Origin of the sequence: Mucilaginibacter sp. OK098 (assembly GCF_900142915.1) — a bacterium.
In the GTDB taxonomy this organism is placed as follows: domain Bacteria; phylum Bacteroidota; class Bacteroidia; order Sphingobacteriales; family Sphingobacteriaceae; genus Mucilaginibacter.
Genome location: NZ_FRCM01000001.1, coordinates 865,074 through 922,744 on the forward strand (window position 1 = coordinate 865,074; position 57,671 = coordinate 922,744).

The 57,671-nt window shown below is 40.1% G+C and carries 24 protein-coding genes (2 of these 24 cut by a window edge); all 24 read right to left on the reverse strand.

What is annotated here, in order from left to right; translation table 11 throughout:
* Nucleotides 1-1,590 carry the 5' portion of an ABC transporter permease gene (locus BUE31_RS03570; RefSeq protein WP_073400318.1) on the reverse strand. Its footprint begins 774 nt before the window's first position, so 1,590 of the gene's 2,364 nt are visible here — the first part of the coding sequence; the start codon lies at nucleotides 1,588-1,590; its stop codon lies beyond the left edge, outside the window.
* A gap of 107 nt (nucleotides 1,591-1,697) precedes the next feature.
* Nucleotides 1,698-4,127, reverse strand: a complete 2,430-nt coding sequence (locus tag BUE31_RS03575; protein ID WP_073400320.1) for an ABC transporter permease — start codon at nucleotides 4,125-4,127, stop codon at nucleotides 1,698-1,700.
* A 226-nt stretch (nucleotides 4,128-4,353) separates the two neighbouring features.
* Nucleotides 4,354-6,864, reverse strand: a complete 2,511-nt coding sequence (locus BUE31_RS03580; RefSeq protein ID WP_073400321.1) for an ABC transporter permease — start codon at nucleotides 6,862-6,864, stop codon at nucleotides 4,354-4,356.
* An 81-nt stretch (nucleotides 6,865-6,945) separates the two neighbouring features.
* Nucleotides 6,946-9,417, reverse strand: coding sequence for an ABC transporter permease (locus BUE31_RS03585; protein WP_073400323.1), 2,472 nt, complete (start codon nucleotides 9,415-9,417; stop codon nucleotides 6,946-6,948).
* A gap of 102 nt (nucleotides 9,418-9,519) precedes the next feature.
* A complete protein-coding gene (locus BUE31_RS03590) occupies nucleotides 9,520-11,973 on the reverse strand; it encodes an ABC transporter permease (RefSeq protein ID WP_073400325.1) in 2,454 nt (817 codons plus the stop codon).
* Nucleotides 11,974-12,082: 109 nt separating this feature from the next.
* A complete protein-coding gene (locus BUE31_RS03595; RefSeq protein ID WP_073400327.1) occupies nucleotides 12,083-14,548 on the reverse strand; it encodes an ABC transporter permease in 2,466 nt (821 codons plus the stop codon).
* Between the two features lie 133 nt (nucleotides 14,549-14,681).
* Nucleotides 14,682-17,111 (reverse strand): ABC transporter permease, encoded by a 2,430-nt coding sequence (locus BUE31_RS03600; RefSeq protein ID WP_073400329.1) that lies wholly within the window; start codon nucleotides 17,109-17,111, stop codon nucleotides 14,682-14,684.
* A gap of 102 nt (nucleotides 17,112-17,213) precedes the next feature.
* Nucleotides 17,214-19,661: an ABC transporter permease gene (locus BUE31_RS03605; protein ID WP_073400331.1), complete on the reverse strand. Its 2,448-nt coding sequence runs from the start codon at nucleotides 19,659-19,661 to the stop codon at nucleotides 17,214-17,216.
* A gap of 134 nt (nucleotides 19,662-19,795) precedes the next feature.
* On the reverse strand, nucleotides 19,796-22,165 hold the full coding sequence (locus BUE31_RS03610) for an ABC transporter permease (protein WP_073400333.1): 2,370 nt from the start codon (nucleotides 22,163-22,165) through the stop codon (nucleotides 19,796-19,798).
* Nucleotides 22,166-22,249: 84 nt separating this feature from the next.
* Nucleotides 22,250-24,619: an ABC transporter permease gene (locus BUE31_RS03615; protein WP_073400335.1), complete on the reverse strand. Its 2,370-nt coding sequence runs from the start codon at nucleotides 24,617-24,619 to the stop codon at nucleotides 22,250-22,252.
* Nucleotides 24,620-24,735: 116 nt separating this feature from the next.
* Nucleotides 24,736-27,159: an ABC transporter permease gene (locus tag BUE31_RS03620; protein WP_073400337.1), complete on the reverse strand. Its 2,424-nt coding sequence runs from the start codon at nucleotides 27,157-27,159 to the stop codon at nucleotides 24,736-24,738.
* Nucleotides 27,160-27,602: 443 nt separating this feature from the next.
* On the reverse strand, nucleotides 27,603-28,637 hold the full coding sequence (locus BUE31_RS03625) for a DUF4097 family beta strand repeat-containing protein (protein ID WP_073400339.1): 1,035 nt from the start codon (nucleotides 28,635-28,637) through the stop codon (nucleotides 27,603-27,605).
* Nucleotides 28,638-28,825: 188 nt separating this feature from the next.
* Nucleotides 28,826-31,207 (reverse strand): ABC transporter permease, encoded by a 2,382-nt coding sequence (locus BUE31_RS03630; RefSeq protein WP_073400341.1) that lies wholly within the window; start codon nucleotides 31,205-31,207, stop codon nucleotides 28,826-28,828.
* Between the two features lie 116 nt (nucleotides 31,208-31,323).
* Nucleotides 31,324-33,693: an ABC transporter permease gene (locus BUE31_RS03635; RefSeq protein ID WP_073400343.1), complete on the reverse strand. Its 2,370-nt coding sequence runs from the start codon at nucleotides 33,691-33,693 to the stop codon at nucleotides 31,324-31,326.
* Between the two features lie 122 nt (nucleotides 33,694-33,815).
* Nucleotides 33,816-36,188 carry an ABC transporter permease gene (locus tag BUE31_RS03640; RefSeq protein WP_073400345.1) on the reverse strand — a complete coding sequence of 791 codons (2,373 nt, stop codon included), beginning with the start codon at nucleotides 36,186-36,188 and terminating at the stop codon, nucleotides 33,816-33,818.
* 137 nt (nucleotides 36,189-36,325) lie between these two features.
* Nucleotides 36,326-38,698 (reverse strand): ABC transporter permease, encoded by a 2,373-nt coding sequence (locus BUE31_RS03645; protein WP_073400347.1) that lies wholly within the window; start codon nucleotides 38,696-38,698, stop codon nucleotides 36,326-36,328.
* A gap of 126 nt (nucleotides 38,699-38,824) precedes the next feature.
* A complete protein-coding gene (locus BUE31_RS03650; RefSeq protein WP_073400349.1) occupies nucleotides 38,825-41,302 on the reverse strand; it encodes an ABC transporter permease in 2,478 nt (825 codons plus the stop codon).
* Nucleotides 41,303-41,428: 126 nt separating this feature from the next.
* Nucleotides 41,429-43,852 carry an ABC transporter permease gene (locus tag BUE31_RS03655; RefSeq protein ID WP_073400351.1) on the reverse strand — a complete coding sequence of 808 codons (2,424 nt, stop codon included), beginning with the start codon at nucleotides 43,850-43,852 and terminating at the stop codon, nucleotides 41,429-41,431.
* 125 nt (nucleotides 43,853-43,977) lie between these two features.
* Complete coding sequence (locus tag BUE31_RS03660) at nucleotides 43,978-46,362, reverse strand: ABC transporter permease (RefSeq protein ID WP_073400353.1); 2,385 nt, start codon at nucleotides 46,360-46,362, stop codon at nucleotides 43,978-43,980.
* A gap of 113 nt (nucleotides 46,363-46,475) precedes the next feature.
* Nucleotides 46,476-48,848 (reverse strand): ABC transporter permease, encoded by a 2,373-nt coding sequence (locus BUE31_RS03665; RefSeq protein WP_073400355.1) that lies wholly within the window; start codon nucleotides 48,846-48,848, stop codon nucleotides 46,476-46,478.
* Between the two features lie 98 nt (nucleotides 48,849-48,946).
* On the reverse strand, nucleotides 48,947-51,298 hold the full coding sequence (locus tag BUE31_RS03670; RefSeq protein ID WP_073400356.1) for an ABC transporter permease: 2,352 nt from the start codon (nucleotides 51,296-51,298) through the stop codon (nucleotides 48,947-48,949).
* A 99-nt stretch (nucleotides 51,299-51,397) separates the two neighbouring features.
* Nucleotides 51,398-53,791 (reverse strand): ABC transporter permease, encoded by a 2,394-nt coding sequence (locus tag BUE31_RS03675; RefSeq protein WP_073400358.1) that lies wholly within the window; start codon nucleotides 53,789-53,791, stop codon nucleotides 51,398-51,400.
* A gap of 120 nt (nucleotides 53,792-53,911) precedes the next feature.
* Complete coding sequence (locus BUE31_RS03680; protein ID WP_073400360.1) at nucleotides 53,912-56,290, reverse strand: ABC transporter permease; 2,379 nt, start codon at nucleotides 56,288-56,290, stop codon at nucleotides 53,912-53,914.
* 126 nt (nucleotides 56,291-56,416) lie between these two features.
* Nucleotides 56,417-57,671: the 3' portion of an ABC transporter permease gene (locus tag BUE31_RS03685; RefSeq protein ID WP_073400362.1), read on the reverse strand. The gene runs 1,103 nt beyond the window's last position; 1,255 of the gene's 2,358 nt are visible here — the last part of the coding sequence; its start codon lies beyond the right edge, outside the window; its stop codon occupies nucleotides 56,417-56,419.

Below are 57,671 nucleotides of genomic sequence, written 5' to 3' on the forward strand. Positions count from 1 at the left end.
CATAGTTGGGATAAACTGTGAACTCACATTTTCCCAGCTGATCAACGGATTTTTTGACGGATCTTTTCCATCCCACTTATAATTGTCACTATTGCTCCCAACCTGTAATACAAGGTCATTGCTTAAAGCGGCATCTTCCACCACGCCGGATTTTTTAAGATCGTTGTAGACGCCGGCAAACTTATCGGCCATTTTGCCCTGCGTATTGATATAGATCAAATTGTTTTTATTGTATCCAAGCTGCCTGTTTTTAACATGCTGAATTTGCTGGTAAATAATAACAGTGCCGATAATAAGTATAATAGACGCAGAAAACTGTATAACTACAAGCCCCTGCCTGATAAGGCCCGAGCTGGCGCTTGATTTTATTTTTATATTTTTTAAAACAGCTATCGGGTTAAATGATGATAGATAGAATGCAGGATAACTTCCTGCCAATAAACCTGTTATAAGACTTATTGTAACTAAATATATAATATGGCCAGGCTCAAAAATATTAACAACCAGTTCCTTCTGTACCAGGTTATTGAATGATGGCAAGGCCAAATAGATAAAAACAACAGCTACCAGTACAGCAATAAACGACATGATAACAGCTTCGCCAATAAACTGGCCTATCAGCTTGCCCTTACCGGCGCCCATTACCTTACGCACGCCAACTTCTTTAGCCCGTTGCTCGGACCTTGCTGTAGAAAGGTTCATGAAGTTAATGCAAGCAATAATTAAAATAATAAAAGCTATAATGGCAAATAAGCGTATATAGGTTATCCTGCCGCCGCCATCCGCCTTACCGTCCGTAAAGCTGTCATGCAGGTTCCAATTATTCATAGCAAACAGGAAGCATTCATTAGTATTTCGCGGGGCTTTGGTAGTTATGTAGTGGAGTAATTTTTTATTTATGGCATTGATATTGGCAGCTGGATCCAGCTCAACATAAGTGCGTGCCCAGTTAGCACCCCAAATTTGCATCCATGGCTGTTTGTGATCAATATTCTTTAGCGGCGCAAGCCAATGAAATTGAAAGGTTGAGTTTTTAGGGAGATCTTTAAAAACGCCGGCTACTGTAAAATCCTGTTCATTATTCATTTTCAAGGATTTTCCTATAGGATTAGCATCGCCAAAAAACTTTTTAGACATAGTTTCATTAATCACAACTGCGTGCAATTCGTGAAAAGCATTGGATGCATTGCCATAAATAAACGGCAGATCCAGCATTGGGAATATTCCGGGATCAGCATAGGCACCTTTCTCATTTATCGTTTTATCACCAAGTGCAAAAACCATTTGATCATAATTTGACAATATTGCAGCATTTTTAATTCCCGGGATCTCTGATCTGATGGCTTGCGCCATCGGCCCGGGGGTAGCATGAAAAGTGCTGACCTTACCACTATAGGTTTGGTTCTCATAAATGGTATACAGGTTATCCTTCTTTTTGAAATTGCTATTATAGGTAAGCTCATCCTGCACCCATAAAAATATCAGCGAAGCACAGGCTATCCCGATAGCCAGCCCGGTGATGTTTAAAAAGCTGTACCCCCTGTTTTTTAACAGGCTGCGCATGGTGGTTTTGAAATAGTTCTTTATCATTTTATTTGGTCATTAGGTCATTCGCTACGCTGTCATTAGTCATTGTGTCATTGTACTTAGTCAGGCGATTTTCCCACTAATGACTAATGACACAATGACCAATGACTTTATTCACTCCTCATGCTTCTCACCGGGTTAGCCAGGGCTGCTTTTACCGCTTTATAGCCCACCGTTATCCATGCCAGTATTATGGATGATACAAGTGCGAGTAAAAACACATCAACACTTATTGAAATCCGGTACACAAAAGTTTGCAGATATCCTGACATCATATACCATGATACAGGCACCGCTATCAGGAAAGAGATCCCTATAAGCACTATAAACTCTTTTGAAAACAGGAATACAATGCTTTTTACCGAAGCGCCAAGCACCTTGCGTACGCCTACTTCTTTGGTTCGTTGTACCACCATAAATGATACAAGGCCATATAAGCCGAGGCATGAAATAAAGATGGCGATGCCTGCAAAAATCTTATACACTAATGCCAGCTGATTTTCCTGCTTATAAAACTGGGCTATATTATCATCAAGAAAATAGCCGTTGTAAGCATATTCCGGGTACATGTTTTCCCATTGCTTTTGCAGCTTTGCTACTGTTCTGCTTAAATTTTTAGTTTCGATTTTAAGAGCGATCTGTGATTCGAATTTCTTTGCAGGTGAAATAACAATTGGTTTAACAACATCGCGTAATGAGTTGGTTTTAAAGTCTTTAACCACGCCGGTTATAGGAGCCCATGTAGCTTTATTACCCCCCAGCCTAACAGTTTTACCTATTGCGTCTTCTGGTTTTTTGATACCTAATTTTGCCAGAAAGGTTTCATTAACAACAACCTGTTTTATAGTGTCGCTCGGGTCATAGCCTTTACCTGCAACAAAATGCATCCCAAAGGTTTTAAAATAATCTGCATCGCCATATTTCAAAAAGGTGGTTATCCCATTCTCTTTTCCGTTATGATCAAAGTAAAAGTTTGTACCCCAGTTATTTTCTGACGATGGCGCATCTGATGAAAAGCTTACTGATTTTACTTCTGCATTTTGTAAAAGCTGCTGTTTAAATGCGTCTATTTTACGCAAGCTGATGCTATCGGTATATCCCGGAATTATCAGTACTGCACTTTTGTTAAAGCCAAGATCGGCTTCATTAACAAAATTCATTTGTTTTATGGCGATAATGGTGCCGATGATCAGTAATTGCGAGATGCCAAACTGTAATACCACTAATCCTCTGCGTAATGGAATACCCCCTATTGATGCCGCGGTAATCTTGTTTTTTAAGGCTAAAACCGGCTTAAACCCTGATACAACCAATGCCGGATAAATACCTGACAGTGTGATAACTACAATGGTTACCAAAACTAAAAATAACAAGCTTCCCACATTAAGCAGGCTGATGCTATCCGGCACACTGGCGATATTTTTAAGATAAGGCAGCGCAATTTTTGCAGCCACTATTGCCAATAGTACTGAGCTTACCACTATTATAGTTGTTTCGCCCATTACCTGGCCAATGAGCTGGCCCCGGCTACTGCCAAGTACTTTGCGGATCCCAACTTCTTTTGAGCGGCCTACAGATTGCGCGGTAGACAGGTTAATGAAATTGATGGATGCCATTACAATCATCAGGATGGCGATAAATGATAGTATGCGTAAGGTTGACTTTGTGGTCATGTGGTCGCCAAGGGTGTTGCCAAAGCGGGTATCAAAATGCATTTCGTTTAATGGTTGTAGAAAATTTACCTGCCCCACTTTACCCTTATCACCAGAATGCCTGTGATTAAACATTTTTAGCTGTCCGTTAATTCTATCTACAGACTCATTTTCAGGTAATTTCATAAATACCTGGTGATTGCTGCTTATTGCATGCCAGTTTGAAAAATAGTTGTAATCATTAGGGTGCTGTTTCCATGTGATGAATGATACCAGAATTTTTAAAGGCAGATCGCTGTTGGGCCTAGCGTCTTCAATTACACCCGCTACTTTTAAAGTCAGTACATTATCCATCCGTAATGTTTTGCCCATGGCATTTTTCCAATCGCCAAAATATTTAGTGGCGCTGCTTTTATCGATAATAACCATGTTAGGTTCTGCCAATGCATTTTTATCACCGGCCAGCCAGGTTGCGCTGAAAATATCAAAGAACTGCGGCTCCATAAACATTACACCTATGTTTTCGGTGAACTTCTTATCGCCGGCGCCCTTTAAAGAGCCATTATCAGGCACCGTCACCTGGCTCCCGTAGTTTGAATTTATAGCAGCTACCTTTGCCTGTGGAAAATCGAGCCTTAACGCTTCAGTAGCGGGAACTGGTACCCCGGGATTATAAGAAAACCCTTCTTCCCGTGTCTGCTGGGTAACAACGTGATAAATATTTTTAAAATTAGGCCTGAAGGTCTCAAAGCTAAGCTCGTATTGAATAACAACAAATATGAGCAGGCATGCAGCAATGCCAACGGTTAAACCAGAAATGTTAATAGCGGTATATCCTTTATGGTGGACAATATTACGCCAGGCTATTTTGAAGTAATTTTTAAGCATGATAAAATTCTTAGTTACAGTATATTAAATAAAATATGTACCAAACACATAAATAATTAATAATCAGATATTTGAATAAGTTGTTTGTGTACGAATATGTTCGTAAGTGAAACAACGGGTGTTCGGTAATGATACAGTTGTGGTTGGTTGATTAGAGACTAGTTAATTGGAGACTAGGAAAAAAGCAAAGCAAATTTGCTAACTTTCTAACCTCCAATCTCTAACTTTATTCTGAACGAAGGCTATTCACGGGATTACCCATTGCTGCTTTTATAGTGTGATAGCTCACTGCTATTACAGCAGTAAGCATGGCAATAATGCCCGCTGTGGTGAATAAGATCCAATCGGGGTTTATGCGGTAGGCAAAATTATCAAGCCATTGGTGCACCAGGTAAAAGGCCACAGGGGCCGCAATAATAAATGAAGCAGCGGCCAATACTATAGTCCCCCGGTTAAGCAACAGGAACAAGTTGGATACAGACGCCCCCAAAACTTTGCGGATGCCGATCTCTTTTGTTCGGTTAATGGTTGTAAGTCCTGACAAGCCGAATAAGCCTAAACAGGCAATAATAATAGCCAATATGCATGAAGTTGTAATAGTGGTCATCCAACGCAAATAAGCATCGTAGCCTTTGGCAACATCTTCATCCATAAATGTATAGCTGAACGGCAAGTTGCCGGTGAGTTGGTTCCAGTTAGCTTTGATCCGGTTTATTGTATTAGGGATGCTTTGCCCGGCTTTTATTTTAATCCAAAAATTTCCAGTACTGTTTACGTTAATGGTATGATAGGCAGGTACAATTTCTTGGGTAAGATCGTTAGTATGATAATCTTTGCAAACGCCAATTATATGGCTGCCCAGTGTTTCATTGATCACATCGAGCTTAGGCTTGCCTAATAAATTGTATAACGATTCGTTTACAACAACCGCGTGTTCAATTAACATCCCGTTATGCGATTTTTTAAGATCGCCCAATGCTAATTTGGCACTATCAGTGGCTACATTCCGAGAAAAGCTTCTACCTTCAACAATCGGAATCTTGAGGAATGAAAAATAGTTGTAGTCCACATTCAAATCCTGGATCACTACTTTTTCACCATTTATTGTTACCCCGTTACTACTATATACTCCAAAACTGAAAGATGTGCTCGTAATATCCTGGATAGCAGGCTCGGTAACTGCATAATTATAGAGCCTTTGTTTTAACACTTCTGTTTTAGGTTTATCAAACCAGCTATAAGGCGATTGCAGCACCAAAACCTGGTCTTTATCAAACCCCATATTGCTTGCGTTTATATAATGCATTTGCTTATTAATAGCCAATGTTGATATAACCAGCACCATACAAATAGCAAATTGAATAACCACGAGGCTTTTTGATAAAAATGGACTGATACGATACGCAGAAAAGCCTCGCATAATATTTAATGGCTTTAAGCCCGACATGGCTATCGCAGGGTAAACACCTGACATTAAACCCAATACGATAGCTAATACAAATAGGAACAAGCCAATTGTACTTAATGAAAAGTTAGACAGCACAATATTTGTTCCGGTTAAGGTTCCGAAAAGCGGCAGACAAATTACTGAAAGCAGGAAACCCGCTATTACGGCAATAAAAGCCAGCAGTTGGGTCTCGGTATAATATTGCAGTACAATTTGTTTACGGCCTGCCCCTATGGTTTTACGCACACCAACATCCTGCGAACGTGAGATAGCGTTTGTGAGCGTAAGTAAAATATAATTTAAACAGGCAATTAATAAAATGATAACTGCAAGGCAAACCAACTGGTAAATATTCTTCAAATTGGTGTAGTGATACCATCCTTCGGCCTGGTTGTAGTGGGCATCGGCAAATAGTCTTAAAAAGATGTGCATATCGCCCGGCTTCTTTTTCGGATCATATTTTTTCATCGACTCCACAAGTGGTTTAAAATATTGTTTGGCAAATACATCCAGCTTGTTTTTTAATTTAACAAGATCGGTTCCTTTTTTTAGCTTCAAAACAAGGCGATCGCTCAGTGAGTTAACACCCCTATTAATTTTGTCCTTATAGCTGGTGTTTGTTTCCATCGGGATGATCATATCAAACTGGAAGCTGGAATTTGCCGGGAAGTTTTTAAACACTCCGCTTACCGTTAACGGCGGCTGACCGGTTTCATTTGGCAGAGATATAATTTTGCCCACTGCATTATCACGGCCAAAATATTTCTCGGCTAATCTTTCGCTAATAACAACCTGGTTGCGCCCGGTTAGCACAGTTTTTGAATTCCCAGAGATGAGCGGATAGTTAAATACCTGGAAAAAGTCAGCATCGGCAAAGGTTAAATTATCTCCCTGCTCTTTAAAGTTGTTATTGCCCACCTTAATTGTTTCCTCGCCAATACCGCTAAGCCTTATTGCGTTTTCAATCTCCGGGAAATTGCTTTTCAGATCTGGCGCTAATACCGTTGGCGTTTGGATACTATTCTTTTGCTCTGCATCTTTCATTAAAAAAGAGAAGAAATTTGTCGCTGACTTTTTTTGATCAAATGACCCAAACAGGTTGGTTTCTTCTAAACGGTATAATTGATCCCGATCATGATGAAAGCTATCAAACGATTGCTCATTTTTTACATACAAATAAACAAGAATGCAAAATGCACTTGCTACACTTAAGCCAATTATGTTTATGGTAGTGTACAATTTGTTCCTAAAAATATTCCGGAACGCCAGTTTTAGGTTGATCTTTAACATATATGTTAGTTCATTGTTAATAGTTCATGGTTCATAGCAGGAAGCCCTTTTTTTTACTAATCTTCAATCTCTAGTCTCTAATCACTCAGAACGCAGGCTCTTCACCGGATTTGCAATTGCCGCCTTAACAGTTTGAAAACTTGATGTAAATACAGCAGCCAGCAGCATCCCAGCTCCGCTGATTGCAAAGATCCACCAGCTTATGACCGTGCGATCGGCAAAACCCTGCATCCATTGGTTTAAAGCATACCATGCAATGGGGGTTACAATAACAAATGCAAGCAAGATGAGCATAATCAGTTCTGACGATAGCAGCGTTACTACCTGTGCCACTGTGGCACCGAGTACTTTTCGCACGCCAATTTCTTTTGTGCGCTGGTTGGTTGTGTAAATTGCAAGGCCCAATAGACCGAGGCAGCTTATAAATATCGACAGTGCAGTTGCCCAGGTAAGTAATGTTGACGTATGCTGCTCGGTTTCGTAAAACTTAGCAATTGTCTCATCAAAAAAATTATAACCGAAATCATCATCCGGATAAATCTCTTTCCATGTTTTTTGGATGCCCGCAATTGCTGTTTTCCATTCGCCGCCTCCGGCAGTTTCAGGCTTTAAGGCAATATGGAATGTGCCCTTCATAAAACTATTGGTGCCGGTATATATGGCCAGCGGTTTAATAGGTTCGTGGAGTGAACGTTGATGAAAATCAGACACCACACCTACAACCTGCAACGTTTTAGGGCCATTAAAATGGTTTAGCACAGTACCAAGTGCGGCGTTTGGCGTTTTAAAACCAAGTACTTTTGAATACTTTTCATTTATCACCACGCTTTTTGATGTATCGCCTATGCGCAAAGCCCTGCCTGCAAGCAATTTAAGCTTGTATAGCTTCATATAATTTTCATCCCCGAATTTTAACTGAACATCGGTTTTTACTTCTTTTTTCCCATCCTGGTAACTCACATTTGTTGAGTTAGTATTGCCTGACGATGGCGGAGCGCCGCCAACACTAACCAGCTCAACCTGTGGCATAGCCTTGAGTTTATTAAAAAAAACTTGATTACGTGCCTCAGTGCGGTTTTTCCATGGGGAGTTTATTACAATTATGGCATCCTTTTTAAAGCCCAGGTCTTTATGAAGGGCATAGTGGATTTGTTTGCTTACCAATACGGTCGCCATTATAAAAAACTGTGCGATTACAAACTGCGCCACCGATAACGATTTACGCAGCAATGCCTTACGGCTTTTGCTGCCGCCAGCACTCACCTGGTTTTTCAGCACAGATACAGGCTTATAGCCCGACAGCACCAGGGCTGGATAAAATCCTGATAAGAGACTTACTATTAACACAAGGCTAACCAGGAAGAGGATCAGATCGGGCTGATGTAGAAAATCAACCTTAACGCCTGGTGCAATAAAATCAGAAAATAATTTTAGTACAACCGGTGCCAGCATTGCCGACAGGATAACTGCAATTAACGTGATCATGAACGTTTCGCTTAAAAACTGGAAGATAAGCTGCCCTCTGCTGCTGCCCATTGTTTTGCGGATCCCAATTTCCTTAGCCCGCTGATTTGCCTGCGCTGTAGTTAAATTTATAAAGTTTATACAACCTAAAAGCAATAGAAATGCTGCTATAACCAGCAGGCCTTTAAGGGTACTTTTACTGGCAATCCGGCCGTTATCAAAGTTTCCGTAGTCGCCATTAAAATGTAAATCGCTTAATGGCTGCAGGCTAAAACCGTGAGTATTTCCCTTATCTTCTGGTTTAGGCGGGCTGTTTTTCTTAAGTATAAAATTTACCTGTTTTTCAATAACGGCTGCCGTTGCAGTAGACGACAGTTTAATAAACAACTGCGATGCCGACGATGTACTTTCCCATTCGGTAAGCTGGAGTTGATCTTTAAGGTCTTTTACTACAGTACCCGTGCTGTATGATATAAAATCGTGAAAAGTGAAGTCGCTGTTTTGCGTTAAGGTTTGTACAATTCCCGTAACGGTGGTTTTAAGGGTGTCATAGGTAATTACTTTGCCTATCATTTGCCCGTAAGATAGATTAGGGAAATATTTTTTGGCCTGTGCCGATGCCAGCACAACCTGGTTGGGTGCCCCTAATGCACTTTTTGGCGAGCCTGCAAGCCAGGTGTAATTAAAAATTTTAAAATATTCAGGGTCGGCTAATACTACATCGTCCTGATTTTTAAAGCGGGTTTGGGGTGCGCCTGCTTTGCCCGGAACAAATACGTTCGGTTGAGACAAGGTAAAGAAAGGTGCTACAACAGCAACACCGGTAGCCTGGCTTTTTATTGCCCCTGCCAGCGGCCCGCAAACCCCACTATTATAGCCAACTTCGCCCTGGAAAGAGTAGTTAGAAACTACCCGGTAAATGCGGTCGCCATCGTTATGAAATTTATCGAATGTAAGCTCGAAATGTACGATCAGGTAAATTACTATGGCCGCGCTTGTGCCAATTAACAAACCTGTAATGTTTATCAGTGTAAACAACTTGTGTTTCCTGAAACCTCTGAAGGCAATTTTAAAATAGTTTTTAATCATGATATTAGGTCATTAGTCATTGTGTCATTTCGCTGCGCTGTCATTGGTCATTTGCCATTGGTTTGCATCAGTCACTAATGACTAATGACCAATGCCAAATGACTATTCCGAACGCAGGCTTTTCACCGGGTTTGCAATTGCTGCTTTAACCGTTTGAAAGCTCGATGTAAATACTGCTGCCAGCAGCATTCCTGCTCCGCTTATGGCAAAGATCCACCAGCTTATGCTGGTACGGTCGGCAAAGCTTTGCATCCATTTGTTCATGGCATACCATGCAATTGGAGTAACCAGTACAAAAGCAAGCAGGATAAGCCAGATCAGTTCTGACGATAGTAAAGATACAATTTGAGCAACCGAAGCGCCAAGCACTTTACGCACACCAATTTCTTTGGTACGCTGATTGGTGGTATAAATGGCAAGGCCCAGCAAACCAAGGCAGCTTATAAATATGGATAAACCCGTAGCCCAGTTTAACAGGGTTGATGTATGCTGCTCGCTGTCATAAAACTTAGCAATATTTTCATCAAAAAAGTGATACTCAAAATCATCGTCAGGGTAAATTTCCTTCCATGAACGTTCCATGCTTGCAACTGCTTTCTTCCAGTCATTCCCATCTTTTGTTTGTGGCTTCAAAGCAATAAGAAATGCATTATTCCTGCTAAGAGCCGGGTTTGTAAGAAAAGCTAGCGGTTTAATTGGAGCATGTAACGACCGCTGATAAAAATCAGCCATTACCCCAACAATCGTCCACATTTTATCATTTTGTTTTATCTGTTTCCCAATAGCATCGGCGGTTTTTTTAAAGCCCAGGATTTTGGCATAAGTTTGGTTAATAAGAAACGCATGGTTGGTATCGCTCTTTTGGATATTGCGCCCCGCAAGTATTTTTATTTGAAAAAGCTTCAGATAATTTTCATCGCCATATTTCTCCTGAACATCATTTTTAATTTCCTTTTTACCGTCCATGTAAAGCATTTCTGTTGACAAGGTGTTATTTGATGAAGGCGCGTCAGTGCCAATACTTATCGTATTTACCTGCGCTATTGCACGCAGTTTATCATAAAATACCAAATTCCGGCTAAACTTGCTGTTTTTCCAGGGTGCGTGTATAATTACTATGGCATCCTTTTTAAACCCCAGGTCTTTATGTAAGGCATAATACACCTGTTTACTGACCAGCACTGTAGCCATTATAAAAAATTGCGCAATAACAAACTGCATCACTGTTAGTGATTTGCGCAGGTATGCATTGCGTGTTTGGCTGCTGTTTGAATGCGCCTGGTTTTTAAGTACCAGCACCGGTTTATATGATGACAACATAATTGCCGGGTAAAAACCTGATAAAATACTTACCACAAAAGTTAAGATCACCAGGAATAAGATCAGATCGGGCTGGTGTAAAAAATCTGCTTTTATATCCTTTGAAATAAAATCGGAAAACAGTTTCAAAATAACCGGAGTTAACATTACCGAAATCAATACGGCAATAAGTGTAACAATAAATGTTTCACTTAAAAACTGGAAGATCAATTGTTTGCGGCTGCTACCCAAAGTTTTACGGATCCCAATTTCTTTTGCTCGTTGCGATGCCTGTGCAGTGGTTAAATTGATAAAATTAATACAGCCCAATAACAACAGGAAAGTAGCCATTGCCAGTAAACCGTATAAGGTGGTTTTATTAGCTATGCGTCCAAAATCAAATGTTCCGTAATCAGCGTTAAAATGGAGATCGCTTAAAGGTTGTAAACGAAATTCTTCTGTATTGCCCTTGTCTTCTTTATGATTCTTTTTGAGCAACTCATTAAGTTGCTTTTCAATATGGGAAATAGTTGTTTTTGGCGATAATTTCACAAATAGCTGGAAAGCGGAGTTTGTATCTCCCCATTCCTTTAGCGCTAATTGATCGCCCAGTGCTTTATTAGCAGTGGCTGTGCTGTATGATATAAAATCATGAAAGGTAAAATCGGTATTTTGCTCTATTGTCTGTACTACACCAGTAACCGTGGTTTTTAAAGTATCGTATGTAACCGTTTTGCCTATCATCTGGTTGAACGACAATTCCGGGAAATACTTTTTTGCCTGTTTTGAGGTAAGTACCACCTGATTGGGGGCATCAAGCGCATTGGTTGACGAGCCGGCCAGCCATTTATAATCCAAAATTTTAAAATAGCGTTGGTCGGCCAGGATCACGTTATCCTGGTCTTTAAATCTTGTGGGCGTATTCCCTGCCCTCTCAATAAAAACACTTGGCTGGGATAAAGTAAAAAAGGGCGCGGTAACATCTATCCCGGTTACCTGCCTTTGAGTTGCCAAAGCCAGTGGTGCAGGCACACCGCTGTTGTGCCCGGGTTCTCCTGAAAATGTAAAATTGGTTACTATTCTATAAATGCGGTCGCCATCTTTATGAAACCTATCAAACGTAAAATCAAAATGAACTATCAAGTAAATAACCACAGCTGCACTGATCCCTATAGACAGGCCAACAATGTTTATCAGGGTAAATAATTTATGCTTTCCAAAGCTTCTGAAAGCAGTTTTAAAGTAGTTTTTTATCATTATGGTTGGTCATTAGTCATTGTGTCATTTCGCTGCGCTGTCATTGGTCACTAGTCATTTGCCATTGGTTTGTATTAGTCACTAGTGACCAGTGACCAATGACAAATGACTATTCCGAACGTAAGCTCTTCACAGGGTTTGCAATTGCTGCTTTAACCGTTTGAAAACTCGATGTAAATACAGCGGCTATTAGCATCCCGGCGCCGCTTGCGGCAAATATCCACCAGCTTATCGGTGTCCTGTCGGCATATGTTTCTATCCATTTGTTCATGGCATACCACGCTATTGGCGTTACCAGGATAAACGCAAACAGTATCAGCAACACCAGTTCTGATGACAGTAAAGTTACTATTTGCGCAACCGAAGCGCCAAGCACTTTACGTACGCCAATTTCTTTAGTCCGTTGATTAGTTGTATAGATAGCCAGACCAAGTAAGCCCAGGCAGCTTATAAATATAGATAAGCCAGTTGCCCAGGTAAGTAATTTTGAGGTGTGCTGCTCGCTGGCATAAAATTTGGCTATTGATTCATCGTAAAAATGGAAGTCGAAATCATCGTCGGGATAAACTTCCTTGTACTGCTTTTCCATTGTAGCGATGGCTTTCTTCCACTCGTTCCCACCTTCGGTTTGCGGTTTTAAGGCAATATGAAATGTACTTGTCTGATAGGTGTTTTTTCCAAAAAGAATAGCCAAAGGATTGATAGGCGATTGTAACGAACGCTCATAAAAGTCACCAACAACACCAATAATTGTCATTGTATGATTACCGTTGAACTTACCAATCTGCTTACCTATTGCATCATGCAGGTTTTTGAAACCAAGTATTTTAGCATACTTTTCATTTATCAGAAATGCTGTTGCAGTATCACTTTTTTGTATATTCCTGCCTGCAAGCAGTTTGATATTGTATAATTTAATAAAATTTTCATCACCGCTCTTCAACTCTACACCGGTTTTGATCTCCTTTTTTCCATCCATATATACGGCCGCTGTTGTATTGGTACTTCCAGATGACGGTGGCGCCCCGCCAATGCTTATCATCTCAACCTGTGGTATTGACCGCAGTTTGCCCAATAATACCATGTTTTTGTCCATGTTACGGGTTTTATAAGGACTTTGTATAAAAACAATGGCATCTTTTTTAAACCCAAGATCTTTATGCAACGCATAATAAATTTGCTTGCTAACCAAAACCGTTGCCATTATAAAAAACTGCGCTATAATAAATTGCGAAACCGTTAACGATTTACGAAGCCAGGCATTCCTGGTTTTATTGCTATTGCTTTGCGCCTGATTTTTAAGTACTAAAACAGGTTTATATCCCGACAGCATAAGTGCAGGGTAAAAACCGGATAAGAAACTTACAACTATAGTGAGCACTATAAGGAAAATGATAATATCCGGATGATGAATAAAATCCGCTTTAATGCCCGGGGCTATGAAATCAGCAAATAGCTTCAATATTACCGGGGCAAGCAGCATCGAAATAATAACAGCAAACAGGGTAATAAAAAAAGTTTCGCTTAAAAATTGCACAATCAGCTGCATACGACTGCTGCCCATGGTTTTGCGGATGCCAATTTCCTTTGCCCTTTGTGTCGCTTGAGCTGTAGTTAAATTTACGAAATTTATGCATCCTAATAGCAACAGGAACGCTCCTATTACCAATAGGCCATATAATGTTGTTTTATTGGCCGATGAGCTAAAATCAAATGTTCCGTATTTTTCACTAAAGTGAATATTGCCCAGTGGTTCAAGGCCAAACGCATGAGTGCTTCCCTTTTCTTCAGGTTTTGGAGGGCTGCTTTTTTTCAATATGGTATTTAATTGCTTTTCAACATTTGCTGCAGAAGCGGTTGGCGCTAACTTGATAAAGACTTCAGATGCCGAATTTGTACTTTCCCACTCATGTAATTGCAGTGAGCTGCCCAAATCTTTATTTGCGAGGGCTGAGCTAAACGATATAAAATCATGAAAAGCGAAATCAGTATTTTCTGTTATTGTTTGTACAATTCCGGTAACTGTTGTTTTTAAGGTATCATAAGTAACAATCTTTCCAATCATCTGATCATATGATAATGATGGAAAGTAAAGCTTTGCGCGCTCAGATGTTAATACAACATGGTTGGGCGCATTTAACGCGCTGGTTGAAGAGCCTGCAAGCCACACATATTTAAATATTTTAAAGTATGCCTGGTCTGCCAGTACAATTTTATCCTGGGCCTTAAACCGGGTTGGAATGTTTTTTTTACCGGCAATAAATACATCAGGCGATAACGAATAAAGGGGGGCCGTTATTTCTACCCCCGTAGCCTGGCTTTTAATGGCTTCGGCTAAGGGGCCGCAAACGCCTGAGGTATAGCTGGGGTTTCCCTGGAAGCTAAAATTACTTACAACCCTATAAATTTTGTCGCTGTCTTTGTGGAATTTATCAAAGGTGAAATCGTAATGAACAATAAGGTAAATTACTAATGCGGCACTAATGCCTATTGATAAACCGACAATATTTATCAGCGTAAATAACTTGTGTTTCCTGAAGCCTCTAAAGGCAATTTTAAAATAGTTTTTTATCATTTTATTTAGTCATTAGTCATTAGTCATTTGCTTCGCTGTCATTAGTCATTGGTGCTTTAAGGCTGCAAATTGTATCATTGGACATTAATCAAATCATCTTAATACACAAATGACCAATGCCCAATGACCAGTCTTACTCAGAACGCAGACTCTTCACCGGGTTTGCCAGCGCCGCTTTAATTGATTGAAAGCTAATAGTAACAAAAGCTATAATTAAAGCAAGTACAGCTGCCATAGCCAGCACCCACCAGCTTATGTTAATCCGGAAAGCAAAATCGCCCAAAAACCATTTGTTTATTGAAAAAAATGCTACCGGCAACGCAATTATTGCAGCTATAATTACAAGTTTCAAAAAGTCTTTTGACAGTTCGGTAACTATTTGTGAGATACTTGCACCCAATACCTTGCGTACGCCAATTTCTTTTACGCGTTGGCTTATGGTAAAGGCCGATAACCCAAATAAACCAAGGCAGGCAATGAATATAGCAATGCAGGAGAAAATAGTGAACAGGCTCCCCTGTTGCTGTTCGCTGTTATAAAGCTGGCCAAACTTTTCATCCAAAAAGGTAAAATCAAAAGGTGTTTCGGGCAGGTATTTGTGCCAGGTATCCTTAACAGTTTGTATTGTAGCTTTTGTGTTATTACCATCTACTTTTATTGATAGTTTGCCATAGTAGTTACCATGTGATGGTAAGCTGAATAATAATGGGATGATCTTTTGGTGTAGTGATTCAAAATGAAAATCTTTAACCACCCCTATTATTTTCCCTTTTACGTTGCCGTAAACCATATCCTTCGCCAATGCATTTTCAGCTGTTTTCCAGCCAAATTCCTTTACCGCTTCCTCGTTTATAATAAAGTTGTTAGTATCGGTTGCAATGGCTTTTGAGAAATTCCGGCCCGCTGCCATTTGCATCCCATAGGTAGGGATAAAGCCAAAGTCGGTAGTGATATATTTAAGATCGATCTTAATTGCCTGCAACGATCCTCCTTCAATGATCTTTGCATTCTGATCGTCCAATAACCGGCCGGATGGAATGCGCGACGAGATGCCTAATTCTTTAATGTTAGCATTTCTTTTTAAATCCTCCTTAAAGGCATCATATTGTCTGTTTAGCGAATAAGGATAATTCATTGTTATAATATGGTCTTTATTAAAACCAAGCGCTATTTTTTGGATGTATTGAAGCTGCTGAAATACAACAGTTGTAGCTACAATTAAAATTATGGAAATTGAAAACTGTACAACCACAAGTATCTTTCTGAAAGAAATACCGCCGGAGCCTGCTTTTATTATCCCCTTTAGAACTTTTACAGGTAAAAACGACGACATGAAAATTGCCGGATAAATACCGCTTATTAAGCCAATAACAAATGGCAGCGCCAATATTGGTAATAAAACATTCAAGTGTAACAGGCTGCCAAATGACAGGGATTGCCCCGAAAGCGTATTTATAAATGGAATTAATATAACAGTTGATACGCCGGCTAATATCAGCGCCATCCAGGTAATTAATACCGATTCGCTTAAAAATTGGGCGATGATCTCTTTACGTTGTGCACCTATTACTTTCCTTATTCCTATTTCCTTTGCCCTTAATGCCGATCTTGCTGTAGATAAATTCATGTAATTAATACAGGCGATCAATAAAATAAATAGTGCAATAGCCGAGAAGATGAGCACACGTTTGATATCGCCATTTTCTTCAATCTCGTCATCCAGGTGCGATTTAAGATGGATGTCCGTCAAATTTTCCAGTTCAAGCTTGGTAACCTGCTGGGTTTTCAGGTTGCCGGGCATTCCGGGGAAATGCACATATTTATCCAAAAAGTCAGGCAACTGCGCTTTAACGTGTTCAACATTATAATCTTTTGGGAACAGCAGGTAAGTATAGAATGCATTGTTACCATAATTGGTTTGCAATTGCTTTTCACCATAAATTGCGGTATCCTTTAAAGTATTAAAGGACAGGAGAATCTGCGGGTGCATGTGCGAATTGGCAGGGAAGGCCTTATAAACGCCGGTAACCTTAAAATCGTGCTTATTTAATAAAATGCTTTTGTTAATAGGATTTTCATCGCCAAAATATCTCCTGGCAACTTCCTCTGTCAACATAATGCTATACGGATCAAGCAATGCACTTTTAGCATCGCCCTTTACAACCGGCACATTAAATAAGGTGAAGAAATTCTCATCAGCAAAAACACTATTTTTTTCATTAAAGAGCTTTTCCTTATACTTTAATGCAATAGTACCATTTGGATAGATCCTGGTGATTTTCTTAATATCAGAAAATGCATTTTGCAGCAGCGGGCCAAAAGGCGGGGCAACCGCACTCAGGTGCAGGTTTTCAACTCCCGGAGCAGTATAGAAGATCCGGGTAACCCTGTATATATCTTTTGCGTTCTTGTTAAACTTATCATAGCTATACTCATTTATAATATAAGCCAAAATAAGCAGGCAGCAGGTTAACCCCACGGTTAAGCCAAATATGTTGATGAAGGAAATAAACGGGTGCCTTTTGATATTCCGAAAAGCACTCCTCAAATAGTTTTTTATCATTTTATTTAGTTATTAGTCATTATGTCATTAGTCATTTCGCTGAGCTGTCATTGGTCATTGGTTTGCATCAGTCACTAATGACTAATGATCAATGACCAATGACTATTCCGAACGCAGGCTCTTAACCGGGTTAGCCAGCGCAGCCTTTACCGACTGAAAACTAATGGTTACCAGCGCTATCAGTATTGCCGATACCCCTGATACCAGGAAGATCCACCAGCTGATATTTACCCGGTAGGCAAAATCCTGCAGCCATAAATGCATAAAGTAATATGCTATTGGCGATGCTATTAGTATGGCGATCATAACAAGGCTTATAAAATCTCTGCTCAACATCGATACGATACTTGATGCACTGGCACCCAAAACCTTCCTGATCCCTATTTCCTTAACACGCTGTTGTGCGGTAAACGTAGCCAGTCCAAACAATCCCATGCATGAAATAAAGATGGCAATGCCCATGGCTGTGCTCATTAGTTTAGCTGTTTTTTGCTCCTTTTCGTATAAATTGGCAATGGTTTCGTCAAAAAATTTGTATTCAAATTTCTCATTTGGATAAATCTCCTTAGAAATCTGTTCTATTTGGGAGATGGTCTTCTTAAAATCATCAGCTTGTTTGCCTGCAGTGGCCAGCTTTATGCTTAATGTTCTTTCATTATCCTTGATAGAGCACAAAAAGAACGGGGTGATAGCTTCGTGCAGCGATTTTGAATGAAAATCTTTTACAATGCCCACAATTGCGCGCCTTTGCTTATTGATACCGACCTCAACAATTTTCCCAAGTGCATCTGCTGGTCGTTTAAATCCAAGGGCTTTGGCACATGTTTCGTTTACCAGGAACTCTGTTAACGTATCCGCATGTCGCAGGTTTCTGCCGGCAACTATCTTCAGGCCGAACAGCGGCACATAATTTTCATCACAAAAGTCAAACGACGCATCAATTTTATTCTCACCGGTGGCGCCTTTATAACTCATATAAGTTCCGGGGTGCCCCGTTGCTGCCGGTGTTGTCCGGTGGCGGGTTATTAACTGTACTCCCTGCAGCTGTTTTATCTTGTTGGCATAAACAGTCAATTGCTCACTTGTATTATTCCAGCCTGTACGGATAGATATGATCGCATCCTTATTAAAGCCAAGATCCTTATTCAGTATAAAATGGATCTGGTTGCCGATAACAACTGTGCCTATGATAAAAACCAGCGAAACTGTAAATTGAAATACGATAAGCGATTTGCGCAAGTAACTTTTCCCATTAAGCTTTTGCGAACCCTCTCCCTTTAAACTTATCACAGGCAAATAAGACGATAGCACCCGTGCGGGATAAATCCCGGCAAGCAACCCTGTAAATATCGTTACTGAAACTAAAAATATCAGTACCGGTGCGCTCAACAGATCCAAAGTAACACCCGGTGGAATTAAATTATGGAAGGCAGCCAGTACGGGGTTTGCCATCATAACAGAAACAAATACAGCAACTATCGTTACAAAAAAGGTCTCTATTAAAAATTGCACCGTTAAACTTGATTTACTGCCTCCAAGCACTTTACGTACACCAACCTCCTTAGCTCTGCGCAACGATTGTGCCGTTGAAAGGTTAACAAAATTTATTACCGCTATCACTAAAATAAACAAGGCTATCCCTATAAGTGCATAAAGTGTTGGCAAATGGGCCTTGCGGGTGTAAGAGTCTTCATAGGCGCTGTTAAAGTGAACATCTGCCAAAGGTTGTAGTTTTAATTCAACACTGAAGCCTGGTGGCATTTTTACATGAGCCTTAACAAATGCCGGAAACTGTTTTGCAATCTGTGCGGGCGTTACACCCTTTGCCAGCTTCACATATCCCTGTGAATTATAATCCCACATGCCCCAATGCTGCAAATCAATATCGTTTTTTAAGAAACTGTGCTGAATAGTAGCAAATGAAACGAAATCCTTAAAGCCAAAATCGGTATTATTACTCCAATCCTTAACAACTCCCGAAACGGTAAGGTGCAGCGAATCGTTGTAAGTAACATTCCTGCCGATAACGTTCTGGGGTTCAACGTTTCCAAAATACTTTTGCACTTCAGTTTCAGAAAGCACAACTTTAAATGGCTCCTTTAACGCAGTTACTGCGTTACCTGCGAGCCATTGATATTTAAAGAGGTTAAAGTACTGGGGTTCGGTAATAATTATGCTTGATACGTCTTCCGCAGCGTCAAACTTCCTGGGATCTTTGCTCCCGTCAGGGATGGTAACTTTAAAAGCATAATTATAAAATGCTGTAACATTTTCAAACCCGCTTACCTCGTTCCGGATAGTGATTGGTAAAGCGCTGATGGTAGAACCCAAGTCGTCGGCTTTTCCGTTCGGATTATGAAACCTCGCCACTATCCGGTAAATGCGTTCCTTATCAGGGTGAAAATTATCATAACTCAACTCAAAACTGGTGATCAGGTAAATAACCAAACAGGCACAAATCCCAAGCGAAAGGCCAAGTACGTTTATGGCTGTATATACCTTGTTACGGGTGATGTTCCGCCACGCGGTTTTAAAATAGTTTCTTATCATGTTTTAATCATTAGTCATTGTGTCATTCGCTGCGCTGTCATTGGTCATTTAGTTCATTGTTGATGGTTCATAGTTCATAGCCAAACCGTTTAGTTTCCAGTAATTTCGCCCAATCTCCGATCTCCAATCTCTAATCACTCGGAACGCAGGCTCTTCACTGGATTTGCAACAGCCGCTTTTATCGACTGGAAACTGATCGTTACCAGCGCAATTCCTATCGATATCAAACCTGCCAAAAGAAATATCACCCAGTTAATATCAATCCGGTAAACAAAATTTTGCAGCCATTTATTCATGGCCCACCATGCTATTGGCGAACCAATTATTATTGAGAGTAACACCAGCTTCAAAAAATCCTTCGATACCAGGGTTACTATGCTGCTTACACTTGCACCCAGCACTTTACGGATGCCAATCTCTTTGGTCTTGATCTGTGCCGTATAAGTTGCTAAGCCTAAGAGGCCAAGGCAGGAAATAACAATTGCGATAGCCGAGAAGATGTTAAATAGAATCCCGGTTCGCTGCTCGGTTTTATACAGGTTGCCGTATTCTTCATCCATAAAGTTATATTCAAATGGAAACCCGGGGTTGTATTGGTTCCAAAGGCGGGTAGCTGCCGCAATGGCCTTGGCTGCATTTTTCCCGGTAGTTTTTACATATAATAAATAGCCATTAGGCTCATAATAAATTACAGTAGGTTCAATTCTTTCTTTTAACGATGCAGTATTAAAATCTTTAACAACACCTATAATGGTACCTTCCTTTCCCAATAATTTCAGGCGTTTACCTATCGGATTTTTCGTCCCGATTAAATTAACTGCTGTTTCGTTTAAAATGAAGTGGGCGGTGTCTGTTTTTACCCCTGCAAAATTAGCTCCGGCCAATAGTTTAATTTTCATCAGCGGGATAAACTTTTCATCTATCCCCAGGTGATGGATGATAGTAGTAACATTAGGGTCTTTACCATCCCAGTCTGCCCCCCCAGTATAATGCTTGTTATCTACCAGTTTATTATCTGATGATGTTATAGCTTCAATACCCGGCTGATTTCTTAATTCGGCTTTAACCACATCCGGGTGCTTTTGCATCTCGCCCATCTGGAAAGAAAAAACCTGCGAACGGTCATACCCCGGATCTTTTTCGCGGATATATTTTAATTGTTTACCAATTACTAGGGTAACAATGATCAGCGTAACCGAAAAAATAAACTGGGTGGTAACCAATACCTTCCTGAAAGTTACATTGCCAATACCTAACATCAATTTTCCTTTTAGCGCGTTTAATGGTTCAAAAGATGATAACAATAAGGCAGGATATATAGAAGATGCAATTAAGGTGCCTGTAACCGTAAGCAACACTATTTTCCACAAAGCAGGATCGGCCAGGTTAAGGTGTATGTGTTTACCTGAGATCTGATTATAATATGGCATCAACAGGGTAATTAATACAAATGCAAATACCAGTGCGATACTAAAAAACAAAACCGTTTCAATAATAAATTGCGCAAACAGCTGTGCTTTTTGAGCGCCTACAATTTTACGGATGCTTACCTCCTTAGCGCGGATCATTGACCGGGCGGTAGAAAGGTTAACATAATTGATACAGGCAATCAGCAATATTAAAACAGCAACAATTAAAAATATATTTACCGTTTGCATCCCTGATGCGGAGCCGTCAACCTGGTACAAGTGAATTTTTGAAAGCGGCTGTAACCTAAAAATGTCATCTTTTAAGGATACCTTTGTCCCTGGAGCATTTTTTGCCTGGATGCGGATAAGCTTTTCTCCAATCGGCTTTATTGGGGTGCCCGGCTCAATCTCAAAAAAAGTAATAAATCCACAATTACCCCAATTCGAATCAAGCGATTTATAATAACCCTTGCCGTTGTAGTCTTTAGCTCTGAGATTCATAGAGAACAGCATGTCATAATTAATGCTGGAATTATCCGGAAAATCGGCAATTATTCCGCTTACCGTATAATTATTTTTATGGTCCTGCTGTAATACTTTACCTATAGGATTTTCGTTTCCAAAGTATTTCCTGGCTGTAGATTGCGTGATGATGACAGATTGGTCATTTGGAAATGGATTTGTAGCGCTTCCTTTCAGCCATTTAAAATCAAACATCCTGAAAAACGAAGGGTCAATATAAGCTGTATTCTCTTCTCTTAATAGTTTATCCCTGTAACTAAAAACACTGCTGTAACCATGGTTTATACGTACCGCATTTTTAACACCCGGAATTTCTTTTAAAGCATAAGTTGCTACAGGCGCCTGTATATTATCCCAGACTGTTTTGGCACTTCCACTGCCAAAAAATGCATTAACACGGTATATATTTTTTGTTTTTGTATGGAAGGAATCAAAGCTTAGCTCGTCCTGCACCCATAATAAAATAAGTATACCTATAGCAAGGCCAAGGGTAAGCCCTGCAATATTTATAACCGAGTAAAATTTATTTTTTACCAGGTTTCGCCATGCGGTTTTAAAGTAGTTTTTTATCATTAGTTCAATTGTTTATTGGTTCATTAGTTTATTGGTGCCTGTCTCCGAGATTTTTTTAACTAATCTCTGATCTTTAGCCTCTAATCACTCGGAACGCAGGCTCTTCACCGGGTTTGCCACTGCGGCTTTTATCGATTGGAAGCTGATGGTTATCAACGCGATTCCTATCGATATCAAACCTGCCAAAAGAAATATCACCCAGTTAATATCAATCCGGTAAACAAAATTTTGCAGCCATTTATTCATTGCCCACCAGGCTATTGGTGAACCAATTGTTATAGATAGTAAAATCAGTTTCAAAAAGTCCTTCGATACCAGGGCTACTATGCTGCTCACGCTTGCACCCAATACTTTACGGATTCCAATCTCTTTGGTCATGATCTGTGCTGTATAGGTTGCTAATCCTAAAAGGCCAAGGCATGAAATAATAATTGCAATAGCCGAAAAGATGTTAAATAAAACACCGGTTCGCTGCTCTGTTTTATACAAGTTGCCGTATTCTTCATCCATAAAATTATACTCAAACGGAAAACCGGGATTATATTGGTTCCATAAACGGGTGGCTGCTGCAATGGCTTTAGCAGCGTTTCTTCCCGTGGTTTTTACATATAATAAATAACCTTTAGGCTCATAATAAATTACTGTAGGTTCAATTCTTTCTTTTAACGATGCTGTATTAAAGTCTTTAACAACGCCTATAATGGTTCCCTCTGTTTCCTGTAATTTCAGACGTTTACCAATAGGATTCTTTATTCCGGTTAATTTAACAGCAGTTTCGTTTAATATAAAGTGGGCTGTATCTGATTTTACCCCCGAAAAATTATTTCCAGCCAGTAATTTAATTTTCATCAGCGGGATAAACTTCTCATCTATTCCTAAGTGGTGAATAATAAAGCCCGAATTGGCGTCTTTACCATCCCAATCTACACCGGCGGTAGTATTTCCGTTATTTACCAGTGTATTATCCGATGCTGTTACGGCTTCAATACCCGGCTGGTTCCTTAGTTCGGCTTTAACCAAATCCTGGTGTTTTTGCATCTCGCCCATTTGGAAAGAGAAAACCTGCGAACGGTCATAACCCGGATCTTTTTCGCGGATGTATTTTAATTGTTTTCCAATTACCAGGGTAACTATTATCAGCGTAACCGAAAAAATAAATTGGGTGGTAACCAAGATCTTCCTGAAGGTAACATTGCCCACGCCTAAGGTTATTTTTCCTTTTAATGCCTTTAATGGTTCAAAAGACGATAATAATAAGGCTGGGTATATGGATGCTGCGATTAAAGTACCGGCAACCGTTAGTGAAACTATCTTCCATACAGCAGGATCAGCCAGGTTAAGATGCATGTGTTTACCCGAGATCTGGTTATAGTATGGCATTAGCAGAGTAATCAGTATAAAAGCAAATACCAGCGCGATACTGAAAAATAGAACAGTTTCAATAATAAACTGTGCAAACAACTGTGCTTTTTGAGCACCTACAATTTTACGGATGCTTACCTCTTTAGCACGGATCATTGACCGGGCGGTTGAAAGGTTAACATAATTGATGCAGGCTATCAGTAATATTAAAACAGCAACAATTAAAAATATATTAACCGTTTGCATTCCTGATGCTGTGCCATCTGCCTGGTACAGGTGAATAGTTGAAAGTGGTTGTAACTGATAGGCATTCTCCTTTAAATTCACCTTTATCCACGGTGCGTTTTTTGCCTGGATCCGGATCAGTTTTTCCCCAACAGGCTTTATAGGTGTACCGGGTTGAATTTCAAAGAAAGTAGTATACCCAAAATTACCCCAGTTGCTATCAAGTGATTTCCAGAAACCCTTGCCGTTATATTCTTTGGCTACCAGGTTCATTGAGAACAGCATATCATAATTTATGCTTGAGTTATCCGGAAAATCGGCAATTATACCGCTTACGGTATAATTATCCTTATGATCCTGCTGTAACACTTTCCCGATAGGGTCTTCTTCTCCAAAATACTTTTTCGCTGTAGATTGTGTGATGATTACAGACTGATCATTAGGAAATGGATTTTTGGCGTCTCCTTTTATCCATTTAAAATCAAACATGCTGAAAAGAGATGGATCGGTATATGCTGTATTATTTTCCTTTAGCAGCTTGTTTTTATAGCTAAAAACGCTGTTATATCCCGACGAGATGCGAACGGCATTTTTAACACCCGGCACTTCTTTTAAAGCATAAGTTGCTACTGGCGCCTGTGCATTATCCCAAATCCTTTTGGTGCTTCCGCTGCCTAAAAATGAATTAACACGGTATATGCTTTTTGTTTTTGTATGAAAAGAATCAAAACTCAGTTCGTCCTGTACCCATAGTAAAATAAGCATGCCTATAGCAAGGCCCAGGGTTAACCCCGCAATATTAATTACGGAATAAAACTTATTTTTCACCAGGTTCCGCCACGCGGTTTTGAAATAGTTTTTTATCATATATTAGTCATTTGTCATTCGCTTCGCTGTCATTAGTCATTCGTGCTTTGAGGTTGTAAATTGTATTATTGGATAATTAGTCTAATCCACAAATGACTAGTGCCCAATGACCAACCTCACTCGGAACGCAGACTCTTCACCGGGTTTGCCAGTGCAGCCTTGATTGATTGAAAGCTGATTGTAACTGAAGCTACCAATAAAGCAATGCCCGCAGCCAGTACAAATACCCACCATTGAATATCTATCCGGTAGGCGAAATCCTGCAGCCATTTGCTCATGGCGTACCATGTTAGCGGAAACGCGATCAGCGATGCTATTACTATCAGCTTTAAAAACTCTTTTGATAGCATAACTGTGATGCTGCCTGTTGTTGCCCCCAAAACTTTCCTGATCCCAATTTCTTTAACCCGCTGGCGGATCATAAACGCAGCCAAACCAAACAAGCCAAGGCTGGCTATTATAACTGCTATAACAGCAAATGATGTAAATATCTTACCGGTACGCTCTTCAGTATTGTATAACGATTGATACTGCTCATCCAAAAAAGAATAGCTAAAAGGTGTACCGGGATTGTATAAACTCCACTGACGCTTTATATCTGCCAATAAAGGTTGCACATCAGCTGTTTTTATCCTTGCAATTATTGAACCCGGGCTATTAGTAGATGGCAACATCATTAAAGGTGCGATCTTTTGTTTTGCGGAGGTGTAATGAAAATCTTTCACTACCCCAACTATGGTATAATGGCGCTGACCTGAACGGATGATGGTTTTACCTATCGGATCAGTATTTCCAAAACCGAGATCGCGCACAGCGGCTTCATTAACTATAACTGAAACTGAATCGGCAGGCGACGGCGGGTAAAAGTTTCGCCCTTTAATAATTTGGATCCCCAACGTTGGGATATACGAATCCTCCACCCAATAAATGCCGCTTTGGATCTCGGTACGGGCGCCTTTATCTGCCAGGTTTTTAGCATAAATTTCGGTACCCCCCATATTATTGAAGCCCGGTACATTGCTTGAAATGCTGGCGTTTACCACACGGTGATCATTTAAAAGCTGTTGCTTAAAAGCTACTATATTATTGCCCAGTGTATAGGTATCATTTATTACCAGTACCTGGTTTTTATCGTAGCCAAGTTTCTTGTTCTGCATAAAATGCAATTGCTGGTAAACCACAAATGTTGATATGATCAGTGCTGTAGATATAGCAAACTGGCATACGATCAAACTGCTGCGTAACCCTCCCCGACCGGTAGTTTGCACAGTACTGTTCCCTTTTAAAACAGCCAGAATTTTAAATGAGGATAAGAAAAATGCAGGGTAAATACCTGCAACAAGCCCAACAAAAAGGATCAGGGCAATTTGTAAACCCAGCGCCCTGAAATTCAGGAAGAACAACATATCAATATGTTTGCCGGCAAGGTTATTAAAGTATGGCAATAACAGATAAATAAGACCTAACGCAAAAAGCATTGCCAGGGCGGTAAGCATTACTGATTCAGTAAGAAACTGCAAAACAAGCTTGTTTTTTTCTGACCCTAATACCTTCCTGATCCCTATTTCTTTTGAGCGGTTTGATGAGCTTGCTGTTGACAGGTTAGTGAAATTTATACAAGCCAGCAGCAGAATGAAGAAGGCGAGGGCGCCAAATATATAAACATAGTGAATATCGCCATTAGCCTCAAACTCATATTTAGATGCTGAATGCAGATGTATATCAGTAACAGGCTGTAAAAAGAACAGGAAAGAGTTTACAGACTTTTGGGCCTCTGCAAGGCTCACCCCCATATCACGCTGAATTTCAGGAACAACATTTTTTGCAACCAATTTCGGAAAACCGGCCTCCAGCTTTTTAGGATCGGCATTTTTATCAAGCAGAAGATAGGTAAAATAGCCAACGTTACTCCAGGTTTGCCTTGTGGTAGCCGTAACAAATGTAGCCATGCTTATAAACGCATCAGCATGGAAATGAGAATTACCCGGAATTTCGTCAATTATGCCGGTTATTTTTAAAAGGTTAGGGCCAACACTCACCATTTTACCAAGCGCCGGAGAATTCCCAAAATATTTCTTCCCGAATGTTTTAGTGATAACTACGGTATTTGGCTCAGTAAGTGCAGCTTTACTGTCACCTTCAATTAATGGTATTGAAAACAGGTGAAAGAAGTTAGGATCGATCATTACGATCTTGTTTTCTTTAAACTGCTTTTCATTGTATTTAACAAACACCGGCCCCCGCTGAGACAAGCGGGTAAAATCCAATACTTGCGGAAAAGCATTTTTTATGCCCTGTCCTACTGCAACGTCAACATTTGGAAAATCGGCCGAGGTATTGTTTCCATTTGAGTGAAGCGCAACCCTGTAGAGCTGTTTGGCATTTGCAGAATAAGTATCATAAGTTAATTCCTGGTATAAATAAGCGCTGATGAGCATACAGCAGGCTAATCCAACGGCTAACCCAAAAACGTTTATAAATGAGAATACTTTGTTCCTCCTCAGATTTCGCCAGGCTGTTATTATGAAGTTTTTGATCATAAGTTATCATTCATTAATCAGCTTATTTTAATATAATAAGCCGCGTTTCTCATAAGTAGTTTAAAATGCATACCAATTATATAAAATGCTATTAATCAATTATTTATATTTTACTTTTAATTACAACTGTATCATTAGCGAACACAGGGTGTTACACCTGCGAACAGTGGTTTTGATTTCGGATTTCGGAATTTCAATTTCGGATTTGTTTAAGTTTGCGTAAATTCGATACAAAGACCAATGAAACATTCTGATTGTCAGATACTTGCATATTATTAATCCGTTACAAATTGGCAAACTACTGATAATCAACATGTTTAACTTTGTTCCACCCGTTCCGCTGTAAAAATGGAACGCTTTTCCCGCGTGGACTAAAACTAAAAACGGTCCTGACATGCTACTAATAGCACATCAGGACCGTTAATTAAAACTATTTAAATCTATTAATTAAAGCTTATACTCAGGTTATCGCTGGCCTCAACATTAACCGGTACCCCGCCCCCGTTTAGGGTGCCTTTCACATGGTCTTTTTCCCACTCACCACTAAAATTGCTGATGTGGGCGGTATTTATTTTACTTGCCGACAAATTAAGTGTCATACCCTGGTTTGACGGAAGTTTCAGATCCACATGGCCGCCGCTAACATCAAGCTTGATATATTTCCCTAACTGCAACATATCCACATGCATGCTGCCACCGCTGGTTGAAGCATTAAGGCTGCAAGCCATAGCCGATAAATTAACGCTGCCGCCTGACGTACCGGTAATTAATTCGCCTTTTATGTCATTTGCCTGGATGCTGCCACCGCTTGTATTAGCAGTAATTGAGCCATTTAATGCTTCAAGGTGTAATGAACCGCCTGATGTTTCTAACCTTATTTTCCCCTGGCAGTTTCTTGCGTGGATACTTCCGCCGCTTGTTTCAAGATTGATGTTATCTTTTGAGTTGCTAACATCAATGCTGCCGCCTGATGTTTCGCCTTTTATAATGCCGGCAAGGTTGTCCATATGCAGGCTGCCACCGCTAGTGCTAAATTCCTGGGTCCCGGTTAAATTATCCAGGTGAATGCTGCCGCCACTGGTGTTTAAATGAGTAGCCACTTGTTTTGGTGTGAATATTTTGAAAGAGATGCTCAATTGTCTTCTCCAGTTAAAATTACCTTCATGCTTTCTTCTTGCTGTTGCATGCAATTCATGATTACTTACAGAAACATTAAGCTCATAGTCATCACTAAGGCGTTTGTCAATTTCTTCTTTTGATAGTTCCTGGCCATTATTACCACGTACATAGATCTCAATACGGGGCGATTCGCCTCCACCGCTAACAGAAATGCTGCCGCCTGATGTTTTTACAAATACATCCTTTATCGCGTCGTTAGCCAGTGATTTGGTTTGATAAGGAGTTTTATCCCAATTGCCCTGGGCCAAAGCAACTGTGCTTGAGCAGGCAATTATTAGTAGTGCAAGGTAAGTTTTCATTATTTTAAGTTTATTTATCTATTAGACTACTTTTTAATGTGCTACGTTGCATGGTATTAAAAATAAGTTTACAGTTGGCGGTTTACAGTTGGCAGTATCTGAAAAATAAAAGATAGTTTCAAACAAATAGTGGGCAGTTACAGGTATTTTCCTGCCAACTGCCCACTATAAACTGCAAACTTTTTTAACTACTCGCTTTTAAGGCTCTTCACTGGGTTTGCTAAAGCCGCCTTAATAGCCTGGATACTTACGGTAACTGCTGCAACCAGTAGTGAGGCCGCCCCTGCCGCAATAAAGACCCACCAGTGAATATTTATGCGGTAAGCAAAATCCTGCAGCCATGAATGTGCCATATACCAGGCAATGGGCGATGCAATTACAGTAGCTATAACTATTAAGCCTAAAAAGTCTTTTGAAATAAGTACTATTATACTTGAAACGGTTGCGCCCAATACCTTCCTTATGCCAATTTCTTTTGTACGCTGCACAACTGCATAAGCGGTAACAGCAAACAAGCCAAGGCAAGCCAGCAATATCGCTAAAGCCGAAAATGTAGTGAACACGCCAGCTGTACGCTGTTCGCCGCGGTACATGGCATCATAATCATCATCCAAAAACTTATAAGAAAAGGGCCTTTCAGGTACCCGGTTTTTCCAGATCTTTTCAATATTTTGAATAGCCGCACTTGTATTTTTTCCGTCTATGCGGATCAATAAGTTTTGTGTTTGGTCGTGATCTAAAAATATCAACAATGGGCCGATGGGGTCATGAAAAGATTTAAAGTTGAAATCTTTTACCACGGCTTTTATTTTGCCGGTTGAGCCTTTTGAAATCTCTTTTCCTATTGCCTCTTGAGGTGTCCAGCCTAATTCACGGGCAGCGGCCTCGTTCAGCATAAATGAGTAATGGAAATTTTTACCCTGGTTAGTGGTATCAATCTGCATCACATCGGTTTCATTAAAATCAGTGCCTGCAATAATTTTCAACTGCATAGTTTTAATAAAATCCTCATCCATGGGCAATGCGTTAACCGAGATCTGTTTACCATCAGCAGTATTAATACCGTCGCCCCATTGCACGTTAATAGGCTCATTATTGGCCGATGCAACGCCCACAACTCCCGGAACATTGCTGATCTCGTTTTTAAGTCCCTTAACCTTTGGCAACATTCTCCAGTTTATTGGCAAAACCACTACATTGCTTTTGTTATAGCCAATATCTTTATTTCTGATGTATGACAGTTGTTGTAGTATAATCACTGTAGTGACGATCAGGAAAATTGAAATGATAAACTGGAAAACAATTAACGATTTCCGCACGCTTTGCCCTGAGGTAAATGAAAATCCGGATTTAAGGATCTTTGCAAGCTTAACGCTTGATAACAGCAAAGCCGGATAAGCTCCTGCTACAAAGCCTATTCCAATTCCCAGCAATACCAGGCTGCCTAATATTGCCGGATCAAGCAATGCATTAAACTGAAGTTCTTTGCCTGATATGTGATTGAATGAAGGCAATAGTACAAAAGCAAAGCCAATAGCCAATAATACCCCTATAGCTGTAACAAAAAGCGACTCCCCAATAAACTGCCTGAAAAGTTGACTTTTTGCAGCGCCCATTACTTTACGAATGCCTATTTCGGCACCACGTCCGGCCGATTGTGCAATTGAAAGGTTTACATAGTTTACACAGGCAATTATCAATATCAACACAGCCACTATAACCATTATATAGATATAGGTAATACTACCGTTTGGCTCCAACGAACTTGGGAGATTTGAATGCAAATGCACACTTGTTAAAGGCTCCAGGTGATAGGTTAAATAGTGGCTCCCCGTCATTTTAAGCTCATTTACACTAATACCATTCATATAAGCAGCAACTTGTTTTTGCAAAGGCTGAATTTGGTCTTTATCCTTTAACAATAGGTACGTAATGTAATTCGCTTCCCACCATTTTTCAGTTTTAGATGCATTGAGGTTGCTGAACGATACAATAAAATCAAACTTAACCTGTGAATTTGAAGGCGCATCGGCAGCAACAGCCGAAACCATAAAATTCTGGTCGCCAAGTTTTAGTGTTTTACCAACAGGATTTTCTGTATCAAAGTATTTTTTAGCCGATGTTTCTGTTAGGATGATCTTTTCAGGCGAGCTTAACGCTGATGCATCCCCATTGATTAGCTTAAATGAAAATACCTTAAAAAATGAAGGGTCGGCATACAGGATGCTATTTTCTTCAAATACCCGGTTGTTGTAGGTTATAACCCCGCCGCGTTTTTCCAGGCGTACAAAATTATCAACGGCAGGGAATGTTCTTTTAAATTGCGGCCCCACCTTTGTGCCGGTTACCGATGTTTTTTGCGGTGCACCACCCTGGACATAGTCCATGGTTACCCTAACTATTTTATCTGCGTTATCATTAAAACGGTCGTAACTCAACTCATCTTTAATGTACACGCCTATCAACAGGCAACTTACAATCCCAACAGTTAAGCCTGTAATATTTACAAAAGCATAAAGCCTGTTTTTCTTAAGGTTTCTCCAGGCTATTTTGAAATAGTTTTTTAACATATTATTTGGTCATTAGTCATTGTATCATTAGTCATTAGTTTGCCAGGTTAGGGTTGTTGATCATCAGTCTTCAAAATATTAACTACTCTTTAAATGACTAATGACCAATGACAACTTCACTCACTCCGCAAGCTTTTCACCGGATTCATCAGTGCAGCTTTTGCAGATTGAATGCTTACCGTAACTAAAGCAATCATTATTGCAATAACGCCTGATAGTACAAACACCCACCAATCAATAGTAGTACGGTAGCTGTAATTTTCAAGCCATTTATGCATTGCTAACCATGCTAAAGGCGACGCGATACACAAAGCTATTAAAACCAGGATCAAAAATTCTTTTGATAATAAAGTAAATAATGAGCCTACACTTGCGCCCAATACTTTACGAATGCCAATTTCTTTTATTCGCTGTTCGGCAGTGAACATGGCTAATCCAAGTAACCCAAGGCACGAAATAAATATCGCTAAAAAAGCGAAAGCATTTGAAAGTTTACCTACAACCTGTTCACTTATATATTGCTTTTGATATTCAGCATCGGCAAAATAATAGCTGAACTGAAAATTGGGGTTTAACTCTTTGCAAAGCTTTTCGGCAGATGCAAGAGCCTGTTTAGTTTGACCGGGCTTGGTGCGGATTAGCGCCATGCCATAATTATTTTCCTCGCCGAAATGGATGATCAATGGTAAAATGGGATCGTGCAACGAGTTAAAATGGAAATCTTTTAATACGCCTACGATAGTGCCTTTTTTACCCCACATGGTAAATGGTTTGCCGATTGGGTTGGTATAACCAATTCGTTTTAAGGATGTTTCGTTAATTATATAACCTACGGAATCAGTTGCATGATCTCTTGAAAAGTCTCTTCCGCTAACCAGTTTAAGCTTCATGGTTTTTACAAAATCATAGCCAGTTGATACCTGAGTAAACATAACGTTTACATTAGGGTCTTTGCCATCCCACCTTACGCCGCCGGTGGTGCTGCCAAAATTAGTTGGAGCGTCGGAGATCCTCGTAACCTGCTGAATCCCGGGCATATTTAAGGCCTCATTTTTAAAGATCTTGTATTTAGCGGTAAGATCACCCTCTAACGGAATATAGATCAGGTTTTCACGATCATAACCCAAATTCTTTTTTTGAATGTAATTAACCTGTTTTGATATTACTATGGTACCGATAATCAGCACAACAGATAGTACAAACTGAAATACCACCAGCCCTTTACGGAACCACGCTGCGCCTGTGCTTAACTTTACTGCACCTTTAAGCACTTTAACAGGGTTAAATGATGACAGGAACAAAGCCGGATAGCTACCTGATAGTAAACCTGTTATAAGGGTTAAGCCAGTCAGGCCCAGCCAAAATCTGATCTGGCCAAAAGGAAAGTCGATTTGTTTTTGCGTAACCGAATTAAATACCGGTAATAATAGCAATACTATTACTAAGGCTATAATTGTAGCAAAGCAGGTAAGCAAAACAGCCTCGCCTACAAATTGCCTGATCAAAACCGAACGTACTGCTCCTACTACCTTCCGTACCCCTATTTCGCGCGCCCTTTTAACAGAACGGGCAGTAGTTAAATTCATGAAGTTAATACAGGCAATCACCAGGATGAATACGGCTATTATGCTAAACAGGTGCACATATTCAATCCGGCCGTCTTCAGGCTTTCCATTCTTAAAATTATTATGAAGGTAAACGTCTTCAAATTTCTGGATCCCTAATTGTTCACGGAAGGCGGCGCTTTGGTCTTTATCATAGGTATCTAAAAAGTGAGCTATTTTTTTATCAAATAATGCGGCATCAGTTCCGGTTCGAAGCATTACATAAGCAATAGGCCCATTATTCCCCCAATCCTTTGCCCACTTATTTTCATCTAAAAAACTATCCCAATTGATTAAAAACTCAAATTTATTCGCTACATTATGAGGAAGGTCTTCAAAAACTGCTGTTACTTTAAAATCCTTTTTATTTTCATAACGGATGGTTTTACCGATGGCCTCCTGCGGACTGCCAAAAAAATCAACAGCCATTTTACGCGATAATGCAATACTTAGCGGAGAGTTTAATGCTGTTTGCGCATTCCCCTGGATTAGTGGGTAGCTAAACATTTTAAAATAGTCGGCACTTGCAGATGTTCCTTCCAGTTTCAGGATCTTGGTTCCTACCTGGAAGGTATTCTGGTTATTCCATGCCATCTGTACGGCATATTCTACCTGTGGCAATGTTTTCTTCATTTCATCAGCCAGCACACCAGGTACGGAATATTGTCCCATAACTTTATGATCGTAATATTGGCGCTCAATAACAGCGTAGAGCCTGTCGTTATTTTTATGAAATGAGTCAACACTCAATTCATTTTGCACCCATAATATAATGAGAACACTGCAAGCCATTCCAAGCGCCAGGCCCATGATATTTATGATTGAAAAGAATTTGTTTCTCCACAAGTTCCTCCACGCGATTTTTAAATAGTTTTTTATCATTGTATTTGGTCATTAGTCATTGTGTCATTAGTACTTTAAGGTCCTAAATTGTGTCATTGGGTATTTTAGTCTAATCATCCGCCTAAACAAACGACCTAATGACTAATGATCAATGACTAACCTCACTCCCCCTTTAAACTTTTTACCGGGTTTGTTAATGCCGCTTTTACTGCTTGAAAGCTTACTGTTATCAGTGATATTAAAACTGTTATAAAAGCTGCCAAAACAAAAACCCAGATGCTTATGGTTATGCGGTATGAGTAGCCCTTTAACCAGGTATACATAGCCCACCAGGCAATTGGGGTTGCAATTACAAAGGAGATCATCACCAGCTTTAAAAAATCTTTTGACAGCATGGTGGTAACCCCTGCAACTGATGCACCTAAAACCTTACGGATCCCTATTTCTTTGATCCGGTTTTGAGCCATATAGGCTGCAAGGCCAAACAGGCCAAGGCATGATATTATGATGGTAAGTCCTGCAAATAGACTGGCCAACGTGCCAATTCTTTGCTCATCGCCAAACTTGCGGGCATATTCCTGGTCAACAAAATTGTATTCAAACGGGTATTCAGGGTTATATTTTTTAAATACCTGTTCGGCACGTTTTAAATTTTCAGCGGTGTTATGGGTATTATTCAGCTTAAAGTGGATAACATTAAACCATGCTTTAGGCCCCTGGATCAGCATATGCCTTACCGGTTCATAGGGTGATTGTAATATAAAATCTTTAACCACGCCCACTACATGCCACAGCTGTGCATCTTTACCCTCGCCATTCCTTACTACCTGGCCCACGGGATTTTTAAAGCCCATAATTTTAACCGAGGCTTCGTTCAATAGCATTGCAGATGAATCAGATGGATAATTTATAATATCGATATCCCGGCCGGCAATAACTTTAAGCCCCATTGTTTTAACAAAATCGCCATCAGTGTTAAAAATGTTAAAATCAATCTTTTCTCCGCCAACAGGCCTGCCAGTCCAGTTATAGCCCCAGCTGTCACTCCAGCCCTCGGTTATGGGCGAACTGGTTTTGGTTACTGCTGTTGCCGCTCCGCTGCTTAACAGATCATTTTTAATAGCCTTATAATTTGTCTTAATGCTTCCTTTCATCATCACGTAAACCAGGTTATCCTTTTTATAGCCCGAATCCCTCTCTTGTGCATATTTAAGTTGCTGCCTGATAATTATGGTACAAACAATAAGCACAACAGCAAATGTAAACTGGATAACTACCAGCAGCTTACGTGGAGTAACCAACGCATTAGCAGCTTTAAATGTGCCTTTAAGCACACTTACAGGCTTAAACGATGACAGGTACAATGCTGGATAACTGCCTGAAATAATACCTGTGAAGAAAATAAAGCCCAGGAAAAACAACCAGAAATACGGATTACCGTAGGGCACAAATAATTGCTTATCTGTAAGCATATTAAAGCCTGAAATACTTAACTGTACGGCAATTAAAGCTATAATTCCCGCTATAAAAGCTATCAATACAGATTCGCCTAAAAACTGGTAGATCAATGAATTTCTTAAAGCCCCAACCACTTTGCGAATCCCCACCTCGCGCGCACGTTTTTCGCTGCGAGCCGTGCTCAGGTTCATGAAATTGATACAGGCTATCAATAAAATAAAGGCAGCAATTATTGAAAAGATCCTGATGGTTTCTATTCTACCTCCCGATACTTTTCCCTTGTCGTCGAATTTAGAATATAGCCTCCATTTGCTTAACGGATGAAGGAATTGATCGATATCTTTAGTGTCTGAATGTGATTTAGTTACGTGAACAATAGCAGCATCAGCCTGTGCTTCGGTAACTCCTTTTTTTAATAAAACCCAGGTTTGGATAGAGTTATTTCCCCAGTACTCATCGTCCCAGTTAATTTTTTTCATGTATGACCATGGCAATAAATATTCAAATTGAAAACGGGTATTATTCGGCAGATCCTTCATTACCCCGGTTACATTAAAATAGGCATTGCTATCAATTTTGATAGTTTTACCCATAGCATCGGCATCCCCAAAAAGTTTCTTTGATAGTTTTTCAGTAATAACGATGCTGTGGATTGTATTTAAAGCCGTTTTTGGATCGCCTTTTATTAAAGGGAAACTGAACATGGTTAAAAACCCGGGATCGGTAAAATTGCCCTGAACATTCAGGTGTTTATCGCCAATAATAAACAAAAAGGTGTTATCGGTGGTTCTTGCAGTTTCTTCAATTTGCGGGTAACTTTGCTTTAACACTTTGCCCATCACTTTTGGCGTGGTTCCCCAACACCAAAGCTTACCATCAAAAGCCGAGCGGTTATAAACCTCATATAACCTGTCTTTTTTTACATGAAACTGGTCATAGCTTACCTCATTTTGGATCCACAGTAATATCAGGGCCGAGCTGGCCATACCAATGGCCAACCCTAAAATATTGATGAAGGAAAATGCTTTATGCCGAAGCAAATTTCTCCAGGTGATTTTTAGGTAGTTTTTAAGCATATTTAATTTGAGTGATGTTTTTGGTTTTTTTCTAAAAGACCAATAATTCAGTCATTACGTTGCATGCAGATTAAAATATTCGCATAAAAATTTCAAGCTATTACCTTTCGCTTTTAACCTTTATGCTTTCACCTCTCTTACTCGCTTCTTAAACTCTTAACCGGGTTTGCCAATGCTGCTCTTATTGATTGAAAGCTTATAGTTATCAAGGCAATAATAACAGCTGCCATGCCTGCTAAAACAAAGATCCACCACTGAATAGTGGCGCGGTATACAAAATCTTGCAGCCATTTGTTCATGGCATACCAGGCTACCGGCGTGGCAATTGCAATGGCCAGAATGATCAGCGTTAAAAAGTCTTTCGAAAGCATGGAGGTTATGTTTGCCACGCTTGCACCCAATACCTTGCGAATGCCTATTTCCTTAACCTTTACCTGTGCCGTATAAGTTGCCAACCCGAATAAACCAAGACAGGAAATTAATATGGCAATACAGGCAAATATGTCAAAAAGAGTCCCTGTCTGCTGATCTGATTTATAAAGCTTATCATAGGTTTCATCAAGAAAAGTATAGCTGAAAGGGTAATTGGGGTTATACCTTTTCCAGGTGGCTTCAACTGCTTTTAATGCTTTTGGGGCGTCCCTCCCGGTTGTTTTAACAAAAAGCTGCCAGGTATGCGGTTGGTAATAAAATATAAATGGCTCTATTTTTTGTTTTAACGATGCAAAATGAAAATCCTTTAAAACCCCCACTATCACACCGCTTGTTTGCCATAGCTTAAAACGTTTGCCTATCGGGTTCTGGATTCCGGCATCTCTTACAGCTGTTTCATTTAATATAAAATGTGCAGTGTCTGGCTTTATGCCTGTAAAGCTGGCGCCAGCTGTTAATTTCAACTTAAAAAAATGGATAAAGTCTTTATCAATCCCCATTGGATGGATCATGAACGACCTGTCTTTTTCTTTTCCATCCCAGTCAGTATCCCCTGTAGTGCTGCCAAGGCTAATAATACTATTATCACCGGTGGTAACTCCTGATATACCCGCTTGATTGAGCAACTCACTTTTTATGCCTTCATAATGATTCTCCATATCGCGCATGGGCACAGAAAAAACATACGATTTATCAAAACCTAATTCTTTATTCTGGATATAGCTAAGCTGCCGGTTAATGATCAGCGTACCTATTATAAGTCCGATTGAGAAAGCAAACTGGCAAACAACCAGCACTTTCCTGAAAACTGAATTGCCAACCCCTAATGATAGCTTGCCTTTAAGTGCATTAATAGGTTTGAATGAAGAAAGCAGCAAGGCCGGATATATGCTTGATGCAATTAGAGTAATAGTTACCGTTAAGCCTACAACCTGCCAAACAGTGCCACTCAACAGGTCGAAATGCATATCCTTGCCTGATAATGTATTGTAAGCAGGCATAAGAATAGTAATAAGCCCAAATGCCAAAATAAGCGAGATGCTGAAAAATAAAGCAGTTTCAACAATAAACTGGCTGAAAAGCTGCATCCGGGCTGCTCCGATAATTTTACGTACACTCACCTCTTTTGAGCGCAACATAGCACGTGCAGTGCTCAGGTTTATGTAGTTTATTGCAGCTATTAACAATATCAGTATAGCAACTATAGCAAACACTTTTACCGTTTGCATAGCCGATGAACTTCCATCAGGCGCATACAAATGCATTTTTGTTAAGGGCTGAAGCAGGTAATGCCCATCAGATAATTTAATCCCATCCTGGTTTTTTACATGGATCATAGTGAGTTTATCCTCCACATCTTTTATTGATGTACCAGGCTGCAATTGCAAATAGGTGGTAACATAGTAATCACCCCAATCAGCATCCATTGATTTCCAGTAATCTGAAGCGCGATATTGGTTTTTGCGCACGTTTATTGAGAACAATATGTTTTGATTGATGGATGAGTTTCCCGGGAAATCGACCACAACTCCGTTAACTACATAATTATCTTTATTATCAACCTGCAGTATTTTACCAATCGGATCATCGTTCCCAAAGTAACGTTTAGCTGTGCTTTCTGTTACTATAATTGAATTATCAGTTGGGAAAGGGTTATTGATATTACCTTTTACCAATTTAAAATCAAACACCTTAAATATTGAAGGATCAACATAACTTAATTTACCCCGCTCCTCAGTCAATAATTTATTTTTATATCTGAAGATAGAATACTGGCCATTATCAACCACCCTAACCGCATTAACAACACCCGGAACGTCCTTTAATGCAAAAGTTGCAACCGGTCCTTGTACGCCACCCCAAACCTGTTTACTGGTACCTGTACCTATCTGGGCATTAACTTTATAGATCTGTTCGGCCTTGGTGTTAAACCTGTCGAAGCTAAGCTCATCATTAACCCAAAGCAAAACTAACAGGCCAACGGTTAATCCTACAGTAAGCCCTACAATATTTATGGCGCTGTAAAACTTGTTGTTAACTAAGTTGCGCCAGGCGGTTTTAAAATAGTTTTTTATCATGGTATTTGGTTATTAGTCATTTGTCATTCGCTTCGCTGTCATTGGTCATTAGTAATGGTCTAAGGGTAAAAGCACATTAGCGATTTTTCCACTAATGACCAATGACACAATGACCAATGACTAACCTCACTCGGAACGCAAGCTTTTCACCGGATTAGTCAAAGCCGCTTTTATTGATTGAAAGCTAATGGTTATAAGAGCAATTGCCAGCGTTATCCCAGCCGAAATTGCAAAAACCCACCAGCTGATATTGGTTCGGAATGCAAAACCCTGCAGCCAATTGCTCATGGCATACCAGGCGATAGGAAACGCTAATATTGATGCAATAATAATCAGCTTTAAAAAGTCTGTTGAAAGCATGGTTACCACGTTTTGAACCGAGGCCCCTAATACTTTCCGGATGCAAATTTCCTTCATGCGCCTTTCAGCAGTATATATTGCCAGCCCCAGTAAACCTAAACAGGCCACTACCACCGATAATATGGTGAAAACGGTAAAAACTTTCCCCATCACTTGGTCCGAGCGGTAAAGCGCATCAAATTCCGCGTCCATAAAACTATAATCAAATGGCGTATTAGGTGCAAACGCTTTCCATTTACGCTGAATATCTTCTATTGCTGTATTATAATCTCCCGGCTTTATTCTTACAGTAAAATAGGATGTTCCAATTTGATAGGTGTTTGAAGTTGTATAGAATAATGCAAAAGGAGCTATCTCCGTTCTTAACGATTCGGTATTAAAATCTTTTACAACACCTACTACTTTAAATTTTTGGTTGTTATTACCAGGATAGGTCAGCGTTTTGCCGATAGGGTTCTTCCATCCAATTTGTTTTACAGCCGTTTCGTTTAATAACACCGATGCCGAATCGCTAAAATCTTTAGAGAAAGCTCTGCCACTTTCAATTTTTAGATTTAACGTTGATACAAATGCATCGTCAACAATAAATGAAGAGAGCATAATATTATTCTCGGCACTGTGCGCGTCATTCGCGTTTAATTCAGGTATATAAGTATCACCGAAAGACTGTTTCGTGGGTAAGCTTGTTGAGATACTTGCGTTAGCTACCTGCGGCAGCCTTAATAACTCCGTACGCAAGCCCTCCTCGTTTTTACCAAGGCGGTCGGCATTCGCTATAACAATTACGTTTTCTTTATTAAAACCCAGGTCCTTGCTTTGGCTAAACATCAATTGCTTGTAAACAACAACGGTACAAATAATAAGCACGGTTGATACCGTAAACTGGAAAACCACCAGGGCGTTCCGCGTAAAAAAGCCGCTTCCTGATCTGTTAAACAGGTTGCCTCCTTTTAATATGCTAACAGGTTTTAATGAGGTAAGGAAAAACGCAGGATAGCTGCCTGCCAGCAACCCGGTTAGTATTATTAATGAAAGAATACCAACGCCTGTTTTTAAATTAAGGAATTCAAATAATGAAAGTTCCTTGCTTGCTATTTGATTAAATGCCGGCAATGCCAGTATCACAATAAGTATTGCAAAAATGGCCGCCAGGAAACTGTACAATATGGCCTCGGTAATAAATTGGCGGATCAGCTGCTTTCTTAATGACCCTAAAACCTTACGAATGCCTACCTCTTTCGCCCGTTTTACAGATTGTGCGGTGGACAGGTTCATAAAGTTTACACAGGCCAGCAATATGATGAACAACGCAATTGCCGAAAAAATGTAAATGTATTTGATATCGCTTTGTTCAAAATACCGGGTGCCAATATCTGCCGAATAAAGGTGTAAGTCGGTTAAAGGTTGCAAATGCAGATCCCACTTACCACCTTTTCTTTTAAACTCGTCATAAGGCTGACCAATGCGTTTAAAAGCGCTGGCAGCCTGTGTTTTTACCAATTGCGGAAACTTGCTTTCCAAAGCTGTTATACTTGCCGGGTCAATTGCTGCATTAGCCTTAAATTTAACGTAAGTGCCCATCTGCAGCCACACCCAGCTCCAGCTAAAGCGTTTTACATTTGGAATACTTGCTGTGTTTTGCAAAACATCAAATTGCAGTGAGGATTGTTTTGGCAGATCCTTTAAAACAGCCGTTACTGTAAATGGTGTAGCATATTCATCAAATATTAAAGTTTTACCTATTGGCGATTCATCTCCAAAGTACTTTCTAGCGGCTTTTTGAGTAATTACAATTGAATTGATACCGTTTAAGCAGGTTGCTGCATCACCGGCTATTAACTGAAATTTAAAGAATCTTAAAAAATTAGAATCAACGGCAAGCAAACTTTTTTCAGTTATCGAGCTTCTTTGACCTTTGTTTTCATAATGGACGATCTCGTCGCCGGGTAAAAAGATGCGGGTGTAGCTTTCAATTTCCGGGTAATTGTTTACTAAAGCTGCACCAACCGGCGGCGGGGTATGCCCAATATTAAATTGATTATTCCCCATTTTTCCATCAAGATTAACCCGGTAAATGCGGTTAGCATCTTTAAAATAACGATCATAGCTTAATTCATCAGCTACATACATTCCAATCAGCAGCACGCAGGCCAGGCCAATAGCTAAACCACTTATATTTATAATACTGCTTATCTTGTTCCTAACAAGATTTCGCCAGGCAATTTTTATGTAATTCTCTATCATATGTTAGTCATTAGTCATTGTGTCATTGGTCATTAGTAAATTATATTATGATGAGCCATGGTTATTAAGTTAGTCAAACTGAATCCAAATCCGACCCATCCAATGACTAATGACCAATGACTAACCTCACTCACTTTTAAGGCTTTTAACCGGGTTTGTAATGGCGGCTTTTATTGATTGAAAACTGATGGTTACAAAAGCTATAATTATTGCACCGCCACCGGCAAGAGCTAAGATCCACCATTGAATATTTTGGCGGTAAGCGAATCCCTGCAGCCAGCTATGCATGGCCCACCAGGCCAGCGGCGTTGCCAGCACAATAGCTACAAGTACCAGTATAATAAAATCCTTCGACAGCATGCCTACTATGGTTGAAATATTGGCACCCAAAACTTTCCTGATCCCAATTTCTTTAGTGCGTTGCTCTGCAGCATAAGCGGCCAGGCCAAACAACCCCAGGCAGGCAATTACAATAGCAAGCGACGTAAACGCAACGGAGATTGTGCCAATCCGCTGCTCTGAACGGTAAATGGCATCAAAATCCTCATCCATAAATGAATAATTAAATTCCTGGGTTGGGGAAAACGAGTTGTACTTATTTTTTATCTGTTGGATTATTGCCGGAATATTGGCAGACCTGATCCGCACACTTACCGCTCCCCTGTCTTCATCCATGTTAAAAATCAACGGGGTTATATTATCCTTTAGCGATCTGAAATTGAAATTTTTCATTACCCCGATGACATGATACTTCTTTATATTTTTGCCCATCCTGTCATTCGGCGTATAAAGAAACTGATCTATAGGGTTTGAAAAGTCGAGCATTTTCGCGGCGGCTTCATTAATAATCAAAGCAGTTGAATCAGTGAGGATTTCCTTAGAAAAATTTCTGCCCTTTACTATTTTTATTCCAAGAGTAGGCAGGTAATTTTCATCTGACGGCCATATTTGTGTAAGTATCGCCCGTTTTTGGTTCATTACAGGGTCTTTAAAAAATGTGGTACTGTTGCCATATCCGCCAGTTGGCAAAGCGCCGCTAAGTGAAGCATCCTGTACGCCTGCCAGGCCCTTAACTTCATCACGGAAGGATTTGGCGGCCTTACCGATCGACCAAACGTTGCGTACGATCATTACGTGATCGCGATTATAGCCCAGATCTTTACTTTGGATATACTTAAGCTGGTTATATATCACCAGCGTGCCAATAATTAGAAAAATGGAAATGAAAAACTGGAAAACAACCAATGTACTACGGAATATACCACCTTTAAAGCCTGATGCTATTTTCCCTTTCAATACATCGATAGGCTGAAAAGCTGAAAGGTACAAAGCGGGATATGAGCCTGCCAGGCAGCCAATCACAATAATTATCAGCAATAAGGTTGGTAATAACCACGATATTATTTGAGCGGTTATGATGAGTTCTTTGCCGGCCATTTTATTAAACGCCGGTAAAAAGAGCCAGGCAGCCAATAGTGCAATAAGTGTGGCAAATAAGGTTACTAATACCGATTCTGTTAAAAACTGGGCTATCAGGTATTTACGCGGCGATCCTAATACTTTACGCACCCCAACCTCGCGGGCACGGTTTGATGACCGCGCAGTAGAAAGGTTCATGAAATTAACACAGGCAATAAGTAAAATAAATATAGCAACGGCCGAAAATATATACACATATTTTATATCGCCATTCGGGCTCATTTCGGCAATACTATTTGAATGAAGGTGTATTCTTTCAAGTGGAATAAAACTGAGCTTGTAATAATTGCCTGCTTTTTCAAAGTCGCTAAATGTTAAATGTATCATGCTTTGTAGTTGCGGACCTGCATGCTTTATCATGAACTCAGGCATTTTAGCCGTAAGCTTATTGATGTCAGCACCTTTTCTGAGCACTATGTAAGTATTGAAATTATTGCTTAACCAGGCGTCTTCTTTACTTTCGGCCAAACCGGGCATCGCAATAAAAAAATCGTAATTAAAATGCGATTGTTTAGGGATATCCTTAATTACCGCGGTTACCTTATATAGTGAAGTATCGTTAAAAGTTAATGTTTGCCCAACCACATTTGTACGGTCGAAATATTTTCTGGCCATTCTTTCGGTAATAACAACCGTATGGGGCTCAGTTAATGCATTTGAGGTGCTGCCGCTAATCATTGGCAGCGTAAAAATGCTGAATATGGAATTATCAGCATATACCATCCTGTCTTCAACTATATTTTGCCTGCCTTTTTTTACCTGGTTTCCGCCGTTATCCCTAAATCGTGCCACCTGCTCAATCTCGGGGAAATCTGCTTTCATAGCCGCCGCCGTTGGTGCCGGGGATACAGCGTAGGAGTTTTCGTTGCCGCCGAATTTTATATTATTGTTTATACGATAGATCCTGTCGGCTTTGGTATTAAACCTGTCAAAGCTTAATTCATCAAACACGTAAAATACAATAAGCAGGCAGGTAGCCAGGCCCAAAGCAAGGCCGAGCACGTTAATAAAGGTAAATCCCTTATTCTTCATCAGTCCGCGAAAAGCGGTTTTAATATAGTTTTTTATCATGGCGATTTGTTTTAGGTGAACTGTTAGCTTATGGGCCTTTGAATTAGACGACTTATTAACTTATTAGGTTGCACCTGTTTTACATTAATTAATTATAATTCATACAATTAATTCACCTTTTACCCCTATTCGCTCCTTAAACTTTTAACCGGATTTGCCAATGCTGCTTTAATAGCCTGGAAGCTTACTGTTGTAACAGCAATCATCATCGCTAATATGCCGGCCACAGCAAACACCCACCAGCCGATATTTACTTTGTAGGCAAAATCTTTTAACCAGCTATGCATCCCAATCCATGCAATCGGGAAGGCAATTATTGCTGCAATACCCACCAGTAGCATAAACTCTTTTGATAACATATTTACTATTCCCGGAACACTTGCACCCAGTACTTTCCTGATCCCAATTTCGCGGGTACGCTGTAAGGTGCTGTAAGAAGCAAGACCCAACAGGCCCAGGCAAGAGATCATGATAGCCAGCACAGCAAAGTACATAAACAGCTTACCAAACCTGTCTTCAGTTGCGTACTGTTTATTGAAATTCTGATCTAAAAAATAATAGGTTAGCGGCCTTTGCGGAACTAATGTTTTCCATTTGCTTTGCACAGCAGCGATAGTATTTGGGATATCACCGCCTTTGACTTTTAGCGTAAATACATTTATGTTGTGCAAGTTTATTCTCAGATTTAAGGGCTTAACATTTTGCTGCAGCGATTCGAAATGAAAATCCTGTACAACCCCGATAATTGTACCTTTACGCCCCCATTGATTAAACTTTTTACCTATTGCGTCTTTAGCCGATGCATAACCGAGGTCTTTTACGGTTGTTTCATTTATAACAAAAGCTTTTGTTGAATCGGTAGCAAACTCGTTTGAAAATGCACGCCCGGCAACCATTTTCATTCCGTATTGAGGGATAAAATCAAAATCGACATCGTAAAGGTTCATATTCATTGACAGCAAACTGCCCGAATGACTTTCAACTTCTGAATAAGCAACGCTATTACCGTTTCCCGGTGTTGTGCCAGAGCCGGATGCGGATAGTACTCCATTGATCTGCTTTAGCTCATGCTTTATAGTTTCGCTCATGCTTTGGGCAAGGGAGTCGCCGCTAAAATCAAGGATCAGCATTTGATCTTTTTGAAAACCCAGCGACTGGTTTCGCATGTAATTGAGTTGGTTATACACAATAATAGTACCCACAATAAGCACTATTGATATAGTGAATTGTACAACAACAAGGCCTTTTCGTAAAAAGATCCCTTTAACAGACGAGGTAAAACGCCCTTTGAGTACGGTTGTAATATCAAAATTAGTAAGTATGAGTGCGGGATAAATACCTGCAATAAATCCAATTGCCAGCGCTATAATAAAAAGTATAAAAATATAACCGTGCTCAATAATACTATGACTGATAATCTTGCCCGCCAATTGATTAAACATTGGCAATAACAGTTGGCTTAACGCCGCCGCAATGACAAATGAGATTAAGCAAATGATAACTGACTCGCCTAAAAACTGCGCGGTAAGTTGCCCCCTTTCTGCCCCCACCACTTTGCGGATCCCTACTTCTTTTGCCCGTTCTGTGGCTCTTGCAGTGGTAAGGTTTATAAAATTTATACAGGCAATCAACAAAATAAATATGGCCACTATTGAAAATATGTACACATTTGAAAGATTGCCATTAACCGGTGCCCCTCTGAAAGTATCCATATAAACTTCTTTTAACGGTTCCACAAACAGCACGTAGTTATAGCCTTTTCTACGTTTATCCTCGCTGATATGCTTTATTAAAAAATTCGGGAGCTTTGCCTGCAGTTTTGCGGCAGCGCCCGCGTCGGGGATCAACAGGTAGGTAGAGTTGCTGAAATTACCCCATTCATTCATATTTATCAACTTCATCTTTTCCATTGTTGAGGCAGAAATCAACATATCAAAGCTGAAGTGCGAATTGAGGGGAACATCTTTAATTACACCGGTAATGGTGACTGGCTGCTTGTCATTTAAGCGGAGTGTTTTACCAACAACATCTGTACTGCCAAAATATTTTTTTGCCATAGTTTCCGTCAATACCATGCTGAATGGATCTTTAAGCGCAGTTTCAGGATTGCCATGGATAAATGGAAAGGTAAAGATCTTAAATATGGCAGGATCAGTAAAGCTGATATTGTTTTCCTGGAACTTCTCGTTTTTGTTCGTCACTAAAAAACTTGCTCCAAAAACCCTGGTATTTGCTTTTACTTCCGGGTAATCAGCCTGTAATGCAGGCCCCATAGGCGGGGATGCACTACTCCAGTGAAGCACTTCGTTTGGTGATTTAATATCTGTATTCAGCCTGTATACCTGGCCGAAGTTTTGGTTAAACTTGTCATAGCTCAACTCAAACCGCACATACATGAAGATGAGGAAACAGGCTGCCATTCCTACTGCAAGCCCTATTATATTTATCAGCGAAAAGCTTTTATGCCTCCAAAGGTTTCTGAAAGCAATTTTTATATAGTTCTTTATCATTTTATTTAGTCATTAGCCATTATGTCATTGGTCATTAGTGTCTTAAAGCGGTTTCATTGGACCTTTTGATCAATCATCCGGTTAAACAAATGACTAATGCCCAATGACTAACATTACTCGGAACGCAAGCTCTTTACCGGGTTCATCATTGCCGCTTTAATTGATTGAAAACTTATGGTAACAATAGCTATTATTACGGCTGCAATACCTGCAAGGGCAAACACCCACCAGTTTATTGCAATCCTGTATTGATAGGTTTTGAGCCAGTTGTGCATTGCCCAGTAAGCTACCGGGAAAGCCACCAGGCACGATAGTACAACCAACTGCAAAAACTCCATTGAAAGTAAACCTGCCAAACCTGGCACACTTGCGCCAAGCACTTTACGGATGCCAATTTCTTTGGTACGCCGTTCTGCTGTATAGGCAGCTAAGCCAAATAAGCCAAGGCACGAAATGATGATTGCAAGCGACGCAAATACCCTTGATAGCTTGCTTACCAGCATTTCAGATTTAAACATCTGGTTAAACTGGTCGTCAACAAAACGGTAATCGAATGGATAAGCCGGGTTATATTTTTTTAATACAGCCTGCAGGTTTGCCAGCGATTTTTCAACATCATTTTGCGATTTCAGGCGCACATACATAATTGTTGCATGTCGCGGGGGCACACTCCAAAACATTACCGGATCGGGTTTGCCATACATATCGCCATATACATAATCATTCACAACGCCTACAACTATGGCAGATGTTGTATCGCCTTCACCATGAACAGTTTTCCCAACAGCGCTGCCTTTGCCCATTAACTTAGCCATTGATTCGGTTATAACCATTCTTAAAGGCGTGTTGGTGTCTGCCATCGTAAGATTCCGCCCTTCCAGTATTTTCAGACCAGAGGTTTCCATAAATTCAGGAGTTACATAACGTTGTGATACCAACACCTGTGAGCCGGCAGGCTTGCTGGCCCAGGTAAGGCCAGATGTGTTGTTTCCGTTATAAATAATACCATGATCGGCAAGTGCAACGTTTGATACGTAACCGGTGCTTAAAAACTCCTGTTTTATAGGATTATAATTTTTGGCCATATCGCCCTGCAGATCCATTTCAACAAGGTTATCCTTATTAAAACCCAGTTTCCTGTCTTTAACATGCTGGATCTGCTGGTAAACTATTATGGTACTAATAATCAGTACTATTGATGCTGTAAATTGCAAAACCACCAATCCCTTCCGGATATAGGAAGCACCACTATCCTTCATTTTTATCCCTTTTAATACGGACACAGGGTTAAACGAAGACAGGTACAATGACGGGTAACTACCCGCAATAATTCCACAGGTTATAGCTATAAACAGCAAAGCAACAAGATGATAGGGATTGCCAAAGCCCGGCACTAGCTGTTTTTGAACTAATATATTGAAGGCCGGCAATACAAGCATGATAATTATTACCGCAAATATTGCGGAGATAAATGCCATAAATATGGCTTCGCCTATAAATTGGAAAATCAGAAGTTTCTTCCCGGCACCAAGTACTTTACGAACGCCTACCTCACGGGCACGTTTTTCGCTACGGGCAGTAGCCAGGTTCATGAAGTTAATACAGGCTATGAACAGAATGATCCACGCAATTATGGTAAACAAATGAACATATTCAATTTGACCACCACCTGTTTTTTTGCCATCCTTAAAATCATCATACAGGTGCCAGTCGTTCATTGAAAACAAAAATGAATGACCTAAGGTTGTGGGGACTCGTTTTTGGATATAATTATAAAGCTGCTTATTTACAGTTTCCGGATCTACACCGGGTTTTAGTTCAGCATAAGTGATTGTTGATTGATTCCCCCACTCTTTTAACCACGGACTTTGATCAAAATAAATTTTATAAGGCATAAACCATTCAACCTGTAGTGAAGAATTAGCCGGAAAATTTTTAATAACGCCCGATACTGTATAATCCTGCTTATTATCAACTCTTATACTTTTACCTATAACACCTTTATCGGTACCAAAAAACTTTATGGCAGTTTTTTCGGTTATAACAAGCGAATGAAGCTGTGAAAATGCCGAAACAGCATTACCCTCTACAAATGGCAGGGTAAACATGCTGAAAATAGCAGGGTCGGCGTATTTGCCAGAGGCGAAGACTGATTTATCTCCTTTCGAAAAAAGCAGCGACGTGCCACCTTCAGATGCACGTGCAGTATTTGCAATGCCAGGAAGTTCAGCCTTCATAGCCGGGCCCATTAATCCGGGGGTCGAAGAATGCGTAAATACATAAGTATCATACTTTTGGTTTTCACGCACAATGTAAAGCCTGTCTTTCTTTGTGTTTACCGAATCGAAGTTTACTTCATCCTCAACCCATAAAAAAATAAGCGATGCGCAAGCAATTCCTATAGCCAGGCCCCCTATATTTAAAAAGCTATAGCCTTTGTTCCTGGTAAGGCTGCGCCACATGGTTTTTATGTAATTCCGTATCATGTTTTAGTCATTTGTCATTGTGTCATTAGTCATTGGTGTCTGGTGGTTAATAGCCAGATTTGTAGTTTTGAGCAATCCAACTAATCTCTAGCCTCTAATCACTCGGAACGCAGGCTCTTAACCGGGTTTGCCATTGCGGCGCTCATGGTGTTAAGGCTTACCACAATCATAGTTAGCAATAAAATGAGGGCACCTACAGCGCCAAACATCCAAATGCTGATATCGATGTGATAAGCATATTTTTGCAGCCAATTATGCATCATCCACCAGGTTAGCGGTACCGATATTACAAAGGCCACCAGTACCAGTTTTAAAAACTCTGTAGCTATAAGCATTAATAATTGTTTTAAACTAGCGCCCAATACCTTGCGGATCCCAATTTCGCGGAAACGTTTTTCAATGGTGAATGAGGCTAAACCAGCAAGGCCGATACAGCAGATGAAGATTGCCAGGCCAGCAAAAATGTTGGTTAAATGGCTAATCAGCTCTTCGGCAATAAATTTCTTCCCAAACTCCTGGTCAACAAACTGGTATTCAAAAATATCGGCCGGGCTGTATCTGGTATAGATCTTTTTATAAAGCTCAATTGCTTTTTGTGGCTGTACAGCATCATTTAGTCGTGTGGTGATATAGGAAGAGCCGCGGGCACTATAATACACCATTAGTGGATCAACAGGAGCATAAGGCGAGGTCATCACCACATTGTCAATTACGCCTATCACAGTGTACTTTTTTGGTCCGTAGCTCATTTGCATACCAACCGGGTTTTTGACTTTCATCGCATCAATAGCCGCTTTATTTAGTATCATAGAGACAGAATCAGAAGGTGTGCCTGAAAAATCCCTGCCCTGCAACAGTTTAATGCCCATAGTTTTGGTAAAATCCACATCGGTTTGGATGCCTGAAAATATAATTTTAGCATCAGTAGGCATTCCCTGCCATGATGGAGAGGGCGACCGCCACCAGATATCGGTGATTGGCGATGAAGTGCGGGTAACTTCTTTTATTAATCCTGATTTTAACAGATCGTTTTTAATAGCTGCATAGTTTTTGTCTGTAGCCTGGGTTGATGGCAGCATGATCAGGTTATTGGTGTTATAGCCAAGATTCCTGTCCTTAACATGCTGAATTTGTTTATATATAATAAGCGTGGCCGCGATCAGGAAAATGGAGATCACAAACTGGCCTACAACCAGGATCCTCCTTGGTAATACCGCACTTTTTCCGGCTGCAAATGTGCCTTTTAATACCTTAACCGGATTAAAGGAAGAAAGATATAAGGCAGGATAGCTGCCTGCCATAACACCAGTAAACAGAATAATTATTACAGACCCCGCCCAGAATAATGGATCGGCAAGGTTTAAATGCAATTGTTTATTAACCAAAGAGTTAAATGATGGCATTAATAAAAATACAGCTATAACCGAGAAAACAAATGCAGCAAGCGACAGCATCATTGATTCGGAAAAGAACTGCAGGATGAGTTGTTTTTTATCAGACCCCAGTGTTTTCCTGATCCCAACTTCTTTGGCCCTTTTTTCGGAACGGGCGGTTGAAAGATTCATGAAGTTTACACAGGCAATAAGCAATATGATAATGGCTATAATGGTAAATAGCCGCACATACTCAATTTGCCCGCCTGTGTTTTTGCCGTCTTTATAATCACTGTATAAGTGCCACCTGTTCATTGGCACTGTAAAATAAGTGCTGATCTTGTCGTGATTATGATCAAACATTATTTTATTAATGGATTTCTCTAACTGAATGATATTAGGATTAGGCACTGTTTGGATATAAACCATGTATGATGAGTTCTGCCATTCCTTCATGGCGTTCTGAACTTGAGGATCAGATGGGTTAAAAGAGGACATACACTCAAACTGGCGGGTTGAATTGCCAGGCATATCAGCAATAACGGCTGTAACTTTAAGTAGCTGGTTATCGGCCTTAAGTGTTTTATTAATCGGATCGGCAGTGCCGAAAAAAGATTTTGCTGCTGATTCTGTTAAAACAAGGCTGTTTGGCTCTGTTAAAGCTGTAGAGGCGCTGCCCTTAATAAACTTACAGGTAAACATATCAAAATAGCGACCGCCTACTGTAACCAAATTCTTTTTCAATTTGGTTTGCCCGTAAACAAACAGCTGCGGGCTGGCATAGCTTGACATTACCGCATTTTTTATCTGCGGGTAACCGGTTTCCAATGATTTTGCCAGTGGAAACACCATATTATTATCTGTAAATATGTTGTTCTTAAAATCACGATTAGCTATTACCTGGTAAATGCTTTTGTAGTTTGTGTTAAACTTATCAAAAGTAAGCTCATCGTTTACCCATAAAAAAATAAAAATAGTACAGGTAATGCCAATGGTTAAACCAAGCAGGTTGGTAATAGCGAAACCTTTGTTGCGAGAAAGGTTGCGCCAGGCTATTTTTACATAATTTTTTATCATTTTATTTGATTATTAGTTATTGGTGCTTAAGATATTGTAGGCATTGGACATTTTAATTAATCATCCCAATAAACAAATGACTAATGCCCAATGACTATCTTACTCTGAACGCAAACTATCCACCGGGTTAGCTATCCCCGCTTTTATTGCATGGTAGCTTACCGTTACAATTGCTGTTAAAACTGCTACAAAACCCGCTGCTGCAAACATCCACCATGAAATGGTTATCCGGTAAGCAAAGCCTTCCAGCCATTTGTGCATTGCCCACCAGGCTATTGGTGAAGCAATTACAATTGACAATATGACCAGCGCTAAAAAGTCACGCGATAACAAAGTATTAATTGATGCCAGGCTGGCACCCAATACTTTGCGGATGCCGATTTCCTTAGTACGTTGTTCGATGGTGAAGGCTGCTAAACCAAATAATCCGAGCGTAGCAAGAATTATAGTGATATAAGTGAATACGCCAAATATAGAAGCGAGGCGGTCTTCCGCCTTGTATTGCGCATTAAAGGCATCATCCATAAATGTGTAATCGAATGGCGTATCCTTATCATATTTTTTGTAGATAGCCTGCATTTTGCCGAGCAAAGTAGGCAGGTTGGTATGCGGTTTTATCCTGGCAAGCAGACTGCAACCATCTCTGCTAAAAAACGGCATATTATCAGGCGCGATATAAAGGACTAAACCCGATATTTCCGACTGCAACGAACTAAAGTTAAAATTCTTCAATACGCCGATAACTTTAAATTTCTGATTGCCCGACTGAACGTAGCTGCCGATAGGATTAGCAGGCAGGTGAAGTTTTTCAATAGCCGCCTCGTTTATCACCAGCCGGTCCATACCGGCGAGCTTTTGGTCGGCAGCCGGTGCATATTTCCATTTTAATCCTAACGTTTTAATGTACTGGTCATCAGCCAAAAGTGATGAAACCATAATATTATCATCCTTGGTTTTACCATTGAAAGAATTCATATCATGGCCGCCAAACATTGCGTAGTGCGAAGTAGCGGCGCCCTCAATACCGCTTAACGACTTTATATCCTGCTTAAATGCCTGGTAGTTGTTGCCAAAAGTATTGTGAACCGGTATCATTACCACATTTTCGCGGTTAACGCCGGTATCTGCGTGCCTGAAAAAGTAAAGCTGGCGGTCAATAACAATACCGCAAATGATAAGACCTACCGATATGGCAAATTGCAACGTAGTAAATACTTTTCGTACCACAACGCCACCCGTACTTTTGCCCATTTTGCCTTTCAGAGTTGCAACCGGTTTAAATGCCGATAGAACCAAAGATGGATAACTACCTGCTATTAAGATTGTTAATATTAATAGTGCAAACAACAAAATTAATACCGTAGGGCTGTATAAAAATGTGTCATCAATTTTAAGCTGAAGCACATTTAAAAACCATGGTTTAAAAGCGTAACATAATAAATAACCCAGCACGAACGATATGGTTGCAAACATTGCCGACTCTATATAAAATTGAGTGGCAATGGTTTTCCTGCTCGCCCCTGCTACTTTTCGCACACCAACTTCTTTAGCCCGAAGCGTTGCGCGGGCGGTTGAAAGGCTCATGTAATTAACCAGTGCCAGCAGCAATATCAATATGGCAACCAGCGGGAAGATCTTTAGGTATTTTGTGTTTGACGAATCGCCGAAATTGCTTTTTAAGTGTGAATCAGGCAATGCGGCCAGTGAATAATGTACATTATCGAATGTTTTTTCCTGCCTGGCCATCAGATCGAGGTTACGCCTTAGCGCAGCGGTATCCGAGGCATGATTTAATAAAAGATAAATAGAAAAATTGCCAAAACTAATTTCTTTTGTTCCTGTGTATAACGATGCCTCCTTCATTTTAAGGAGGCTTTGGTTTGAAGTAACAAAATTGAATTCGATTGAGGAATTCGACGGGTTATTTTTGGCAACGCCTGTAACCTGGTAGGTAAAGGCGCTATCGGTTTTTAATGTAATGATTTTACCGATTGGGTTTTCATCACCAAAATACTTTTTCGCCATATCTTCGGATAATACCACGGTGAACGGCTTATCAAACACATTTGAAGCATTGCCTGATATGAGTTTAAATGAAAAGAAGCTAAAGAAATTTTCATCGGCAAACAGCAGTTTCTTTTCTGAATATTTCGAATCGGGCTTTTCAGGGTTGCTTGCAATTACCGGTTTAAAATAGGCCATAGTCCTCATGTAATCCTTAACAATCGGCTGGCGCTGCTTAATTATATCTGCGGCTGCATAGCTCATATAAGCCATACTCATGGTTGTTCCACCCACTTTAATGGACGCCCGCGGACTAAAAATTTGGTCGGCATTTTTATGAAAACTGTCATAGCTCGTTTCATGGGCTACGTACATCATTATCATCATACAAACAGCTAAGCCAACGGCCAGGCCTGTTATATTGATAAGGCTAAACAATCGTTGTTTAACCAGGTTTCGCCATGCGATTTTTATATAGTTGAGTATCATTTTATTTAGTTATTAGTCATTTCGCTTTGCTGTCATTGGTCATTGGTTCTTCGAGGTGTAAATTATGTCATTGGATATTTAGTTTGTTATCCATCTAAGGAAATGACCCAATGACTAGCCTCACTCAGAACGTAAACATTTAACCGGATTAGCCAAAGCCGCCTTAATAGATTGAAAGCTTATGGTTAAACCGGCTATAATTAAAGAGCCTAAACAGGCATATATAAGGATCAAATAGTTCATATCGATCCGGTATGGGTAGTTTTGCAGCCATTTATTCATAGCATACCACGCCAGCGGCGATGCAATTATAATGGCTATAAATACCAGTTTTAAAAAGTTTATCATTAAAATGGAGCTGATGTTTGCAATACTCGCACCAAGCACTTTACGTACGCCAATTTCTTTTACCCTTTGCTCAATTGATAATGTTGCCAGTCCGAATAAGCCGAGGCAGGAGATGAAAATTGACATTATAGCCGAGATGGTGATAATTTGCTTCCATTTTTTCTCGCTGTCATACTGATCTGCCAGCGAATCAGTTAAAAAATTATAAACTATGGGATAATCGGGAACCAATTTTTTATACTCACGCTGAATAGCATTAATGGCTTTCACTTTTTGGGCAGGATCAATTTTTACCAAAGCTTCGCCATAGGTTGGTTTGGCAAGCTGTTCTATCACCAAAGGATTGATCTTTGAATTCAGCGACGAACTGTGGAAATCATGTACAACGCCAATTACCGTATATTCCTGCTTTCCTTGCTTTATTTTTTTTCCTATCGGGTCATCGTTCCAGCCGGCAGCCTTTATAAATGATTGGTTAACCAGCACCTCTGTGGTATCGCCTGACATGTTTCCAAAGGCGCGCCCCCTGATTACGGGGATGTTTAATTGCTTTAAAAACTGATTGTCAACTTCAAAATAAGGCGTGCTTGTTAGCTTTTTATCGCCAACTTCAAACATGGTAGCATATACGGAAGTAAAAGGAACGTTTTGCCCGGACACACTTTTTATAAAAGGATACTTTGAAAGGTTATTTTTAAACAGATCAAAATTGCGTGGGAGTTGTACATCAACAATGTCTGATGGTTTATAGCCCAGGTCGGTATTGATCAGAAAGTTAAATTGCTTTAACATTACAACTGTACCTATTACTAAAAAAACTGCCACAACAAACTGTACAACAACAAGGCTTTTGCTGAGGTAATTATTACCCGTCATTTTTAACTTGCCGTAAAGCGTTTGTACCGGGCTAAATCCTGAAAGCACAATAGCCGGATAAAAGCCCGATAAAAATGTATTAATGATTAACAGCGCTGTAAAGATGCCTGCGGTTTGCCAGTTTAAAAGATAAGAGGCCTGGAGTTGTTTATCGGCTAATTCATTAAACTCAGGGAGACAAGTTATTAAAATGAATACTGCAATAACGGAGGCGATGAGGGTTAGTATAAACGACTCACCCATAAATTGCACAATAAGTTGTTTACGTGAACTGCCGTTAACCTTGCGGATGCCGATCTCTTTTCCCCGGCGTAACGAGCGCGATAAGGTTAAATTGATAAAATTAATGCAGGCTATAAAAAGGATAAAGCCTGCTATTCCGCCTAATATATATGAATAATCAACCTTGTTTGAGGGTGTTAACCCGTTGCCGGTTCCGTACTCGCCGAGGTGAACATTGTAGTAAGGTTCAAGCTTAAAGGAAGAGCTAAGTTTGGCCCCAAATTTCTTTTTAAAGTCAGCCATTTCTTTACCGGTGTAGCGGTTAAAAACGGCATTCATTTTTTTTTCAACCATCTTCGGGTTTACCTTGGGATTTAAATAAACAAAAGAGTTTAGGAATGAGCTGAACCAATCCATTGCCGTATATTGTTTAGGCAATGAACGTTCAATAGACATCAGAAACTTAAAACGAACAGTTGAATTCTGAGGCACATTTTTTGCAACGCCTGTTACCGTGAATGGAACAAATTTACCATCCTGGTTTATTTGCAATATTTTGCCGATTGCGGTTTCCTTGCCAAAATATTTTTCGGCTATATCTTCTGTAATTACAATATTATCCGGATTGCTCAATACAGATGCAGGGTTCCCTGAAATTAGGGGTAATGAAAAGATCTGAAAAATGCTTTTATCGGCATATAAAATGGGTTCGCTTATAACATCCCCGCCTTTTTTAACTAAGGAACTACCGCCTCCGTTTATCCTGCAAAAATCTTTTATTTCGGGGATCTGTTGTTTAAAGGTTATACCCTCAACACCTCCGGTAAAACCGTTTTTATATTCAGTACCGTCGGGTCGCTGCCCATCTTGCACAATGCGGTATATAGAAGGCCCATTTTCATTAAACCGGTCAAAACTAACTTCGTCTTTAATATATAAAGCAATAAGCATTACACAAGCAAGGCCAACGCTTAACCCAAATATGTTTATCAATGTATAGGTTTTGTTCCTAAACATATTTGTAAATGCCGTTTTAATGTAGTTTCTTATCATTTTATTTGGTCATTAGTCATTCGCTCCGCTGTCATTAGTCATTAGTGCTTTAATTCGGTAAGTTATGCCATTGGCATTTAGTCTAATCACCCGTCCTACTAATGACGTAATGACCAATGACTAAACTCACTCGGAACGCAGGCTCTTTACCGGGTTTACCAGCGCCGCTTTTATTGCCTGGTATGAAATAGTAATGGCCGCAATAATTACTGATGCCGCTATTGATATAACAAAAATTCCCGCTCCAATATTTATATGGTAAGCATAGTTTTGCAGCCAGCTATGCATAGCGTAATAGCCTATGGGCCCTGCAATAAAAAATGCAACGGTTATCAGCAGAATAAATTCTTTTGAAAACAGCGCCACAATACTCATAATTGGTGCTCCCAATACTTTCCTGATCCCTACCTCTTTTGTACGTTGCGACGCTGCGAATGCTATCAATCCGTATAATCCTAAGCAGCCTATAAGGATGGCTATACCTGAAAATAGCTTAAATGCAGTGTAAACCTTTTGTTCCTGGGCATAAAAACTGGCAATATGTTCATCAAGAAACTGATATTGAAATAAATTGTCAGGAAATAACTTCGACCACGATTTACCAATGTTATCAATGGTTTTAGTTATTGCGGATGGTTGAATCTTTATGCAGGCCCGGTAAAAATTTTGTGCCCTGTATTGAAGCACGCAGGCGCGTATTTTTTTATGTTTCGATTCTTCCTGAAAATCCTGCACCACGCCCATTATGGTTGCATCGCGCCCGTTTACTGTAAGGTGAACACCAACAGCTTTGCGCGGATCCATTATGCCCAATTTATGAACCAGGGTTTCATTCACCACAAAATTCTGGATAGTATCAGTTGCAGGCACCTTCCTTATTTTTTCGCCAGCCAGCATTTTAAGACCAAACATATCTGTGTAATTTTCATCAACGAATTTCACATTGGTTACGTCATCTTTTGTCAACCCATATGCTGGTGCAGAAAAACTTGTGGCATTGTTTGCATAAGACGGCGCCCCCGACGAAAAGCTAATTTGCTGCACCCCGGGAGTGCTTGTCAATTGTTGCCGTAGTACTTCGCTTTTGGCTTCATTAGGAACGTAGATCGAAATAATAGCGTCCTTTTGAAAACCAAGGTCCTGGTTTTCAAAATAATCCATTTGATTGGCTACCACTAATGTGCCAACAATCAGTATTTGTGATATGGCAAATTGTGATACCACCAAACCCTTGCGTAATGTAAACCCGCGCGTGAACCCGCCGGCGCTACCGCTTTTTAGCGAGCTTACCGGTTGAAACGCCGACAACACAAATGACGGATATAAGCCCGATAACAGGATAATAACGATGGTAAGCCCGGCTATTATACCAATTACCAAC

Coding starts and splice junctions, on each gene's coding strand:
- BUE31_RS03575 (WP_073400320.1), bottom strand. CDS start 4,127: ATGCTTAAAAATTACTTCAAAATAGCCTGGCGTAATATTGTCCACCAT.
- BUE31_RS03580 (WP_073400321.1), bottom strand. CDS start 6,864: ATGTTAAAGATCAACCTAAAACTGGCGTTCCGGAATATTTTTAGGAAC.
- BUE31_RS03585 (WP_073400323.1), bottom strand. CDS start 9,417: ATGATTAAAAACTATTTTAAAATTGCCTTCAGAGGTTTCAGGAAACAC.
- BUE31_RS03590 (WP_073400325.1), bottom strand. CDS start 11,973: ATGATAAAAAACTACTTTAAAACTGCTTTCAGAAGCTTTGGAAAGCAT.
- BUE31_RS03595 (WP_073400327.1), bottom strand. CDS start 14,548: ATGATAAAAAACTATTTTAAAATTGCCTTTAGAGGCTTCAGGAAACAC.
- BUE31_RS03600 (WP_073400329.1), bottom strand. CDS start 17,111: ATGATAAAAAACTATTTGAGGAGTGCTTTTCGGAATATCAAAAGGCAC.
- BUE31_RS03605 (WP_073400331.1), bottom strand. CDS start 19,661: ATGATAAGAAACTATTTTAAAACCGCGTGGCGGAACATCACCCGTAAC.
- BUE31_RS03610 (WP_073400333.1), bottom strand. CDS start 22,165: ATGATAAAAAACTACTTTAAAACCGCATGGCGAAACCTGGTAAAAAAT.
- BUE31_RS03615 (WP_073400335.1), bottom strand. CDS start 24,619: ATGATAAAAAACTATTTCAAAACCGCGTGGCGGAACCTGGTGAAAAAT.
- BUE31_RS03620 (WP_073400337.1), bottom strand. CDS start 27,159: ATGATCAAAAACTTCATAATAACAGCCTGGCGAAATCTGAGGAGGAAC.
- BUE31_RS03625 (WP_073400339.1), bottom strand. CDS start 28,637: ATGAAAACTTACCTTGCACTACTAATAATTGCCTGCTCAAGCACAGTT.
- BUE31_RS03630 (WP_073400341.1), bottom strand. CDS start 31,207: ATGTTAAAAAACTATTTCAAAATAGCCTGGAGAAACCTTAAGAAAAAC.
- BUE31_RS03635 (WP_073400343.1), bottom strand. CDS start 33,693: ATGATAAAAAACTATTTAAAAATCGCGTGGAGGAACTTGTGGAGAAAC.
- BUE31_RS03640 (WP_073400345.1), bottom strand. CDS start 36,188: ATGCTTAAAAACTACCTAAAAATCACCTGGAGAAATTTGCTTCGGCAT.
- BUE31_RS03645 (WP_073400347.1), bottom strand. CDS start 38,698: ATGATAAAAAACTATTTTAAAACCGCCTGGCGCAACTTAGTTAACAAC.
- BUE31_RS03650 (WP_073400349.1), bottom strand. CDS start 41,302: ATGATAGAGAATTACATAAAAATTGCCTGGCGAAATCTTGTTAGGAAC.
- BUE31_RS03655 (WP_073400351.1), bottom strand. CDS start 43,852: ATGATAAAAAACTATATTAAAACCGCTTTTCGCGGACTGATGAAGAAT.
- BUE31_RS03660 (WP_073400353.1), bottom strand. CDS start 46,362: ATGATAAAGAACTATATAAAAATTGCTTTCAGAAACCTTTGGAGGCAT.
- BUE31_RS03665 (WP_073400355.1), bottom strand. CDS start 48,848: ATGATACGGAATTACATAAAAACCATGTGGCGCAGCCTTACCAGGAAC.
- BUE31_RS03670 (WP_073400356.1), bottom strand. CDS start 51,298: ATGATAAAAAATTATGTAAAAATAGCCTGGCGCAACCTTTCTCGCAAC.
- BUE31_RS03675 (WP_073400358.1), bottom strand. CDS start 53,791: ATGATACTCAACTATATAAAAATCGCATGGCGAAACCTGGTTAAACAA.
- BUE31_RS03680 (WP_073400360.1), bottom strand. CDS start 56,290: ATGATAAGAAACTACATTAAAACGGCATTTACAAATATGTTTAGGAAC.